The sequence below is a fragment of the Allobosea sp. P1_A7 genome, assembly GCF_056406775.1.
Window position 1 is genome coordinate 1 of record NZ_JBFTZN010000003.1, and the last position, 55,109, is coordinate 55,109.

The window sequence follows — 55,109 nt, forward strand, 5'->3', positions numbered from 1 at the left end:
GAATTGACGTTAACCGTCAAGAAGTTCGGGTCAAGAGTGCGGCGTAGCGGTTGAGCTGTTTCAGATCAACGGTCTCGGATGGCGTTCCCGTTCGAAAAGCAGCGCCATGCGCGCGGTCAGCCGCGGGTTGAGCAAGGTGAGCCGTCCTCCGGCAAGCGAGAAGAGGCCGGCCCGGCGCAGGCGGGACCAGGTTTTGCTGGTGTGGACAAGTGACAGGCCTAGCGCGTCTGCGAGGTGCTGTTGCGACAAGGGGAACTGGAAACTGTTGTCGCTGACGAGACCGAGCGCCTCGGCCCGGCGATAGAGCGAGATCACCAGCGCTGCGATGCGCTCGCCCGCATTGCGCTGGCCGACCGAGGTCAGGTTCTCGTCGATCAGGCTCTCCTCGCGGGAGCCGAGCCAGGCGATCTCGTATGAGAGCGACGGCATGTGCACGAAGAGGTCCCAGATCCGCTTGCGCGGAAATGTGCAGAGCTCGACATCGGTCAGCGCCTCGATGCCATGTTGGGCCGCGCTCAGGAGCGAAGCCTGCAGCCCGACCAGATCGCCTGGCAGCAGGAAGTTCAGAATCTGACGCCGCCCGTCTGAGAGCGATTTGTAACGAAAGGCCCAGCCGGAGAATAACGTAAAGAGCTCGGCATCTTCCTGGCCGGGATGAATGACCTCCGATCCGGCAGGAACGGAACGATGATCGATCTTCATCCGCTGGATGAAGCGGACTTCCTCATCGCTCTTGTCCTTGAATGCCGCCTTCAGCCGCAAAGGACAGGCCAGGCAAGGCACTCCGAGCCGGGCTATGCTGGCATGGTCGGGCATGGTCTTCATGACGCCATTATGCGCGGGGGAGCCGGCATAGCTCAATGTCGAATCGCATGCTGCGTGCGGTGCAACATATCCTTTGCAATTGGCGGAACTGGCAGAAGCGTTGCGGCGTTCTAGCGCCGTGGAGCGTGCCGATCTCCAGCCTCCGGTTTATGATTGCGACACCTCGCGATGATGCTCCGGTCAATGACATCTCGGGCGGGAGTTGCAAGGCCATGGCTGAGACGCCGCAACCATCCAGGCGGTCGCGCATGCGGCAGTTTTTCCGCATCGCGCTGCGGTTTTGGAGCGGTGAGACCCGGTTGCGCGCCTGGGTTCTGACGATAGTGGTGCTGGTTTTCGTCGCTGCGCAGACGGCGAGCGCCGTCGGCATCAACAGCTGGAACCGGTACTTCTTCGATGCGCTTGAAAAGCGCGATACCGGCGCTGTCTGGTCGGTGATCGCCTGGCTGCCGGCGCTGGTCATCGCATTCAGCCTGTCGCTGTCCGCCCTCGTGATCAGCCGCATGCTGCTCCAGGCGCGATGGCGGGAGGACCTGACCAGGCGTCTTGCCGGCTGGTGGATCGCTGWTCAGCGCTATTACCGGCTCGGCTTCCTCACCAAGAGGCAGACGGCTCCCGAATACCGGATCGCAGATGACGTCCGGCTCGCGATCGAGCCGCTCGCCGAATTCGCGATCGGCTTGATCAGCGCGGCGGTGACGGCCGCGACCTTCGCCGCCATCCTCTGGCAGGTCGCAGGCTCAGCTCACTTTATGCTCGGTGGCGTGGCGATCGTGATCCCGAGCTACATGGCGCTGGCCGCGATCGTCTATGCGGCGGTCGCGTCGCTCGCGGCCTATCTCACCGGACGACCGCTGGTCGCTCGCATTGCGGCCAAGAACGAGGCCGAGGCCCAGTTCCGGGCAGAAATGACGCGATTGCGCGAGAATGCCGAGAGCATCGCCCTGATCAAGGGCGATGCCGACGAGCGTGCATCGGTTGGCGAGAACTATGGCCGCGTCCTGGCCGCCTGGCTCCGCGTCATTCGCCAACAAGGTGTGATCGCATTGGTGCTCAACACCAATGGTGCCTTGTTTCCGATCGTGCCGCTGCTGCTGATCGCGCCGAAATATCTCTCGGGCGAGGTTACGCTCGGGGCCGTGATGCAGGTCGTCGCGGCGTTCAGCGCCGTTCAGGCCGCGCTGATCTGGTTCGTCGACAACTTTGTCAGGCTGGCCGAGTGGTTTGCCTCCGTCACCCGGGTCGACGAGCTTGTCGAAGAGCTGGAGGCGCTCGATGTCGGCACGATCATGGTCGGCGAGACCCAGATCTCGCTCGGCGAGAGTGATGACGGCGCGATTCATATCAAGGAGCTCTCGCTGGYGCACAGCAATGGGCGCATCGTCATCGCAGACGCGACGGTTATCATCGAACTCGGCGAGAAAGTTCTGATCGTTGGCGAAAGCGGCTCCGGCAAGAGCACGCTGATCCGGTCGCTGGCCGGCCTCTGGCCCTGGGGTTCAGGCTCGATCCAGGTGCCTCGCGGCAAGAGCATCGCGTTCGTGCCRCAGAAGCCCTACTTGCCCCTCGGCAATTTCAGGACGGTCCTGCTCTATCCCGATTCCGAGATCCCCGTCAGCGACGAGACCATCATTGCCGCCCTTCGGCGCTGCGGCCTGGCCTATATGGCCAAGCGCCTGAACGAGGAGGATAATTGGGATCGCGTCCTGTCCGGCGGCGAGCGTCAGCGCGTCGCCTTCGTGCGCTTGCTGATCCAGAAGCCCGATATCATCATCATGGACGAGGCGACTTCGGCCCTCGATGAGGACAGCCAGAATTCGCTCCTTGGACTGTTCGAAGGCGAGCTCGCACACGCGACAGTCATCAGTGTCGGTCACCGCCCCGGCCTTGAGGATTTCCATGACCGCAAGATCACCCTGGAGAAGCGTCTCGCCGGCGCGCATCTGAGCTCGCGCCGGATCGGCAAGTCGCTCTGGCGGCTGTTTCGCAGCCGTCAGCCCGCCAACGAGGACGAGGAGACCTGAACCGCCGCTCCCGGTTTCGTGATCGCTGCCACCCGCACAACGGGAACCGAACGGGCGGCGTCGCGTTCTCTTCGACGTAAACCGGTCAATGGTGACCGGTCGTGGCGTAGGGAGAGACAGATGTTGAATGACAGCCTTGCCCCCATCAAACGCGCCTTCGCCTTCTTTGGAATCATGGGCGCGGTGGTGGCCACGCTGACCTTCGGCTCGGCTCYCCAGAGCGCGACCGATCAAAGTTCGACCTCCGTCGCGGAGGCCAAGATTCGAAACAACGTCCCGACAGATAGCCAGCTGGCATCGGTGGATCCCGCCCAGAGGGTCGCCGATCGGACCAAGCGCGCCATCGCGACCTCCCAGGAGGCTCGCGTGACCGGGCCGGTCGCCAGCGTTATTCGCTGAGCCGGAACCGACTGCGGGATAGCGCAATCAGGGGCGCTCAGTCGCGGTGCGACGGGCGCCCCGCGCGCTTGTCACGCGTGAAGCCGCCTTCGGGCGGCTTGTTTTGTCCGTGGCCGCGCTGATTGCCATGAGGCGCATCGCTTGGCCTGGAGGGTTCTGTGCAGCTGCGTATCCGTCACGCGACGACCTATCGCTACGCCCAGCCGGTCGAGTTCGGACCGCATCGCCTGATGCTGAGGCCACGGGACAGTTTCGACCTGCGCGTCGTGGAAACCGCGCTCAGCATCACTCCGGCGGCGCATTTGCGCTGGATGCATGATGCCTATGGCAATTCGGTTGCCATCGCGAGCTTCGAGGGGCAGGCCGACAGCCTCGACATCGTCAGCGAACTGGTGGTCGAGCGCTTCGGACCGGCCCTTCCGAGCCCGGTGCTCGCGTCCGACGCGGCCATGACGGGGGTTGTCTACACCCCCTCCGAACGCGCGGCGCTACAGCCCTATCTGGCTCTGGCAAGCGCCGATCCGGATGGCGCCCTCGACCAATGGCTTCTCGCCTTTCGCGCGCGAAGCGGCACCGGCACCGGGCACCTGTTGCGGGATCTCGCTCATGCCATCAATGACGCATTGAGCTACGCCATTCGCTATGACGAGGGCACGCAACACCCGCTCGACACGCTACAGCTGGGGAGCGGCTCCTGCCGTGACTATGCGTGGGTGTTTATCGAGCTGGCGCGCCGCCTGGGCTTCGCTGCCCGGTTCGTGACCGGCTATATTCACGAGCGTACGCTGGAAAGCGGTGGCCTCGTCTCACCGGCTGGCCTGACGCATGCCTGGGCCGACGTCTTCATCCCCTTCGACGGCTGGGTCGAGTTCGATCCGACCAATGATCTGGTGGCGGACCGCCAATTGCTGCGCATCGCCGTCGCCCGCGTTCCTGAGGACGCATCGCCGGTCTCCGGCAGCTATACCGGGCTCGCTGGAGCCTTCCTTGGCTTGAACGTTGGGGTCAGCATCGAGCCGGTCGAGACGGGCGCCTGCTGAGCAGGCTCAGTCCCGATGCACGATGCGCCAGGAGCCCAGTGAGCGCCCGCCCGGCGCGGAGACCTCGGTCGCCGCGATCTGCGTCAGGAGACCGGCGAAGAGCTTGGGGGGCTCGGCATGGTCGATCTCGCGATCCGCCTTGATGCTGATCTCGATGGTCTCCTCATCGATATCGGCAGCGGTGACCGTCACGGTGAGGCCCGGTCCGTGCCGCAAGGCGCGCCCCACCACGTCGACGATCAGGAAGCCGAGCGGAATGATCCGGTCGACGGAAAGGGACGACATAGTCTCGATCTGGCTGATCAGACCCTGGTCGCGGCGGCGGATGAGGTTCGAGATCATCGTCATGACGTCGTCGAGGAACAGGTCGACGCGGACAGGCTGCATTTCTCCATCGGCGAGCGTGAAGCGATAGGCTGCCGAGAGGACGTGGACGCGGCATTCGGCGTCGGCGAGCGCTAGCCTGGCTTCGCCGCGAGAATCGCGCTTGGTCAGCCCGATATAACTCTGGACGACCTGCAGGCTGTTCTTCACCCGGTGATGTAGCTCGCGCACCAGGAAGCGATTGTCGTCGAGGGCGTTCGAGAGCTTGCGCTGCCGCACCTCCTCCTCCTCGACCATCGCGTTGAAGGCCTCCGCCACGCTCCGCATGTCGCTCGGCATATCCGCCGCAATCGGGGCCCGGGCACTCGAGAGTTTCGCACGTGTCCTGGCCGCCGTTTCGATGCCGCGCAGCCAGCGCACGCAATGCCGGTCGATTGCGCGCAGGTAGACGAAGCAGAGCAAGGCGAGGGTGAGGAGCGGGGTCAGCAGCAAAATGAGGAACTGCGTCTGGGCCGCACGTTCGGCTGCGTTGTCGAAACTCGCGATCACGTAGAGGTCAGGCTCGGCAACCATGCGGGCGGCATAGGCGCGGTTGGGTCCGGCCCTGCTTGCCGCCTCCCAGCGCGCCTTGACCTCGGGCACCACTTCCAGCGCCGGCAGCCAGGACTCGTCGCCTTCATCGGCTCCTCGGCTGGTGACGATTCCGCTGCCCCGATGGATCAGTGCGACTGCAAGGCTTTCATCGCTCTCGCCGAGGTCGAAGACCTTGTTGAGCAGGTCGGAGTCGGCGAGCAGCAGAGCTTCCTGCGCAGGCTGTTCGGGATCGTTACTATGAGCATAGACTGCGAGATAGCGCTGCCGATCGAGGATGAGATCGTCATAACGCACGGTCGCCAGTTCCGTGCCCGCCCAGATTCGGACCGGTGGTTTGGCGCTCAGTCGCTCTGCGGTCGCGGCAAGCTTGGCGGAGGTGACATGCGGATCGAGCGAGACCGAGCAGATCTCGCCGTTGCGCATCTTGAGGTGAAGGGCGCTGTAGCCGGTTACCCGCTTCAGAATCTCTTGGGCGGCCGCATCGCAATCCCTGCTGCTCGACGTGCCCACGGCCGCGGCCGCCGTCAGCAACGAGCGCAAGGCGCCGCGATACCAGACGCGAGCGCGCACGGCATAGTCATCCGCCGTGCGGATCTGGAAAGTCTGAATTGAGGCGATGACCGTTCGATAGGTCGTGATCGCGGCGATCGCCGAAAGGCAGGCGATCGGCAACGCGATTGCGACCAGCAGAGCGAGAAGCCTGCCGCGGACGGTCTTGAACCGCGCCAGTCGCATCAGGGTCGGATGGGTTCGGAGCTGGTCCTGTGAACCGCTGCTGCGCTCTGACGATCGGGCCCGAGATCATCGAGACCTTTGATCGACAGCAGCTCCGCAAGCTTGGTGCGCGCCCTGTTGACGCGGCTCTTGATGGTGCCGATCGCGACGCCGCARATCTCAGCAGCCTCCTCATAGGAAAGGCCCGTTGCGCCGACCATGATCAGCACTTCCCGCTGCTCCTCCGGCAGCTTGGCCAAAGCCTTGCGGAAATCGGCGAGATCGAGATGGCTCTCCTGGTTGCCGTGCACCGCCATGCGCTCGGCATAGGTGCCTTCACTGTCCTGCACCTCGCGGCCGCGCTTGCGGTAGAGCGAGTAGTAGGTGTTGCGCAGGATGGTAAAGAGCCAGGCGCGCAGGCTGGTGCCCGGTTCGAACTTGTCCGAGTTGCCCCAAGCCTTGAGCAGGGTGTCCTGCACCAGATCGTCCGCGAGCTGCATCGAACCCGAAAGCGACGCCGCAAAGGCGCGCAGGTTCGGGATTTCCTTGATCAGGCCGTCCTTGAACTCAGGGGCGCTCATCACTTGCTTCCTCAGCGGATGAACGGCTTTCCTTGGCTTCCAGCTGCGCCAGCAGAACCAGGAATTTGTCGGGGATGGGTGCGTTGATCAGATCGTCGTAATGCGCCTTGAGCGACCGGCCGATCGACTCCTGAACCCTGGGGTCCAGAATGGCTTCGAAATCCGTCTCTTCGCCCCCGTTCGGCTCTGGCATCTCGATCTTCATACCACTCATCATACCCTCGCGCCGACGCCGCTCCGCTCTTGCTGCAGGGGCGGCCGGATTGCCCTGTTCAACCGTCTTCCACATCCCGGCCGATCATGATCCGCCGGGAGCATCATTGACACGTATGCTGCCAGATAACGGTCTAGTTTCAGAAAAGTTCCGGGCAAATCGTAAAATAAATTGCTTGTCAGAAACACGTTGCGGGTGCTCACTTTCGGCAGGTTGAAGAAGGACCAATCAATGTCGATTGCGAAGGAAATTGCCCCGCATCTGCCCTATCTGCGCCGCTTCGCGCGAGCTCTGAACGGCACGCAGGCGAGTGGCGATGCCTATGTCGTTGAAATGCTCGAAGCGCTCGTCGTCGATCCAAATTCCTTTCCGCGGGACGTCGATGCCCGCACCGGACTGTACAGGACTTTCCTGAAGCTCTGGTCGTCGGTCGGCATCAACAACCAGTCTTCGGGCGGTGTGGAGCGCTCGTCGGCCGAGCGCAATCTCAGTGCGCTGACGCCGCGTCCACGGCAGGCCTTCCTGCTGCGCACCGTCGAGGGCTTTTCGCTCGATGAGGTCGCGGTGATCATGGAGGTCTCGGCGGCGGAGGTGGCAAATCTCGTCCAGGTCGCGGGACAGGAAATCGCCGATCAGGTCGCCACCGACGTGCTGATCATCGAAGACGAGCCCATCATCGCGCTCGATATCGAAACGATGGTCGAAGAGCTGGGACATACGGTGACCGGTGTCGCCCGGACCCATCGCGAGGCGATTGCATCTGTCGCGAAAAAGCGGCCGGGCCTGGTGCTGGCCGACATCCAGCTTGCTGACGGCAGTTCCGGCCTCGAAGCCGTCAATGAGATCCTGAGCGCGATCGACGTCCCGGTGATCTTCATCACGGCCTATCCGGAACGCCTGCTGACCGGAGACCGGCCCGAGCCTGCCTTCCTGATCACCAAACCGTTCCAGCCGGAAGCGGTGAAGGCGGCGATAAGTCAGGCGCTGTTCTTTGACCGGCGCGCCGGTCGCAAGGCCGCCTGATACAGCTCAGTATGATACCGGGGTCCGTGGCGTCATGGCGCAACGGACCCTTTTTCGTGCGCCTTACCAGCCCAGAAAATAGACGATCAGAAGTGCCGGAAACGGCAAGGCGACGATCATCGGCGCAATCCATTTCATGACATCTCTCCTGGCGCGTGGCCGGCTCACGACCGCCGCCTCTTGGTTATTGCAATCAGGCCGGTGATCGCCGCTGCGGCGAGCGCAGCGAAGAAAACGATCCTTGCGGCCATCGTCGCCAGCCCCGGCACACCGCCAAAAGCCAGCATCGCCGCAACAAGCGCTGCGATCAGGAATGTCACGGCCCACCCGGACATCGAGAAACCTCAGAATACAACATGCATCGTTGAAGCAACGGTTCCGCCGCCGCAAAGGTTCCGACTCGGTGGCCCGGGGCAGACGAGAGGTGAAGGGAACAAGCCTTACACACCCTGCGTTGCCTCAGGTGCATTCCGAAATTTGAAGGACGCCGAGAACGACAAGGCTGATGCTGCTCATAGCTTTCCGGATGCGACGGACGCGGCCATTTTATTTGGCAGCTACGTATGAACCAGCGCTCAGATCACTCTGGCTGTCTTTCTCGTCGTTGCGCCGCTTTCGCTCCCTTCTGAAATGGTGACGGGGGCCTGAATGAAAGAGGGAACGCTGCGATGACGACCAGGGGCATGGGGCTGGTGGTGCGGGTGTGCTGCATTGGCGCGGTGGCCGCCATGCTGCCCCTTGGCACGCCTTCCAAGGCGGAGCCGGCCCCACGTACTCAGACGGAGCGCTCTGCGCCCATTGGTGTGCCGCCACCGCGCCCTCGGGATTTGGCTATACCTTCGCCTGCGCTGCCCTCCGTGCCGGCTCCCGCGGAACAGTCGCCTGCGAAGCTGGTCGAACCGCAGTCACCTGTCACCTCTACTCCTACTCCGCCCGGAGAAGGCGCCTGCATGCGGGCATTGGCAGCCATCGCGGGCAATCGCATTCGTCAACCTGATGCGAAGCAGTACCGGGCAACGGACCCGGCCTGCCGGGTGCAGGAGCCGGTCGTCGTGGAAGCGCTTGCCTACCGTGCGAGCGACGGGCCGGGGACGGTTGTCTTCGCGCCGCCGGTCACGATCAGCTGTGCCATGGCGACGACGGTTTCGCAGTGGCTTGACGATACCGTCCAGCCCCTCGCCCGAGGGCATTTTGGGCGGGATCTCTCGCGTCTTCAGGTTGGAGGTGGCTATGAGTGCCGTCGGCGCAACCGCTCGACGGCCGGCCCGGTCAGTGAGCATGCGACGGGTCAGGCGCTCGATATCTTCGCTTTTGTCATGGGCGAGGAACGGTCGGGCGGTGTTCGTGTCATGGTCGAGAAGCCGGCAGGATTGGCTCAAGACCGCTTTTTGAAGTCGGTGAGGCAATCGGCGTGCGGGGCTTTCGCGACCAGCCTAGGCCCGGGCTCGGACGCCGCCCATGCCAATCATCTGCATGTCGATATTCAGCCGCGCCGCTCAGCCGCGGCGCGCTTCTGCCAATGACGGTGTGTGCCGTCGCTCAAGCGACGTTGTCGGAGATTTCGTCGAGTTCGACGCGGGTGAGCCGCCAGGGGTCGCTTGGGCGAAACAGGGCCACAGGAACCCGGCCGGTCTCGGCCTGCGCGCGGCGGATCGCGAGAATATCGAGCGCCGTAGTTTGGTCGAATCCCGACGCAATCAAAACCTCAAGTTCCCAAAAGGGAGGGAGCCGATCCGGCTCGCCGCCTGTCGGGATCAGCGTCGCTTGCAGAGGAGGGCTAATACGAGTGAACATCTCACGTTTCCGTCCAGGGGCGGAATTGGAACGCAACGCTCCTGCCTAGGTTCCAGACTGATTGGGAACTGTGGAGCTATTGCGGCATTTTTTGGTAACCATGTTGTCAGGAGATTCGTCATGATCCATCGGCCTGCCAAAATTGTCGCCGCAACCGCGTTCTGCGTTGCCGCCTTGAGCGCTCTTACAACCACGGCTGCGAACGCACAGAGCGGGGCCCCGGCAGGTCGGCTGAGTTGCCATGTCGGCGGCGCACTCAACCTTATCGTGACATCGCAGAAGCCCATGGAGTGCCGTTTTACGCCGCGCCGCGGGCCCGTGCAGCGCTATACCGGCGTTGTGCGCGGTTTCGGGCTCGATGTCGGCTCGTTCAAGCGCAGCAGCCTGGGCTGGCGTGTCTTTGGTCCCTATGCGCGAGCCCCCCTGGGGGCATTGGCGGGCACTTATGTTGGCGCAAGCGCCGGCGCTTCGGCGGGGACGGGAGGATCGGTGAACATGCTCATCGGCGGCGTCGAGAAGGATGTCACGCTGCAGCCTCTCTCACTGCAGACCCTGCGCGGCTTCAATGTCGCCGTCGGCGTTACCGGTCTCGAGCTTACGCTCGCGCCGTCGTCGTCACCGTCGCGTGGGCGCCGCTGACGTCTCGCAACTTGCTCAAGACGGAGAGGCTTCTGCAAAGGGTTACGCTTCGATAACCTTCTTGCCGCATGTTTAGCTCAATTTGGAGCTTTCCGTCGCGGTGCGTCCCGCGTGCCGGAACAACGCCATGCTTCGCCGCGTTCTTCACCCAGAGGCGAAAGTTCCATGGCAGGTCGAGAAAGGACGCGGGATTGATGAGCCAGATCCGCATCCTGATCGTCGAGGACGACCCGTTCATCGCGATGGATATCGAGTATGCCGTGATGGACAAGCTCGGCGAGGATGCCGAGCTCATCATTGTCGGTTCCGTCGAGGAGGCTCGGCGCGCCATCGGCTCGCCGGTTTCCTGCGCATTGCTGGACATCGACGTTGTCGGCGGCAAGACGTTCGACGTTGCCAAGAGCCTGTTCAGCAAGGGGACGCCGATCGCGTTCGTGTCCGGTGCGACACCGGGCGATGTGCCGGACGCGTTGCGCCAGGTGCGTTTTCTGCGCAAGCCATTCTCGACGCGCGAGATTGCAAGCTTCGTATCTCGGGCATTGAAGGCGAGCTGACGGCACCCGGCGGCTCCGTTCCGGGCAGCTCCCGCGGTCGGTTCAGCTCACGTTGCGCTCAGTCTCTCTTAGGGAATATCAACGTGACCCGGGTTCCAGGGCGCTCTGTGCCCGGGGTGCGGGCGGCGACATCCATGGTTGCCCGCATGCTGCGTAGCAGGCTCGCAATGACCGTCTGACCCAGCCCCTTGGCCTCGGCCTGGGGCGGCATTCCGACGCCGTCATCTTCGATCGTCAGGACGAGTGTCGGGGCTTCGGTACCGTCACCTCTCCCGAAGCGAATGACGACCCGCCCGGTCATGTTCCCGGGAAAGGCATGTTTGATCGCGTTGGTGACGAGCTCGTTGACGATCACCACGAAGGAGACCGCGTCGCGCCCGGGCAGCCGGATCGAATCCATATCGAGATCGATCGAGATGGGGCGGCCCTCCGCCGCCTTGCCGATCTCGTCCAGTAGGTCCTCCATATAGGGGCGGGCGTCGATCTCGTCGGTCTCGATGTCGAGACGCAGCCGGCGCTGTCCGGCGGCGATCGCCTGGATGCGCGATTGCGCCTGGGCGAGGGCCGTCTTCACCGCTGGCTCGCGCGTCTGCCGGCTCTGAACATTGAGCAGCGCGGAAACCATGGCGAGGTTGTTGCCGACGCGGTGGTTGACGTCACGCAGAAGCGCCTCGATGCGCAATCGCTCCGCATCGAGCTGCTGCGTGCGCTCACTGACGATCTGTTCGAGTTCTGCATTGGTCATCGCGAGCGCTGCAGAGCGGCGCTGGCGCGTACGGACCTGCAGCCATGCCGCGAATGCGAGCCCTGCCAGCGCCACCACGATTCCGATGCTGGCCCAGAGCCGGCGGCGCTCCTCACGGCTACTTAAGGCGACCAGCTTGATATTCTCGGCGAGCTGGATCTGTTGGATTGTCCCGCGCAGTTCGTCCATCGCCGCAATGCCGTGCCCATCGCGGATCTGCGCCAGCGCCTCAGCCTGCCGGCCTTCGCGAGCAAGCGCTATCGCTGCCTCGAGTTCCTCGAATTTGCGGGCCATCTGGGCGCGCACCAGGGCCACTCGCTCGCTCTGCTGCTTATCGTCGGAGACGAGGCGCTCGAGCGCCTCAAGGTCGGACGGAGCGGCCGCACGGCCAGACGTATAGGGGGCAAGATAGGGTGTCGTACCCGTCAGCAGATAGCCGCGCTGCCCGGTTTCAGCATCCCGCATGTGCCCGAGCAGGCGTTCGGCCTGTTCGCGAATCTCGACCGAATGAGCCACCTCGCGCGATGTTTCGATCGCTTGCGAATTGATCCAGGCCGCCAGGATGATCGCAACCCCGACGACGGTGATAGCAGCAATGGTCGTGGTCGCGGAGCGCAGCCGCCGGGCCAGCGTCGGCAATGGCGATAGAAAGATCGGGCCTTGCGGCCTTGCTTGGGCGGACATGGGYACCGTGATAGCCGACCGAAGTCACAATCCCTATGTAAAAAGACAGGATTCGTCCATCCTCAGGGCCGCGCTACGCCTACGAGGGCGCCGCGACGGGGCTCCGGAGCGAGGTTCTCAGCTCTCTCCCTCGGCGCCATCGTCCCCCTTGAAAAGCTGACGTCCAAGGATCGCGCCCAGGATCACCACGCCGCCGACGAGAACGGTGCTCCACTTCTTGCGAGAGCTCAGCAACGAGGCCGCGACCGGAGCGGCAGCCAGGGCGGTTGCAGCGAAGGGCGGGGGCGGCCGGCGACGGCTGTTGATGAAAGCCGCGATCGCGAAGACCAGCAGACCGGCAATAACCAGCCCGCCGGCAATGATCAGGCTCGCCTGCACCTTGCCGTAATGCAGCTCCAGTACCGCATGCAGGGCGCCGAGCGCGAAGCCGACGGCGCAGATCATCAGCAGGACCGCCAACCCGTACAGGCTGTAGACGACGATATTGCGCTTCACCCTGCCGCGGATTTCCGACGCCAGCAGTGCTCCCAGCCCCCCGATCATGATCTCAGCGTGCCGAAAGGAAGCCGACGAACAGACCGACCGCTGCGGCCACGCCAAGCGCGCGCAACGGGCGTTCCTGGATTTCTGCGACGATCAGGCGCTGCAATTCGGTCGCCTGCTCCTTGGCGACGTCGACCATCTTGTCGGTATCGACCCCGACGGCCCTGAGCTTTTCGCTCACGGTCGCCGCGAGATCCTCGGCGCTGCGCGACAGGCTCTCCTCGACATTCTCGGCTTCGCCGCGAACGCGGCGCCCGGCTGTAGCCGCGCGCTTGGCGATGTCGTCGGCGCCGGCTGCGATCTCATCCCCGGCGCTCTTGACGGAGGTCTCCGCCTGACGCTTCGCGGAAGTGGCGGTCTTGGCCATGTCTGTCGTTCCCTATGTCTGGAAAACCGGTTCCGTCGAGAAATCGACGCGTCATGGTGGCAACGCGCCATCCTCGCTCCGGTTCCGCGAACTGCACGGTGATCAGCCCGGCCGTTAAGCCGGTTTGGTCTCCTCGCCAGCGTCGTCAAGCTGCGTCTTGCGATACCGCGCGAACGCCTCTTGCGCCACCATGGCAACGAGGAGGATCGGAGTCGAGAGCACTGCGCCCGCCGGCCCCCAGAGCCAGAGCCAGAAGATGAAGCCGATGAAGACCAGGAAGGGCGACACCGTCAGCGTGCGGCCAACGAAGACGGGGGTGATCGCGTTCCCCTCGAGAAGGTGGAGTACGAAATAGGTGGCTGCCGGCCAGGCCGCGCTGAGGAGCGAAGGCGCATCGAGCAGGGCGCCGGCAAACAGCATCACTGTGACGATGATCGGGCCAATGAAGGCGAGATAGTTGAGGAGGAAGGCGAGCGCACCCCAGAACACCGGAAAGGGGAGTCCAGCGAGCCAGGCGATCGCCATCGAGGCCAGGCCCATGCCGAGATTGATCAGCGTGACGAGGCCGAAATAGCGGGCGACCCGCACTTCGATCTCCTCGAAGAAGGATCCGGCGGACCGGCGTGCGCCATGGCCGAGGCAGAGCCTGAGGACGCGCGCCTTGAAAATCCGGCGGGTCGCCAGCCAGAAATACACTGTCGCCACGAAGATCAGCAGCCCGCCGGCGGCAGTGGAGGAGCCGAGCGCGATATCGAAAAGCGGATTGCCTTGCGAGACGTTCAGTTCCACGCCGCTCTTGCCAGAGAGGCTGGCTGCCATCTTCTTGAATTCGTCCATGAAGATAAGGACGCCGGCCAGTTTCGAGCGCAGCGCGGCCAGCATGGCCGGGAACTGATCGCTCCAGGTCGCGATCGGCACTGCCAGCACCGTCAGGGAACCGATCAGGAGCAACACGCCGACAAGGACCACGATAAAGGCAGCCAGGAGCTGCGGCACGCCATGGCGCACCAGCCAGTCGACGACCGGGCCGAGCACGAGGCCGAAGATCACCCCCGCGGTGACAGGCAGGGCAATGACCTTGGTGATGGAGAGTGCCGCAGTGGCCAGGATCACGAAAATGCCGACGATGGCATAACGCAGGATCAGGTCATGCTCGTAAGGCGTGACGGTGCTGCCGCTCTCCTCCTCAACGACCTCAGGCTCCACCATATAGCGCGGAAAAGGCCTCCAGGCCGACGTGTTGAGCATGATGCGTTACCCCCGCGCGCGCCGAGGCACGACGGAACRATAACGTCAGTGCGGCCGCTCTGGTTCCCGCCCGGTCTGGCTCGCGGTCAGTGCGCCTCGTCCCAATTGCCGGCCGCGCGCGCATCGACCTGGAGCGGCACTCGCAGCTGTACCGCCGGGTGCGGCGCCTCAACCATCACCTTGGTGATCACCGGCAAGGTTGCCTCGACCTGCGCGTCTGGCACTTCGAAAACGAGTTCGTCATGCACCTGCAGCAGCATGCGGGCATCGAGCCTGGCCTCAGTCAGGGCTCCTTCCATCCGGATCATGGCACGGCGGATGATGTCGGCCGCCGAGCCCTGGATCGGTGCGTTGATCGCCTGACGCTCGACAAAGGCGCGCTCGGACGGGTTCTTCGAGGCGACGGCCGGGAAATGGCAGACGCGGCCGAAGATCGTGGTGACATGACCGTTCGCCCTGACCGCCGTCTTGGTCTGATCCATATAGTCGCGGATGCCGGGGAAGCGCTCGAAATACTTGCGGATATAGGCGCCCGCTTCCTCGCGCCCGATGCCGAGCTGATTGGCGAGGCCGAAGGCCGAGATGCCATAGATGATGCCGAAATTGATCGCCTTGGCGCGCCTGCGCACCTCGCTCGGCATGCCCGCGACCGGCACGCCAAACATTTCCGACGCAGTCATGGCGTGGATGTCGATGCCGTCGGCAAAGGCCTGCCGGAGCTGCGGTATGTCCGCGATATGGGCGAGAAGGCGCAGCTCGATCTGGCTGTAGTCGGCCGAGATCAGTTTGTGACCCTTCTCCGGAATGAAGGCCGTGCGGATCTTGCGACCCGCTTCGGTGCGGATCGGGATGTTCTGGAGATTGGGCTCAGAGGAGGAGAGCCGCCCCGTCGTCGTCGCGGCCAGAGCATAGGACGTGTGCACCCGGTTGGTCGCCGGGTTCACGTAGGCCGGCAGTGAATCGGTATAGGTCGATTTCAGCTTGGCGAGCTGGCGCCATTCCAGGATCTTCGACGGCAGCGGGTGGCCCTGCTCTGCGAGATCTTCGAGCACGCCGGCGCCGGTCGCCCATTGTCCGGTCGCGGTCTTCTTGGCGCCAGCGAGTCCCATCTTGCCGAACAGGATGTCACCGAGCTGCTTGGGACTGCCGATCGTGAACTTCTCGCCGGCGATCTCGTAGATCTCATCCTCGAGCCGCGCGAGCCCCTGCGCGAAGTCGCCCGAGAGCCGCGACAGGATCTGCCGGTCGATGGCGATGCCGCGGCTTTCCATGCGCGCGAGAACGGCAACCAGGGGCCGCTCGAGCGTCTCATAGACGGTGGTCTTGCTTTCGGCTGTCAGGCGGGGCCGGAGCGCGCGCCAGAGCCGCAAGGTGACGTCGGCATCCTCCGCCGCATAGGCGGTCGCCTTTTCCAGATCGACCTTGTCGAAGGTCACCTGTGCCTTGCCGGTGCCCGCGACCTGCGAATAGGGGATGGTCTCGTGGCCAAGATGCAGCTCCGAGAGCTTGTCCATGCCGTGGCTGTTATTGCCGGCATCGAGCGCATAGGAGATCAGCATCGTGTCCTCGATCGGGGACACGKCGAGTCCGTGACGCTGCAGGACGAGCAGGTCGTATTTCAGGTTCTGGCCGATCTTCAGCACGCCGCTATCGGCAAGCAGCGGTTTCAGCGCCGCGACTGCGTCGGCGACGGGAATCTGGCCCTCCAGCATACCACCGCCGAACAGGTCGGTGCCGCCACGATGCTGCAACGGGATATAGCAGGCGCGGCCTGGCGCGACGGCGAGCGAGATGCCGATGAGATCGGCCTGCATTGCATCAAGCGAGTTCGTCTCGGTGTCGAGCGCGACCTGGCCGGCCTCATAGGACCACGCGATCCAGCGCTGGAGATCGGCGAGCGTGCGCACGCATTCATAGGTCGAGCGGTCGATCGGCAGCTTCGCGACCTCGTCGCGCCGCTGTGCCACGAGATCGGCCGGCTTCATCCAGCCATCTGTCGCGGAGGCTGCCGCGATGGGCGCTTGCGCCGAGCCTGGAGCCGCGACCGTTCCGTTGGTCGTGGCGGCGATCGCGTCACCGGCCGGTCCGTCCGTGCCGGCATAGAGCGCCTTGAGCTCGGCTGCACGCGATCCGCCGGGTGCGAGCGCCGGGTCGGGGTCGACTGCCGCGACATCGACCTCGTAGGCCTCGGCAACGCGCTTGGTGATGGTGGTGAACTCCATCGCCTTGAGGAAGGCGACCAGCCTGGCCGGATCGGGCTGGTTCAGTGTCAGGTCGGCAAGCGGTGTCTCGACCGCGACATCGTCGACCAGGGTGACGAGCTTGTGCGAGATCCGGACCTTCTCGACCACCTCGGCATTGGTCAGCGTCTCCCGGCGCTTCGGCTGCTTGATCTCGCCGGCGCGCGCCAGCAGCGTCTCCAGATCGCCGAACTCGCCGATGAGCTGGGCAGCGGTCTTGATGCCGATCCCGGGCGCGCCAGGCACATTGTCGGTGGCATCGCCGGCAAGCGCCTGCACGTCGACGACCTTGTCGGGCGTCACGCCAAAATACTCGACCACCTCGGGCTCGCCGATCTTGCGCTCGGCACGAAAGCCCTTGCCCTTCGATGCGTCGCCGGAGGCAGGGTCGTACATGGCGACGCCCGGCCGCACGAGTTGCATCAGGTCCTTGTCGGCCGAGACGATCAGCACGTCGGCCCCAGCCTCGCGCGCCTGCCTGGCATAGGTCGCGATCAGGTCGTCGGCCTCGTAGACATCCTGCTCGACCGGGATCAGGCCGAAGGCACGGACCGCCTCTCGCATCAGCGGGAACTGCGGAATCAGGTCGGCCGGGGGCTCGGAGCGATTGCCCTTATAGGCCGGGTAGAGAGCCTTGCGGAACGAGTTCTCCGTCTTGTCGAAGACGATGGCGAGGTGGGTCGGCTTCACGCCGAGCACGCCCTCGCGCACGAACTGGAAGAGCTTGGTCGCAAACAGCCTCACTGCGCCGGAGGGCAGTCCATCCGAGCGCGAAAGATACTTCCGGTCCTGATTGATCGACTGGAAATAGGCGCGGAAGATGAAGTTCGAGCCGTCGACGAGAAAGAGATGGTCGCCGGGCTTGAGGTCTGGTGCGGTCGTGCTCATGGCGCGGACCTTATGCGGGCGGCGCGGCCGGGTCCATTGCATCCGGGGCGCGATTCGCAGCAAGCTGCGCCAAAACACGTCAGGAGCGAAACGTCATGAGTCCCTACGTCACCATGCCTCTGGTTTTCGAGGGGGTTCCCGAGGATCAGATGCAGGGGCGCGCCGAGGCCTTCCTTGCCCGCATGCGCAAGCGCCGCACGGTGCGTGACTATTCGCAGAGGCCGGTTGCGCGCGAACTGATCGAGACGGCGGTTCGGGCCGCCGGAACCGCTCCGTCCGGTGCGAACCAGCAGCCCTGGACCTTCSTCTGCATCTCCGATCCGGAGCGCAAGAAGCTGATCCGAGAGGGGGCGGAAGAGGAGGAGCGTGCCTTCTATGCCGGTCGGGCCGGCGAGGAATGGCTCGGTGCGCTTGCCCATCTCGGCACCGACGACAGCAAGCCCTTCCTCGAAGAGGCACCCTGGCTGATCGCAATCTTTGCGCAACGCTGGGGTTATGATGCGCAGGGCCGCAAGGTGAAGCACTATTACGTACCGGAATCGGTCGGCATCGCGACCGGCTTCCTGATTGCGGCGCTGCACGATGCCGGGCTCGCGACCCTGACCCATACGCCGGCGCCGATGAATTTCCTGAACGAGATCTGCGGGCGGCCGGACAATGAGAAGGCGTTGATCCTGCTCGTCGTCGGCTATCCCGCCGATGACTGCCTCGTTCCGGCGATCGGCAAGAAGCCGCTGGAGGAGATCGCGAGTTTCCTTTGACTGGGTCGGAGCCTGATGCTCGCCGCTGCGGCGAGCATCAGGCTCCTGAACACGAGCCTCGATTGCCGAGGGGCGCGCATGGTCGGAGCGGACTTGGCCATGACGGACCCTATCTGGGCTCAGGGGCCCCGCCGGCTTACGCGGTGATCGCGTCGATCTCAGCCAGTTCATCGGCATTGAGCGTCCAGCTCGCGGCCTTCACATTGGCTTCGATCTGCTCGGGCCTGGTGGCGCCCGCGATGACGCTGGAAACGACGGGCTGAGCCGCCAGCCAGGAGAAGGCCAGCTCGACCATCGTCTTGCCGTGCTTCTCGCAGAAGGCGGAAAGCTTCTCGGTCTTCTGCCAGTTCGTCTCGGTCAGGACCTCGTTGGCGCGCTGGGCCTCACGCGTCATGCGCGCGCCGTCCGGCATCGGCTGATTGCGCTTGTATTTGCCGGTGAGCATGCCGTTCGCGAGCGGGAAATACGGCAGGAGCCCCATGCCAAAATGGCGGGCAGCCGGAATCAGCTCCTTTTCCGCGCCGCGCACCAACAGGCTGTACTCGTCCTGGCAGGAGGCAAAGCCCTCGATGCCATGGTTGCGCGCCGTCCAGTAGGCATCGGCGACCTGCCAGCTCGGCAGGTTCGAGCAGCCGATATAGCGCACCTTGCCCTGGCGGATCAGGTCCTCGAGCGTGCGCAGCGTTTCCTCGATGGGGGTCAGCGGGTCCGGCCGGTGGATCTGGTAGAGGTCGATCCAGTCCGTCTTCAGCCGCTTCAGCGAAGCCTCTACGGCCTCCACGATATAGCGCCGCGAGCCGCCCTTCTTGATGCCCTCGGCATCCATGTCCATGCCGAACTTGGTCGCCAGCACGATGTCCTTGCGGCGTGCGCCCAGGAGTTCGCCGAGAGCCGTCTCCGAGCCGCCGCGCGCGCCATAGATGTCGGCGGTGTCGAACAGGGTGATGCCGCACTCGATCGCCTTGTCGACGACCTTGCGGGCCGCCTCGAGATCGATCCGGCCGCCGAAATTGTTGCAGCCGAGGCCGACGAGCGAAACGCGCAGGCCGGTACGGCCGAGATTGCGGGTAAGCATGATGTGATCCTCCCAGAGAGTGCGGCAGAGGATCAGAGCCAAGGCGACGTGGCAATCGCCGCTATCGTCATTCGCGGGCTGCGCGAGGCGCAGGTTCGCAGAAGCCCGCAGATGCCAGGTCGTTCACAACGAAAAATGGCCGGGCGAGGGGCCCGGCCATCCTGCAGTAGCCGTTACGCCACCGCTTCCTTCTGCTTCTGCGAGCGCTTGCGCTCGTTGGGGTCGAGCACGCCCTTGCGCAGGCGGATCGACTTCGGCGTCACTTCGACCAGCTCGTCGTCGTCGATCCAGGCGAGCGAACGCTCCAGCGTCATCCGGATCGGCGGCGTCAGGCGCACGGCCTCGTCCTTCGAGGTGGTGCGGATGTTGGTGAGCTTCTTGCCCTTGAGCACGTTCACCTCGAGATCGTTCTCGCGGGTGTGTTCGCCGACGATCATGCCCTGATAGACCTTCCAGCCGGGCTCGATCATCATCGGGCCGCGATCCTCGAGGTTCCACAGTGCATAGGCCACGGCCTCGCCGGTTTCCATCGCGATCAGCACGCCGTTGCGGCGCCCGCCGATCTCGCCCTTGTAGGGCAGGTAGGCATGAAACAACCGGTTCATGATGGCCGTGCCGCGCGTGTCGGTGAGCAGCTCGCCCTGGTAGCCGATCAGGCCGCGGGTCGGAGCGTGGAAGACCAGACGCAGGCGATTGCCGCCCGAAGGCCGCATCTCAAGCATATCGGCCTTGCGCTCCGACATCTTCTGCACGACGACGCCGGAATGCTCCTCGTCGACGTCGATCACGACCTCTTCGATCGGCTCGAGCAGCTGGCCGTCCTCGCCGCGCTTCAGCACGACGCGGGGGCGCGAGACGCCGAGCTCGAAGCCCTCGCGCCGCATCTGCTCGATCAGGATGGCAAGCTGCAATTCGCCGCGGCCGGAGACGATGTAGCTGTCCTTGTCGGCGGCTTCCTCGACCTTGAGCGCGACATTGCCCTCGGCCTCCTTCAGGAGCCGGTCGCGGATGACGCGGGTGGTGACCTTGTCGCCCTCGGTGCCGGCCAGCGGGGAATCGTTGACCATGAAGGTCATCGACACGGTCGGCGGATCGATCGGCTGCGCCTTGATCGCGGTCTCGACCGACGGGTCGCAGAAGGTGTCGGCGACCGAACCCTTCACCAGGCCGGCGATCGAGACGATGTCGCCGGGAATGGCTTCTTCGATTGGTGTGCGCTCGAGCCCGCGGAAGGCCAGGATCTTGCTGATACGGCCGGTCTCGACGACGGTACCGTCGCCCGACAGCACCTTGATGGTCTGGTTCGGCTTGGCCGTGCCGGAGACGACGCGGCCGGTGATGATGCGGCCGAGATAGGGGTTGGCCTCGAGCAGCGTCCCGAGCATCCGGAACGGGCCTTCCTCGATGCGCGGCTCGGGCACATGGCTGAGGATCAGGTCGTACATCGGGGCAAGGCCCTGGTCCTGCGGACCGGCCGGATCATGCGCCATCCAGCCCTGCTTGCCCGAACCGTAGAGGATCGGGAAATCGAGCTGCTCGTCATTGGCGTCGAGCGCGGCGAAGAGATCGAAGACCTCGTTGATGACTTCCTGGACGCGAGCGTCGGGCTTGTCGACCTTGTTGATCGCCACGATCGGGCGCAGGCCAAGCTTCAGTGCCTTGGAGACGACGAACTTGGTCTGGGGCATCGGGCCTTCGGCCGCGTCGACCAGCACGATGGCGGAGTCGACCATGTTCAGGATGCGCTCGACCTCGCCGCCGAAATCGGCGTGGCCCGGAGTGTCGACGATGTTGATGCGCGTATCCTTCCAGACCACGGAAGTGGCCTTGGCCAGGATGGTGATGCCGCGCTCTTTCTCGAGCTCGTTGGAATCCATCACGCGCTCGATCACGCGCTGGTTTTCGCGATAGGTACCCGACTGCTGGAGCAGCTTGTCGACCAGAGTCGTCTTGCCATGATCGACGTGGGCGATGATGGCGATATTGCGCATGGACATGCGTGGGGTACCTTTTCAGGACCGCGAGCCGGCGCGGAAAGCCCGGCCGGCGCAGTTCACTTTCGTATGGGATTCTGGAATTCGTTGCGCTGCACATAAACGCTAGAGGGCGTTTGGGCAACCTTGATCGACAGCTGCCCGGCAACAGGGGCAGCGCTGGCGCATGAATCTCAGCGGGCGGTGGTCTGCAATTGCCGCCAGACCCAATAGGAATAGCTGAAGGTTGCGGCCATCAGGGCGGCAAGCCCGAGCAGCGTGGCCGTGGCCAGGACGAGAGGTGCCGCCGCGCCAAGCGCGAGGCCGAAGAGGGCAAGGCCGAGGCAGACGGAGCCCCAGCCGTAGAGCCTGTGGGTCCTCTGCCAGACCCGCTCGTCCGAAAGCGTCCATGGCGTCCTGACGCCAAATAGCAGCATCGAGCGCGTCTTGGCGGCGGCATTGCCGGTGACGACCAGGAAGAGGCCGAGCATCGCGGTCACCAGGCGTGGAACATCGGCCGCATACCCAAATGCGTGCGCAATCAGAAGCGCGTGGCACGCCGCGAGCATGAGCATAACGGCGCTCCATGTTGCGGTGTAGGCCTTGCCGGAGCGGGCAAGATTGCCGGCGCGGGGCTCCATGCGCGGCAGCAGCGTGAACAGTGCCGTGACGAACCCCGCGATGACGGGCAGGCTGAGGAACGCCACCCAGGGCCCGGCGAAGCCGTCTGGCTGGCCGTCGATCCCGAAATGAATGGCGATCCGGGCATCGGGCGACACGTGCATCAACGCAAAGGTCGAAGCGACGAGCATGCTGCCGAGGACGGCAAGACTCAGGGTCATGGTGGAGCGGATCATGATTGAGCGTCCTTTGGTTTGGCCGCGCGAGGCCTCGGTTCGAGAGCGAGCCCGAAATGGTCGAGGAACAGACACATTGCCTCTTCGAGCACGGACAGGTTCAGGCGGTAGGTGATGGTGGTGCCGAGCTTGTCGCTCTGGACCAGGTCCGCCTCGCGCAAGACGGCGAAATGGCCGGACAAGGTAGGTTTGGCGAGGTTGAAACGGGCCGCGATCTCTCCGGCCGTCATGTCCCGTTCGCGCAGCAGCCGCAGGATTTCACGGCGTGTCGGGTCGGAGAGCGCTTTGAAGATCGTGTTCATCTTTGTTATTTAGGAAATTACCGAAATAAAAGCAAGCTGCCATGCTCCAGCTTGCCCCAAGTGGTGGGGCTGGAAGCTGCCGGATCACGCGGCCGGCGTGCCCTCGGCGTCGAGAAGGGTCTGCCTGCGCTCGGCTACGGCGCGCCCGACCTGATCCATGGCGAGCCGGTATGCGGCGAGGCCGCTGGCGTCGACATCGCCGCTCGAAAAATTCGAGAGCACCTCGGCCAGGATCGCATCGGCCGTGCGTTCGAAATTCTGGAGGGCGGTCTCGTCCTGTTCGGAGCGGATGGCGGAGAGCATCGCGACGAGCCGGTCTAGCCCCGCCATGGCTTTGCGTCGGCGGAGCGTGCTGTCATGGCTGAGCAGGCCGGCGAAACCGGTGCCTAGCAGCGAAAGCGCCATCACGCCCAGATAGAACCAGTCGCCATAGCGCTCGAAGAAGGTTTCCTGCTCGCCGTCGATGAAGGCTGCCGCGCCGGGGTGAACCGGCAGCGGTGTGTCCTTGTCGGTCGAGGGTGTCTCCAGTCCCTGGATCGACGGGAGCTCAGCCGCMAGCGTCAGCCTGAGGGCCAGCAGGTCCTTGACGAGATCCCCGACGACGGCGTCGTCGAGGCTTTGGGCCGCAACCAGCCGTGAGGTCACGGAGATCGTCGTCAGGCTCTCGGAGGGGCGCGGCGGGTCTCCGCCGAGCGCGCCGCGCACGATCTCTCCGGTTTCGATCGATCTGTGCCGCGCGGTGATCGCATCCGCCGCGCTGATCGGAATGAGGACCGGGTCGTCGCCCCAGGCCAATTTGAGCTTGCTCAGGCCGTCATTGTTAATGCGCGAACCGACGGCGTTGATCGAAAAGAACGCATCGATCCTGCGTTCGCGCGCGGCGGGTGCGATCTCTTCGGAGTTCAGCCCGACGATCTCGACCTCCTCCGGCTTGACCTCGTATTGCGCCAGCACGCGCTTGAGCAGCGCGATATTGCCTGCCGGATTACGCACCACGCCGATCCTGCGCCCGCGCAGATCGGCGATACGCCCGATTGCGGTTTCCTTGTTGGTGATCAGGAAGGGGAAGGTGCGGCGGGTGATCAGGGCGGTGTCGGCATTCTCCGGCAGCGCGATATCGGGACGGATGATGGCGAGATCGGCCTGGCCGCTGTCGACGCGCTTGGCGCTCTCCTCGGAGCCCTCCGTGAGGATCAGGCGAAGCCGGATCGAGGATTTTTCGCGGCTGAGCCCCTGTACGAAGCCTGCGGCCATGCGCGCATCCTCCGATCCGAGCGGGCCGACGGCGAGTCTGAGCGTCCGGGGTTGGTTCAGGACGTAGAAGACCGACGCGGCGATACCGAAGATCGCCAGCAGGCCCGCCAGAGCCATGAAACCGCGCCGCCCCATGCCGGACCAATCCTGACCGCTTTGCCGTCGCCCCCGCGACGCGCTTGGCTTCGCTCGTGATCATGTCGCAAGTGGGGCGCGCCGCAAGAGGGCATGGCGCACGGGGACATGGAGGTTGCCGGGCCCGCGGCAGATGTCCTATTGCCGGGGAATGTCGCAAAGCTCCGATGCCTTCACCGTCAAGATTTGCGGTCTCTCCACGCGTGAGACGATGGCGGCGGCGCTCGCCGCCGGCGCCGACATGGTCGGGCTGGTCTTCCACCCGAAGAGTCCGCGCTTCATCGATATGGCTCGCGCGATGGCGCTCGCCGAGATGGCGCGCGGCCGCGCCGAGATCGTGGCCCTGATCGTGGATTTCGATGTGGCGCGGGCAAGGGAACTCGTGGACGCGCTCAGGCCGGACTGGCTTCAGCTGCATGGCCGCGAGACGCCGGAGCAGGCGCTGGCGCTCAAGGCCGCGACCGGTCTTCGCGTGATGAAGGCGCTGGGTGTCGCTGCTCCGTCCGATCTTGCCGCCATGTCCTCTTATGTCGCGGTGACGGACCGCATCCTGCTCGATGCCAAGCCGCCGAAGGATGCGGCCTATCCCGGTGGCCACGGCCGGCCCTTCGACTGGACGATCCTCTCCGGCCTCGACCCGGCTTTGCGCTTCATGCTATCGGGCGGCCTCGATCCGGCGAATGTTGCCGATGCCATCCGCATTGCCCGGCCTGCCGGGGTAGATGTGTCGTCCGGCGTCGAAAGCGCGCCCGGCGTCAAGGATATCCGCCGGATCAGGGATTTCATCGCCGCCGCACGTCAGGCGGCGCAGGATTTGAAGAAGGCAGGCCCGACATGAACGCGCCCCGCAATCCGAATACTTATCGTTCCGGGCCCGACGAGAACGGCCGGTTCGGCATGTTCGGTGGTCGTTTCGTTGCCGAAACGTTGATGCCCCTGATCCTGGAACTGGAACAGGCCTATGATGCCGCCAAGGCCGATCCGGCCTATCACGCCGAGATGGCTGGTGGCCTCAAGCACTATGTCGGCCGGCCGTCGCCGCTCTATCTGGCCGAGCGCCTGACGGATCATTTCGGGGGCGCAAAGATCTATCTCAAGCGTGAAGAGCTGAATCACACCGGCTCGCATAAGGTCAATAATGTGCTCGGCCAGATCCTGCTGGCGCGGCGCATGGGCAAGAAGCGCATCATCGCCGAGACCGGCGCCGGTCAGCACGGCGTCGCCACCGCAACGCTTTGCGCGCGCTACGGCCTCGAATGCATCGTCTATATGGGCGCGGTCGACGTCGCCCGTCAGGCGCCGAACGTCTTTCGCATGCAGATGCTGGGCGCCACCGTGGTGCCGGTCGAATCCGGAACCAAGACGCTCAAGGACGCGATGAACGAGGCCCTGCGCGACTGGGTGACCAATGTCGCGACGACCTTCTACTGCATCGGCACGGTGGCCGGCCCGCATCCCTATCCCGCCATGGTCCGCGACTTCCAGTCGATCATCGGCAGGGAAACGCGCGAGCAGATGCAGGAGCTCGAGGGGCGCCTGCCGGATTCGCTGATCGCCTGCATCGGCGGCGGCTCGAACGCCATGGGGCTGTTCCACCCCTTCCTCGACGATCCCACGGTCGAAATCTATGGCGTCGAGGCGGCCGGGCACGGCATCCCGAGCGGCCTGCATGCCGCCTCGCTGACGGGCGGGCGTCCCGGCGTGCTGCATGGCAACCGCACCTATCTGCTGATGGATGATGACGGGCAGATCAAGGATGCGCACTCGATCTCGGCCGGTCTCGACTATCCCGGCATCGGCCCTGAGCATTCCTGGCTCAACGATGTCGGCCGGGTCAAATATCTGTCCGCCACTGACGAGGAGGCGCTGGAGGCCTTCCAGCTCATCTCCAAGCTCGAAGGCATCATTCCTGCCTTGGAATCGGCACATGCGCTTGCTCGTGTAGCCGAGCTTGCGCCGCAAAAGCCGAAGGACCACCTGATGGTGGTCAATCTTTCCGGTCGTGGCGACAAGGATATTCCGCAAGTGGCGGAGATTCTGGCGGGACGGTGATGCCGGCCCCGTCCGATAGCCTGAGGATAAAACGATGAAGAAGACGATTCTGCTCGCCGCCATGCTGGTTCTGTCTGGCCCCGTCATGGCCCAGACCGCGAACACGGTGGCTCCCGCCGAGGGAATCGTCATCCGGACCGAGGGCGAGGTCAGGGTCAGGCCCGATATCGCGATCCTGCAGGCCGGCATTGTCAGCGAGGGCAAGACGGCCGCCGAGGCTCTCGCCCAGAACACGCCGGCGCTGGCCAGGCTGGTCGAAGCCGTCAAGGCGGCGGGCATCGCCCCAGCCGATCTGATGACCTCGCAGGTCTCGCTGATGCCGCGCATGACGCAGCCTTCCATGTCTCCCGGTCCGAAGCCGCCGCGCGCCGCCACGATCGACGGCTACGAGGCCCGCACCGGCTTGACCGTCACCGTGCGCGATCTCGCCAAGGCCGGTCCGCTGATCGACGCGCTGGCAAAGGCCGGCGCGAACGAGATGTCCGGCATAAGCTTCGGGCTGGCGGACGAGAGCAGGGCCAAGGATGCCGCGCGCCTGAAGGCGGCGGAGGCGGCGCGTGCGCGGGCCGAACTCCATGCCACGGCACTCGGCGTCAAGGTCGGCGAGCTGGTCTCGATCGTCGAGGCTGAAGCCGAAATCCCAGGCCGCGCCGCGGGCGATGTTCGTGCCTTCCGCATGGCGGCTGGTGCTGCACCGATTTCGGTCGAACCCGGCGAGATCACGGTGACGAGTTCGCTGCGTACGGTTTGGCGCATCGCGCCCTGAGCCCTCGCCAGCCCGCCCCCTTCATGCTAACCGCACGCTCATGACAGAGACCGGCCAGACCCGCATCCAGTCCCGCTTCGCCGCTTGCGCTGCCCAAGGTCGGGCAGCGCTGGTGACCTTCGTCACCGCTGGCGACCCGGATTTCGAGACCGCAAGCGCGATCCTCAATGCCCTGCCTGAGGCAGGCGCGGATGTGATCGAGCTCGGCGTGCCCTTCACCGATCCGATGGCCGACGGCGTCCCGATCCAGCTCGCGGGCCAGCGGGCCTTGAAGGCGGGGCAGACGCTGAAGAAGACGCTGGCCATGGTCGAGTCCTTCCGCAAGGCCGGCCATGACACGCCGATCGTGCTGATGGGATACTACAATCCGATCTGGGCCTATGGCGTCGAGCGCTTCCTGCAGGATGCGCGTCGGATCGGCGTCGACGGGCTCATCGTTGTCGATCTGCCGCCGGAAGAGGATGTGGAGCTCTGCCTGCCGGCTCTTGAGGCCGGTATCAGCTTCATCCGTCTGGCCACGCCGACGACCGACGACAAGCGCCTGCCGAAGGTGCTCAGCAACACCTCTGGCTTCGTCTATTATGTCTCGATGACGGGCGTAACCGGTGGCGCGATCGTGAGCTACAACGCGGTCGGCGATGCGGTGGCCCGGATCAAGCGCCACACCGATCTGCCGGTCGCTGTCGGCTTTGGCGTGAAAACGGCGGCCGATGCCGCAGCCATCGCGAAGGGCGCCGACGGGGTCGTCGTCGGCTCCGCGCTCGTCGAGCGGGTTCGCCTCTCGCTGGATGCGGACGGCAAGGCCACGGACAAGACGGTTTCGGCGGTCACCTCGCTGGTTGCGGAACTGGCTGCCGGCATCCGCACGGTCTCCAAGGCGGCCTGACCCGGCCGCTCCAGTCACACGTTTCAAGGATGATCCGATGAACTGGATTTCCGAAGTCGTTCGCCCGCGCATCAAGACCCTCTTCAAGCGCGAGAGCCCCGAGAACCTCTGGATCAAGTGCCCTGATTCCGGGCAGATGGTCTTCCACAAGGACGTCGAGGCCAATGGCTTCGTCATTCCGGGCTCCGACCATCATATGCGCGTCACCGCGCAGGATCGGCTGCGCCTGACTTTCGACGAGGGCAAATGGGTCGATGTCCCGCTGCCGGAGGTCGCGGTCGATCCGCTGAAGTTCCGTGACGAGAAGCGCTATGTCGACCGCCTCAAGGACGCGCGCGCCAAGACCGGCGCGGCCGATGCGTTCAAGGTCGGCTTCGGCCGCGTCCAGGGCCTGCCCCTGACGATTGCCGTGCAGGACTTCCACTTCATGGGCGGCTCGCTCGGCATGGCGGCGGGCGAAGCCTTCATCAAGGGCGCCGAGACCGCGCTCGAGAAGAAGACCCCCTATGTCGTGTTCGCCGCCTCAGGCGGTGCGCGCATGCAGGAGGGCATCCTCTCGCTGATGCAGCTTCCGCGAACGACGGTCGCGATCAGGCGTCTGCGCGCGGCTGGGCTGCCCTATTTCGTGGTTCTGACCAACCCGACCACCGGCGGCGTCACGGCGTCCTACGCGATGCTGGGCGACGTCCACATCGCCGAGCCGGGCGCCCTGATCGGTTTCGCGGGTCCGCGCGTCATTGAGCAGACCATCCGCGAGAAGCTGCCCGAAGGCTTCCAGCGCGCCGAATATCTCAAGGATCACGGCATGGTCGACATGGTTGTCCATCGCCATGAGATTCCGGCGACGCTGGCGCGGCTGGGCCGCCTGCTGACCAAGCAGTCCGAGCCGGCAGCTGATGCCAAGCAACCGGTCGGGCCGGTCCCCGAAGCGGCCTGACACGGATAACGGACGGCCGGAGGCCGAGCGCATCATGGGGTCTTCCGACACGCTGCTGGCGCGCTTCCTGGCGCTGCATCCCAAGCTGATCGATCTCTCGCTCGGCCGCATCCTGACCTTACTGGAGCGGCTCGGCGATCCGCACAAGCGCCTGCCGCCGGTGATCCATGTCGCCGGCACCAATGGCAAGGGTTCGACCATCGCCTTCATGCGGGCGATTCTCGAGGCGGCGGGTCTCAGCGTCCATGTCTACACTTCGCCGCATCTGGTGCGCTTTCATGAGCGCATCCGGCTCGGTCAGCCGGGCGGCGGTCGTTTCGTCGACGAGGCCGTGCTGGTCGAGGCACTGGAGCGCTGCGAGCGGGCCAATGCCGGCGACCAGATCACCTTCTTCGAGATCACCACTTCGGCCGCCATGCTTCTCTTCTCCGAGCACAAGGCCGACGTTCTGCTGCTCGAGGTCGGTCTCGGCGGTCGCTTCGACACCACGAATGTCGTCGCCCATCCCGCCTGCACGGTGGTGACGCCGGTCTCGATGGACCATGCCGAGTATCTCGGCGATACCGTCACCAAGATCGCGGGCGAGAAGGCCGGCATCTTCAAGCGCGGCGCCCCGGCCGTGATCGCGCCACAGGAACCGGAGCCGACGGCCGTGCTCGAAGCCGCGGCCGAACGCGTGGGAGCCTCGAAAATTCTGATCGGCGCGCAGGACTTCAACATTCACGAGGCGGGTGGACGGCTGGTCTACGAGGATGGCGACGGCCTGCTCGATCTGCCGTTGCCGCGCCTCACCGGGCGTCATCAGCACGTCAATGCCGGTACGGCCATAGCGGCCTTGCGCGCAGCCGGATATGGCGGCCTGCCGGCCCGCGCCTTCGAGCAGGGCATGCTCAATGCCGAATGGCCGGCACGGCTGCAAAGGCTGGCGCGCGGCCAACTCGCCGAACTCGTGCCTGCTGGCGCCGAGCTATGGCTCGATGGCGGCCATAATCCCGATGGCGGCCGCGTTCTTGCGCAGGCGATGGCCGATCTGGAGGAGAAGAACCCGGCTCCGCTCGTCATGATCGCGGGATTGCTCTCGACCAAGGACGCAACCGCGACGCTCGGGCATTTCAAGGGTCTCGCGCACGCGCTCTTCGCCGTGCCGATCCACAACCAACTGGCCGCCCGCCCGGCCGACGAGGTTGCGGCTCTCGCGAGGGGCGCCGGGTTGAAGGCCGAGGTCGCAGGTTCCGTCGAGCAGGCGTTGCGCGAGATCGCCGTGCGGACCTGGCGGGCGCCGCCGCGCATCCTGATCTGCGGCTCGCTCTATCTGGCCGGCGAAGTGCTTTCGGCCAACGGTACGCCACCGGTGTAGCACCGGCACGGATGGGGAGAGTGCGATGCAGGCCCGGCAATTCGGAGCAAATGGCCCGTCGCTCCCCGTCATCGGCCAGGGCACCTGGAACATCGAACTCGCCGATCAGGCCGGCGCGGTGGCGGCTTTGCGTCGCGGGCTCGACCTTGGCCTGCGCCATCTCGACACGGCAGAGATGTATGGCTCCGGCCGCTCGGAGGAGATTGTCGGAGAAGCCATCGCCGGGCGGCGAGACGAGGTCTTCCTCGTTTCCAAGGTGCTGCCGTACAACGCCTCTCGTGCGGGGACGCGCAGGGCCTGCGAGGAATCGCTGAGGCGGCTGCGCACCGACAGGCTCGACTGCTTCCTGCTGCATTGGCGCGGCTCATACGCGCTGGAGGAGACTTTCGCAGCCTTCGAGGACCTGAAGCGCCAGGGCAAGCTTCTGTCCTGGGGCGTCAGCAATTTCGACGTCGATGATCTCGACGAGGCGCTGGCGATTGCCGGCGAGGGCATCATCGCCTGCAACCAGGTCCTTTATCATCTCGGCGAACGTGCCATCGAGCATATGGTCATCCCGTGGTGCGAGCGTCACGGCGTTGCGGTGACCGCCTACAGCCCATTTGGTCAGGATGATTTTCCCTTAGCCGCAAGTGCCGGCGGCCGCGTGCTCACCGATGTCGCGATCACGCATGGAGCAACACCGCGTCAGGTCGCGCTTGCCTTCCTGACCCGCCAATCCCCGGTCTTCGCGATCCCGAAGGCCGCCAGGGCCCAACATGTCGAGGACAATGCCGGCGCGCTGAAGCTGCGCCTGAGCGACAGCGAGATCGCGCGGATCGACGCTGCTTTTCCACGTGGACCAAAGCCCCGTTCCCTGCCGATGTTGTAGGGGCGCCTGCAGGTCAAGCCGGCCGTGCGGAAACCAAGTTGCGGCTTTCTGCTTTACAACTGGGGGCTGAAGGGCGTTTCCTAGAGTAAAGGCGGCGGAGCATCGCATCCGACAACGCCGAATTCTTGCAACGGTTGCGTCTTCAGGAGTGGTGTGATGCGTCGCGTCCTCGGCGTCCTCGCCGTATTGTTTCTTTCGCTTGCCGGCTTGGCTTCGGCCCAGGCCGGCGTTCAGGTCCGCGTCGACCTGGCTGCCCAGCGCATGCAGGTGACGACCACTGACGGAGAGATCTACAATTGGGCGATCTCATCCGGCCGCAAGGGATTCCGCTCGCCCAACGGCGTTTATAGCCCGACGCGGCTGGAGCGGAGCTGGTACTCGCGCAAATATGGCGGGGCGATGCCCTATTCCGTGTTCTTCCGTGGTGGCTATGCCATCCACGGCACGACAGCGGTAGGTGCACTCGGCCGGCCGGCATCGCATGGCTGCATCCGGCTGCATCCTGCCCATGCCGCCAAGCTGTTTGCGCTGGTCAAGAAGCACGGTGCCGGCCAGACGCGTATTGCGCTGAATGGTGCCAGTTCGGACGGGCTGTCGCAATTTGCCAGGGCAGGCGGTGCCAAGAGCAAGCTCGCGAAGGCGCCTCAAAAGAGCAAGGTCGCCATTGCGCAGTCGAAATCCAAGCAGCGTGCGGCCGCGATCGCGCATCAGCGTGGCGTGCCGAACTGGGATGCGGCGCGTGATCAGCTCTTCATGCGGCCGACCCTGCCGCCCAACGCCTATGGCTACCAGCCCTACCGGGTCGGGCCGACCTGGAGATAAGGGCTCAGATCGCCTCCACGGCGATCCGCATCCAGCCGCTGAGCGTCTCGCCCGGCTGAAGCCGGGTGAGCGGAGAGGTCGCGCGCGCTGCAGCCTCGCTCGGCGAACCGATGGCGTGGCTTTGCGGCTCGACGCAGAGGAAGTCGGCACCAGGAGGCGCCCATACGACCGGGCAGCGAAGCGTTTCGCTTGCCGTGACGGTGATGTCGACGCCGCGCGACGGTGTTTCCATGCGCGCAGTGCCATCCCAACCGAGGAAGCTCCAGGCCGTTTCTGCCTGAGTTGCGAAGAGCGGGTTGGCGGCATAGGGGCCGCCATCTGCGAGCGGCTGCGAGCCGGTCGCGCGGAAGCCGTTGCCGAGGATCAATGCGCCGTCGGAGCGCATCCTGAGGCGCGTATCCGCCGCCGCGGGAAACCAGGGATGCAGCCCGAAACCAAAGGGTAGGGCCACATCCGCCTCGTTTATGATCGCAAGGGCGATGGTCATACCGGAATCGTCGAGGCTGATCTCCTGCCGCGCGCGGTAGCGGTAGGGATCTTCACCGGCGCTGCGCCGATGTTCCAGGACGGTATGGCCGTGGTCATACCGCAGGACCTCCCAGTCCGACTGCCAGCCGAAACCATGAATGCTGCCTGTTCCCGCAGGATCGTTGGCCGGCACCCGAAAGCGCTGCTCGCCATCGTCGATGACGCAATCGAAGGCGCGATTGGCAAAGGGCAGCATGGCCCAGCTGCCGAAGCGATTGGGGGCCGCGATCGAGGGAACCGCCCCCGCCGGCGCCCGCAGAAGCGAACGCAACTGCCCGTCAGGCGCGCGCCATTCGAGCGCGGTCACCATCGCACCGACCTCGGGCGCGATCGCGGCGGAGAGAGGTCCGGACTGCAGGGTAAGCATGGTGATGTCCTTACTTGATCAGCGGGCGTAGCATCGCCTGCATCGAGCGCATGCGCGGCAGGAACTGCGCCACCATCTCCTCCGCCGAGGTTCGCTGCACCTGCCCGGAAATATTGAAGGCGGCAACGGTCTCGCCACGCGCATTGGCGAGGGGGAGTGCCATCGAGATCAGGCCAAGTTCCAGTTCCTGATCGACCACGCTGTAACCCTGTTCGCGTGCCGCCGCCAAGGCGGCCATGATCCGTTCCGGCTCCGTTACGGTATGAGGCGTCAGCGCTCGCGGCCGGCCGGCCAGAATCCGTTCGCGGGCCTCGTCCGGTGGCAGCGCTGCGAGAAGGACGCGCCCCATCGAGGTGCAGAAGGCGGGCAGGCGCGAGCCGACGGAAAGGCCGACGGACATGATCCGCCTCTGCGCCGAACGCGCGATATAGACGATCTCGTGCCCGTCGAGCAGCGAGGCCGAGGAGGATTCATGGGTTTCCTCGGACAACCGCTCCAGGAAGGGCTGGACGAGCTGGGGCAGGGCGCTGGAGGCCAGCCAGGCATGGCCTAGCCTGAGCACGCGCGGCGTCAGCCGGAAGAACTTGCCGTCGAATTCAGCGTAGCCGATCCTTGTGAGCGTCAGAAGGCAGCGCCGGGCCGCCGCGCGAGACAATTCGGTGGCGCGCGCCACGTCTGCAATCGTGAGCTTCTCATGCGCCGCGTCGAAGCATTCGATCACGGCCAGCCCCTTTTCCAGGGCGGCCATATGGTCGCGATCCGACGTTGCAGTGCCCAATCTTGACCCCTGTTGACGCAATGGGTATTGTTCGAAAATCAAAACGATGTGCGATTAACGCACAAAACGAGGAGATGTCAAGGTGGCTGAGTTCGTCTCCCTCGCCGAGGGAATCGAGACGGTGGTGCGTGACGGCTGCTCCGTCGCGATGGAAGGCTTCACTCACCTCATCCCGCATGCTGCCGGGCATGAGGCGATCCGTCAGGGCCGCAAGCGGCTGACGCTGATCCGCATGACGCCGGACCTGATCTACGATCAGATGATCGGGATGGGTTGCGCGGAAAAGCTGGTCTTCTCCTGGGGCGGCAACCCTGGCGTCGGCTCGCTGCATCGCCTGCGTGATGCGGTCGAGAATGGCTGGCCGCATAAGCTCGAGCTTGAAGAGCACAGCCACGCCGCCATGGCCAATGCCTATGAGGCCGGCGCCGCCAACCTGCCCTTCGCGGTGTTTCGCGGTTACAAGGGCGTCGATCTGCCCAAGGTCAATCCCCGGATCAAATCCGTCACCTGCCCCTATACCGGGGAAGTCCTGGCGACAGTTCCCGCCATCCGGCCCGACGCCGCCGTCATTCATGCACAGAAGGCGGATCGCGAAGGCAATGTCTTGCTCGAAGGCATTGTTGGCGTGCAGAAAGAGGCCGTACTCGCGGCCAGGCGTTCGCTGGTTACCGTCGAGGAGATCGTCGAGGACTTTGGTCCACGCAATGCCAATGCCGTCATCCTGCCGTCCTGGGCGGTGACCGCCATCGCCAGGGTGCCGGGCGGAGCCTACCCATCCTACGCCCACGGTTATTACAAGCGCGCCAACGACTTCTACATTGCCTGGGACAAGATCGCCCGGGAGCGCGACACATTCATGGCCTGGATGAAGGCAAATGTCCTGGAGCAGGGGCCGGAGGTGTTTGCGCACCATGCCGGCCTTGCTCGGCAGGCAGCGTGAGGATCAGCGCCATGAGCCATACTCCCATGAGCCACACGCCCACCGAGATGATGAGCATTGCGGCTGCCCGCCTGCTGACCAATGACGATGTCTGCTTCGTCGGTATCGGCGCACCCTCGGCCGCCTGCAACCTGGCGCGCCTGACCCATGCCCCGAAGATCACGCTGATCTACGAATCCGGTACGCTCTCCACCCGCCCCTCCGTGCTGCCGCTCTCGATCGGCGACGGCGAACTCTGTGATACCGCGCTGACCACGGTCGGCGTGCCCGAGATGTTCCGCTACTGGCTGCAGGGCGGCCGGATCACCATTGGTTTCCTGGGCGGTGCGCAGATCGATCGCTACGCCAATCTGAACACCACGGTCGTCGGGGACTATGCCGCGCCGAAGGTGAGGCTTCCCGGCGGCGGCGGCGCGCCGGAAATCGCCAGCAATTGCGGCGAGATCTTCATCACGATGGCGATGGGCTCGCGCGCCTTCGTCGAAACGCTGCCCTTCATCACGTCCTTCGGGCACGGCAAGGGCAGGGGCGATCGGGAACGGCTCGGCCTCAAGACCAAGGGGCCGACCAAGGTGATCACCGATCTTTGCGTCATGGAACCCGATGCCGAGAGCGCCGAGCTGACTGTCACTGCGCTGCATCCTGGCGTGACGCGGGATCAGGTTCAGGCCGGTTGCGGCTGGACCTTGCGTTTCGCTGGCGAACTCGTCGAAACTCCGGCGCCGACCGCGCAGGAGATCGAGATCCTGCGCGATCTGCACGCCCGGACCAAGCGAGCGCATGGAGTAGCGGCATGAGCCTGATCTATCCACGCGATGGCCTGAAGGCCCATCCGCTCAACGCGTCGCCGGCCTATACGAGTACGCTGAAGCGCGCACCCTCGCAGCCGCTGATCCTGGTGCCGCATACGCTGTCGGAGATCAGCGGTCCGGCGTTCGGTCATGGCGCCGTGCAAGCCGGCGATTCAGATCTCACCCTGCAGCATGAGGGCGAGCCGCTCGGCGAGCGGGTCATCGTGACGGGCCGGGTGCTTGACGAGGATGGCAGACCGGTGCCGCATACACTGGTCGAGATCTGGCAAGCCAACGCGGCAGGGCGCTACGTCCATCTGCGCGATCAGCATCCCGCGCCGCTCGACCCGAATTTCACGGGAGCCGGCCGCGCCATGACCGATGCGGAAGGGCGCTATCGCTTCGTCACGATCAAGCCCGGCGCCTATCCCTGGCGCAACCATCACAACGCCTGGCGCCCGGCGCATATCCATTTCTCTCTGTTCGGGCCGAGCTTCCTCTCGCGCGTGATCACCCAGATGTATTTCCCGGGCGATCCGCTCTTCGCCTACGACCCGATCTTCCAGTCGATCCCGGACGCGAAGGCACGGGAGCGCCTGATCTCGCGCTTCGACATCGATACGACCGAACCGGAATGGGCGCTCGGATACCAGTTCGACATCATTCTGCGCGGTCGCGACGCGACGCCGCTCGAGGAGCCGCATGATGACTGAGCGCAAAGCCCCCTTGGGCCTCACCCCCTCGCAGACGGTCGGCCCCTTCTACGCCTATGCGCTGACGCCCCGCGCCTATGGCGGTTCGGAGCTGGCCAATGAGCGGATTGCAACCGATGGCGTCGCGGGCGAACGCATCACCATTCGCGGCCATGTCCTCGATGGCGATGGCGAACCGGTGCCGGACGCCATGATCGAGGTCTGGCAGGCCGATGCGGATGGACGACACAATGCCGGGGGCAATGCCGGCTTCACAGGCTTCGGCCGGGCGGAAACCTCGCCGGAAGGCTTCTTCCATTTCGAGACGGTGCGGCCGGGCGCGGTGGAGGGGCTAAACGGTACGAGGCAGGCGCCCCATCTCGCCGTCTCGGTCTTCGCGCGCGGGCTCCTGCTCCGGCTGGTGACCCGCATCTATTTCTCGGACGACCCTGCCAATGCGTCCGATCCCGTGCTCGCGCTGGTCCCGCATGAGCGGCGTGAAACGCTGATCGCGCAACGTGGCCCGGACGGCGTCTTCCATTTCGACATCCGGCTGCAGGGCGAAGGCGAGACGGTGTTCTTCGACGTCTGAGCCCGTGCGGCATGTGCGGGCTTGACCCCGGCTTGCGGGCCAAGGAGATAGTCGGGTCAGCGCTCTGCTTCGCCCGCGCCTGATGCGGCAAGGCAGGGCCATGACCGACGCCGTGCCGGAGCCCGCCATGCCGAAACCCTTGATCGCGCTCGACTGGGGCACCACCCGTGCCCGCGCCTTCCTCATCGGCGAGGACGGCTACGTGATGGACCGGCGGGTTGCGGATCAGGGCATCCAATCCGTGCCGGCGGGAGGCTTCCCGGCCGCTTTCGAGGGGATCGCCGGTGATTTCCGCCGCAGGCGGCCGGATGCCGCGATCGTGCTCGCCGGCATGGTCGGCAGCCGCAATGGCTGGGTCGAGGCGCCTTACGTCGCGTGCCCGGCCTCAATCGAAGCGCTGGCAGACGCCGGCATCGCGGTGACGCTGGAGGACGGAACACGCGCAACCGTGCTGCCCGGCCTGTCCTGGGACGATGGTGCCTTCGATGTCATGCGTGGCGAGGAAACTCTGATCGTCGGACTCGGTCTCGACGAGGGCATTGCCTGCTTGCCCGGCACCCATTCGAAATGGGCTGAAGTGCGGGCTGGCCGGATCACGCGCTTTGCCAGCTTCATGACCGGCGAGACCTACGGCCTGCTGCGTCAGCATTCGATTCTGGCGCGCCTCGCGGAAGAGCCCTCCGGAGACGACGCAAGCACCGGCGCCGCACGCGGCTTTGCTGCAGCAGCGCGGCCTGCCGGGCTGCTCAACGCAGCCTTTGCGGCGCGTACCGAGGTGCTGGCGGGGCGAATGGGCGGCGGCGCGGTCGGGCCCTATCTCTCGGCGCTTCTGGTCGGCCAGGAGATTGCCGGCGTGCAGGCGTTGTTCGGACGCCCTGCCACGGTCCATCTCGTGGCCGATGGAGCGCTGGCTGCGAGCTATGGAGCGGCGTTCGAGACGGCGGGCCTGCCCTTCCAGATCACGACACCGGAAGACGCCTTTGTCGCGGGTGTGAAGCGTCTGGCTGCGAGGCTGGTGGCGTGATCACCGTCTTCGGATCGCTGAATGTCGATCTGGTCACGCCCGTCGAGCGCCTGCCGGGAGCCGGCGAGACGGTGATCGGCCCGGGCTATGCGCTGCACCCCGGCGGCAAGGGGGCCAACCAGGCGCTTGCCGCCCGTCGGGCGGGCGCCGAGGTCGTGCTCGCCGGCGCTGTCGGGCGTGACGCCTTTGCCGAGATCGCCCTGTCCCTGCTGGCCGCCGACGGAGTCGATCTCACGCTGGTCGAGCGGGTCGAGGCGCCGACGGGTGCCGCCTTCATCGCGGTCGATGCAGCAGGCTCCAATCAAATTGTGGTGGCGGCCGGCGCGAATGCCAGGCCCGGGCCGCTGGCTTGCGCGACCTGCCGCTTGGCCAGCGTAACATCCTGTTGCTGCAGCGCGAGGTTCCGGAGACGGAGTGCATCGCGGCGGCCCGGCTGGCGAGGCAGGCGGGCGGGCGCGTCATCCTGAACCTGGCGCCGGCCGGCACGCCTGCTCCCGAATTGCTCGATTGCCTGGACATGCTGATCGTCAACGAGCACGAGGCGCTGGTGCTTGCCAGCGCTTGGGGTTGGGCCGAGCGGGAGCCTGACGCCTTTGCGCAGCGCGTCGATGCCGAGCGCGGCATTGCCTGTGTCGTCACGCTCGGTGGCGAGGGCGTCGTCGGCTGGCATGGCGGCGTTCGGCGCCGCCTCGAAGCGCCGAAGGTCGAGGTTGTCGACACGGTCGCGGCCGGAGACAGCTTTGTCGGGGCTTTCGCGGCGGCGCTCGATGCCGGCTATGGTTTTTCAGGCGCGCTTCAGCGCGGGCTCGCAGCCGGTTCGCTCGCCTGCACGGTGCCCGGTGCGCAACCAAGCGTGCCACGGCGGCCGGAGATCGAGGCACTGGCCGGTGCCGGCTTCCTCTGAGATGCCCTCGATGTGGATGACGATACGTTAAGCCTGTTTGGATTCATCGGGTCGGAGCTTGGCCGAACCCGCCAATCCGCCCCTTCCCATTCATTCTTCGGCAGTGTCCCAGGTGCAGCATCCCGGGAACGTGGCGGAGACTGAAAGCAGATGGCGCAACGGCCCATCATCTGGGCGCTCGGAGTAGCCTTTACCGTCGGTTACGGCGCGATGTCATACGGCACGCGTCTGGCAGGCTATGTCGAGGATGATGACACGCCCCGCGCGGCGGCTGTCGCGACCGGCGCGCGACCTCCCGCGTCACCGCCTCCAGTCGCCCGATCGATCGAGCCTCCGATGGTCACCGTGGCGGCCGATTCTCGCGGTCACTACATGGTCCATCCGACCATCGACAATTACCGCGTCAGGATGTTGGTCGATACCGGTGCGAGTTTCATCGCGTTGACGGAGAGCGATGCCCTGGGGCTCGGCATCCGCCCTGCAGCTTCCGACTACAAGATCACGCTGCGCACAGCCAACGGCGTCGTACGGGGCGCCCGGGTGAACCTGCGCGAGGTCAGGCTCGGTGCTATCATCGTGCGCAATGTCGAGGCCATGGTGCTGCCCGCCGGGGCGCTGTCCGTCAGCCTGCTTGGAACCTCTTTTCTAAGCAAGCTCAAGGGCTACGAGGTCCAGACCGGTCGCATGATCCTGCGCGGTTAGGCGGTCTCCGGCGTTTCCTAATCGGCCGCGATCCGCTATGCCAAGTGTCCGTCAAGACGGCGTCGCTGCCGTGTCACGGTCAGGCTGCATTCATGTGGCTTGATGCTTCGTTCGCCCTGCATGTTCCCTTGCAATGGATGCCTTGATGTTCCCGAAGCCACTGCCTGAGCTGTTCCCGAATACCTTCGAGTATGAATCCCTGCCGATGGTAAAGCCGACGGGGTTCCGCGAGTATGACGCGCGCTGGTTCTTCGGCAAGGAACTGAACCTGATGGGCGTGCAGGCCGTCGGCATGGGCCTCGGCACGCTGATCAAGCGCATGGGCATCAAGCCCGAGATCGTCACCGGCCATGATTTCCGCGGCTACTCGTCGTCGATCAAGATGGCGCTGGTCACCGGCCTGATGGCAGCGGGCTGCAAGGTCCATGATATCGGCCTTGCCATGTCGCCGATGGCGTATTTCGCCCAGTTCGCGCTCGACGTTCCCTGCGTTGCGATGGTCACGGCCTCGCATAACGACAATGGCTGGACCGGCGTGAAGATGGGCGCGCAGCGCCCTGTCACCTTCGGCCCCGACGAAATGGGCCAGCTCCGCGACATCGTGCTCGCGGCCGATTTCGAGCTGTCGGGCGGTGGTTCCTATGTCTTCGTTCCCGATTTCCCGGCTCTCTACATCAAGGACCTGACCAACCGGCCGAGGATCACGCGCAAGCTCAAGGTCATCGCGGCTTGCGGCAACGGCACGGCTGGCGCCTTCGCTCCGCAGATCCTGGAGGCGATCGGCTGCGAGGTCATCCCGATGGATGCCGAGCTCGACCACTCCTTCCCGCGTTACAATCCCAACCCCGAAGACATGAAGATGCTGCATGCCATGGCGGATGCCGTGAAGCAGCACGGCGCTGACGTTGCGCTCGGCTTCGATGGCGACGGCGACCGCTGCGGCGTGGTCGACAATCACGGCGAGGAGATCTTCGCCGACAAGATCGGCGTGATGCTGGCGCGCGACCTCGGCAGGTTGCATCCCGGTGCACAGTTCGTCGTCGACGTGAAATCGACCGGGCTCTTCATCACCGACCCCGAGCTGCAGAAGCTCGGCGTGAAGACCGATTACTGGAAGACCGGCCATTCCTATATCAAGCGCCGCGTCCGCGATCTCAACGCGCTGGCGGGGTTCGAGAAGTCGGGCCATTTCTTCTTCAACGCGCCGGTCGGGCGCGGCTATGACGATGGTGTGGTCACGGCACTGGCGGTCATCGACATGCTCGACCGCAACCCGGACAAGTCGATGGCGGAACTCTATGCCGCCGTTCCCAAGACCTGGGGCACGCCGACCATGGCCGCCAAATGCGCCGATGAGATCAAGTACGAGGTCAGCGATCGCGTGACGAAGCGCATCGAGGCCATGCAGGCCAAGGGCGAAACCATCGCCGGCCAGAAGATCCGCGACGTGATCACCGTCAACGGCGTTCGCGTCGTCAACGAAGATGGCACCTGGGGACTGGTCCGCGCTTCCTCAAACAAGCCGGAGCTTGTCGTCGTCTGCGAAAGCCCGGTCTCGGATGCACGCATGCGCGAGATGTTTGCAGCCATCGACGGCGTGCTGCGCGAAAACCCGGAGGTCGGCGCCTACAACCAGACGATCTGAGATCGTCAGGCCGGTTCGCTCTGCGCGAGCCGGCCCTGTCCGGTATGGATCATCGGTCCGGCTATCCGATCCAATGATCTAAACTTCTATATTTGCATGGGCTTTCCCGAAAGCTGCAACCCAATTTTTGGGCCCGTGCTTCAGGTCGGACACATCGCCAAGTTTGCGCGCTCCACCTGTTCGACCTTGGTGGTGCCGCCGATCTTGCCCAGGCGCGGGCGCATGTAGAGATCGGTGCTCTTGATATTGATCGTGCCCGTGATGGCTGAGCCGATCGTGGGAGTGTAGCGATAGGTGGTGCGGGCCAGAATCACCGAACTGTTTGGCACTCGCAGGTCTGTCGGCAGGGCGAATGCGGAGCCGCGCGACAGCGCGCTTCCGGTCGGGTTCGAGTCGCTCCAGCAGACTTTGGCGTTCCCAGAGCCGTCGACCACGATACTGGCGACCACCATGCTAGGGGGTACCTTGGTAAATGGCTCCATCACCATGGTGCTCGCGGCGAAGATGTTGGCGAGTTCGGTATTGCTGATCGTGGCCGCTTGCGAGGTGAGATCGGCCAAGGTCCGGTTGAGCTGAGTGACCTTGCGATCGATCATCACGCCTTGAGCCACCTGGACCACACCAAAATAGATGGTGAGCATCGGCACGAGGATCAGTGCAAACTCGACCGCAGCCACGCCCTCGCGCTCATGAAGCAAACGTTGAAGGCGGTGCTGAAACCGCGCCGCCGAACCATGGGAAGAGGGAAACTTCGCCATGATGTGCTCTTAACTTTTCAGGCCAAGAAATGGCTCGGTACGGAACGTCGTGGTGGCGATGAGTGCGCGTCGATCGGTGCCAAGGTTCACCAGCGCGCTATTCCAGCTGCTGACCAAGACGGGGTATTCAAGCACCGCTCGCACGACGAGGATCTGGCTGGGCTGTGGATCGGCGTAGCCAAAGCCGGACGTATCGAGCGCGCCCCCTTTGACCGGATTGCTTCCGGTCGTGCCAGTGCGAGCAGTTGCGAAAGACGTGTAGGTCCGGACATCGATCGTTAGATTGTCGCAGTTCATCAGTCCCGGAGCGTTGTTGCAGAGGTCTCGCTTGAAGGCCTCCGTTTTTGCGGCGGCGCTGCCTGAATAGCGCGTGAGCGCTTCACCGGTCAGGAGTTGGCGTGACGTCTGGGACACAGCTTCCTCGAGAATCTGGCTTGTCCAGAACATCAACGCCGTTTCGAGAATGGCGAACATCAGCATGAGGAACGGGATGCCGATGAACCCGAATTCCACGGCCGTGACGCCGGCCTCGTCGCTCCGGAAGCGCTTGATGACGTGCCAGGGACGCTGTCTCTCGCGGCGGCTCCGGATGCTGTCTCGCACGGTCACGTGAATCGTCATGGCCTGATACATCCGATAGCGGCTTGACCACACGTCCTGAGCCAGCGCGATGCGACGGCTTGCCCCAAGCGGGAACGGCGGTGCCACCACCGATCCACTCGGAGGCTACACAGAAAGGATTTCCGATCTGTTAGGGGCCCATGCGGTGAAGCGCTGTCAGCGTTAGCCAGTCATTCACCCTGCTGCGCCAATCGCTCCGTCTTCGCCTATTTTTCGTTGCCGGTCGCCAGGGCGTTGCGGCGAGTGGTCTGGCCACCGACCTCGCCGAAATAGCGATTGGCGTCGCCGAGCTGCATCGAAGGCTGGCAGGTTGGTGTGCAGGAGTAGCTCTCGCGCTCCAGCCCGCGCTGGACTGTGAGAATGGAATCCGCGGCCGCGCTCACGCGCACGAGGGATTCGGCCAGAAGGGTGCCGCTTGCGTCGAGTGCGATCAGGTTGGTCACACCGAAGCTCTTGCCGGTCACCACCATGATTCCGTTCTTCTGGACGGTGACGTCGGCGATGCCGGGATTGCCAACGATAACGGTCTGCGCCCTTTCCGGCAGCCTTACGACCTTGGCATGATCAACGGTGACGACGACGGTCTCCGGTCTGTTCTGCTCGGCTGCAGCCTGAACCACCCGGGCCGGGGCCAGCAGGAACAGAGTCGACAGGGTCGCTGCCAATATCCAGCCGCGAAAGCGATGAGGGGCCGTGGAGGGCAGGACAGTCGACATGGCGTGCGGCCCAAGATTTCCAACATCGGGAGCAAAGCCGAAAATGATGAATCAATCCCTAAGGCCTTCAGAATGAGGCGATTAGACCGGTCTCTGCATCTAGAAGGCGCCATGTTCAGTTTTGTATTTGACCTATCAATGCCAGAGTGTCGTTCGTAACCTAAGGAAATATGCTTCTGATGGAGCGTATAATATTAGAAAATAGAAACTTTGAGTAAAAATTCACTATTCTAATGGCTCGTCTATGTTGTAAATTCGACGTTAACCATCGAGTAGATGTTTTTGAGATCGCGCGAATTCTTCGGTTCGTTTAACTGATCGGCAATAAGCGAGAGGTAATGTCCTCCTTGTCGCTGACCGAAGCCGCTCAGAGCGAAGGCAGCAGTCAAACCGTGGTGTAAAAGGAGTTCTCCCATGAAGAATCTGTTCGCTCGCTTCGCCAAGGACGAGTCCGGCGCGACCGCTATCGAGTACGGCCTGATCGCCGCTCTTATTGCCGTTGTCGCCATCACCGCGATGACCTCGGTCGGCACCGGCCTGACCGCCAAGTTCAACGAGATCGCGACCGAGCTCAACAAGTAAGCGACTCGCGGGCAGCGTCGCCGCTGCATGCAAGAGCTCTGGAGCGCTCCGGTTTACCGGGGCGCTTTTGCCTTTGAGGTAAGGCTTTGGTGACGTCGCTCCAGTCATGATGCATGGAGCCCTCTCTGCTCCTGGGTAGCCTCATGACGCTCGTTCTTATCGCCATGCTCGTGGTCTTTCCTGCTGCGATGGCTTACGCCGCGGCRAGCGATCTCTTCACCATGACCATTTCGAACAGGCTCTGCCTCCTGGTCATCGCCCTGTTTGCGCTGTGCGCCGGGCTTCTCGGAATGCCGTGGGGGCAGATCGGCTGGCATGTGGCGGCGGGCGGTCTGATGCTCGTTGTCTGTTTCGGCCTATTCGCCGCTGGTTGGATCGGTGGTGGCGATGCCAAGCTGGCGGCTGCAACAGCGCTTTGGTTCGGCTTCGAACAGCTCATGCCCTATCTCATGCTCGCTGCGGTGCTCGGTGGCGTGTTGACGCTCCTGATCGTAAAGCTGCGCTCGGGCCCGTTGCCGGCTCTCGCCGAGAACTGGTCATGGGCGAAGCGCCTGCATGCGGCAAACCAAGGCGTACCCTACGGAATAGCGCTGGCCTTGTCGGCGTTGATTGTCCTCCCGGAGACGGCTGTCTGGCGTGCTGCCATCGGCGTTTGAAGCCAGAGCTGAGGGTGAGACCGGCGAAAAATATACGTCCGATTAACCATAAGTTGACGATTCCCGCGGCACGATCCCCGACCAGAGCCAGCTCGTGTTGGCTGGGGATCGGTTGCCATGAGTCCTGCCCGCATCATCATCCTTGCTGTCGCGCTGATTGCGGGACTGGGCGCAGCGCTGCTGATCCAGCGCCCCAAGACGCCCTCGACGCCGGTGACGCGCTACGAGCCTGCACCCACGATCCCGGTTCTGGTCGCTTCGGCGGATATCCCCGTCGGCAACACGCTCACATCCAGCGACATGAAGTGGATCGACTGGCCCCTCGCCAGCATTCCATCGGGCGTCGTACGCAAGGACGAAGCACCCGAGGCTGAGACCGAGCTCGCCGGTCAACTGGCGCGCTTTGCGGTGTCGGGCGGCGAGCCGATCCGGCGCGAAAAGCTCATCCGTACGGACGGCACGGGCTTCCTCTCCGCGGTGTTGCCAGCGGGAAAGCGGGCCATCGCCATCAGCACGGACAGCCGTGGTGCCAATACGGCAGGCGGTTTCATCCTCCCCAACGACCGGGTCGACGTCGTCCGTACCTACAAGGAGGATAACGGCCCCAACGCGAACGAGAATTTCGTGAGCGAAACCATCCTGGTCAATGTCCGCGTGCTGGCGATCGGCCAGAACATCCAGGAGCGCAACGGCGAGAAAGTTGTCATCGGCGAGACGGCTACGCTCGAACTCGAGCCGCGTCAGGTCGAGGTCGTGGCCCAGGCGCAGAAGACCGGCACGCTCTCGCTTGCTCTACGCAGCCTCAAGGATGCAGGCGATGCCGGCCGACCCGCTGAAGAAGGCGGTTTGACCCTCGTGCGCTACGGCGTGACTAGCAGAAGTGTGAAGCCATGATCGTCAATCGCACTTTCGCATCTGCCGTTTCGGTCTTCGCGCTTCTCATCTCGGCTGCTTCGGCCGGAGCCCAGTCCAGTGGGCCGGCCCCCGTTCTGAACGTCAGTTCCAGTGAACACGCCATTGCGCGCAAGCTCGACCTCTCGATCGGCCGCTCGGTGATCGTTGAGCTGCCGCGCGACGCCAAGGAGGTCTTCGTCGCCAATCCGAAGGTGGCCAACGCAGTCGTTCGCTCGGCCCGCAAGCTCTTCATCATCGGCATTGCCGACGGCTCGACCTCGAGGTTCGTCATCGATGCCGAAGGTCGCCAGATTTCCGCACTTGAGATCGAGGTCGGCCGAGATCTGAACGTACTGCGTCAGACGCTACGCGCGGCAATGCCGAGGGCGCAGATTGATGTCAAACCGGCGGGAAACTCGATTCTGCTGACCGGCAATGTCGCCAACGCTTCTGAAGCGACCCAGGCGGTCGACATCGCCAATGCCTTCGTTGGAACCTCGAGCGGATTGTTCACCTCGTCCAAGGGAGCAGTAATCAATTCGATGACCATCCGGGGCCGCGATCAGGTCATGGTCAAGGTCGTGGTTTCCGAGGTCTCGCGAAAGGCGATCAAGCAGCTCGGCATCAATTCGACAGGCGAATGGAAGCTGGGCAATTTCTCGGTCATGCCGACCCTCGACAATCCCTTCCCTCTGCAACCGCAGGCATTGGCCGCTACCGCCGTTACTGCTGGGATCGGCAATTCCAGTAACTTTACCCTGCGTGCACTTGAACGCGCGGGCCTCGCGCGCGTGCTGGCCGAACCCACCGTCACGGCAATCTCAGGTGAGAGCGCCAAATTCACGGCCGGCGGCGAAGTGCCGGTGCCGAAGGGCTACAACTGCCAGGATCCAACCGCCGCTTCCGTCTATGGGCGCTGCATGTTGCAGATCGAATACAAGCAGGTCGGTGTCGCTCTCAACTTCACGCCGATTGTCATGTCCGACAACAAGATCAGCATGCGCATCGCGACCGAGGTCACGGAACTCGATTTCGAGAACCAGCTCCGGCTGACCGACACGCGCAACTCGGGGCAGGAAGCCATCAACGCCCCAGCCTTCCGCGTCCGGAAATCGGACACCACTGTCGAGCTGCCATCGGGAGGGACATTGGCAACCGCGGGCCTGATCCAGCGCGTTTCGAAGCAATCGATCAACGGCTTCCCCGGTTTGATGAACCTGCCTGTCATCGGCGTGCTCTTCCGCTCGCGCGACTACCAACGCGAGGAGACGGAGCTGATGATCACGGCCACCCCCTATATCGCCAAGCCGATGGAGCCGAACCAGATCCAGCGCCCGGACGACGGCTTTGTCGATGCGCATGACGCACAGGCCATTCTGCTTGGACGATTGAACAAGATTTACGGCACCAATGGCGGGCCGCTGCCCCAGGCCTACAAGGGCCGGGTCGGCTTCATCGCCGACTGAGGATGCTTTCATGAACATGCAAGGGGTGGCTCTGGCCATGACCGATCGAGGACCGTCGAGGACAAGCCGCTGGCCTCTTGCCGCCGTTCTGGCTGCTGGCGTCGCGCTCGGGGGGTGTGCATCGAAGACCGACGTTACAGGTTCGATCAGCGCCAGCGATCTGCGCGAGCGGCATCCGATCGTGCTGCGTGACGCGCCTCGTTCGCTTGATGTCTTTGTCGTACGGGCCGGTGCGGGGCTGGACAATCGCCAGGCCGAGGATGTCGCGAGCTTTGCCGCAGAATACCGGCGCAGCGGGCGCGGGGGGCTCGTTGCCCAGGTGCCGACTGGCGGCGGCCGGGAAATGGCAACGCATGGCACGCTCGAATCGGTGCGCAGGGCCCTGGCGCGTGGCGGTGTGTCGCCTGCCTCGCTCTCGATTAGGACCTATCCCATCGCAGACCCGAATCTCGCCTCGCCCATCCGCCTGTCATTCGCCTCGCTGCAGGCGGGCCTGCCGCATTCCTGCGGGCAATGGACCCAGGATGCGGGTGTGTCCGACTGGAAGTTCGACGGCTCGAACGAAACCATGTGGAATTTTGGCTGTTCCAGCCAGGCGACGCTCGCGGCACAGGTTGCAGATCCGATCGATCTGGTCCGCGGCCGTAGCGAGGGGCGCTCCGACATCGTCAAGCGCATGAATGCGATCGGCAAGTTGCGTGAGGGCAAGGATCCCTCGACCCAGTATCGGCAGGAAACGCCGCAGATCAACTCGGCGGTCGGAGGGCGCTGATGGATCCGACGCAGAACTTCGAGACTCAGTTGGCGGGCGGTGCCGGGGACGAGGTCATCGCGCCGTTGCCGCGCATCACGCTCCAGGCCTTCTGCGAAACGCCGGCCATCGCCGCTGCCATGCAGACTGCGAGTACCGATCGCCGCATGGAGAAGACGCATTCGCGCGTCCAGATGGGGGGGGCGGCGGCCGCAGTCGAGGCGTTCCGGACCGCACCTACGCCCAATGTCATTGTGCTGGAAACGGTGTCCGACGGCGCCACGCTCGTCAGTCATCTCGATGCTCTGGCCCAGAGCTGCGATGCTGGCACGAAGGTCGTCGTCATCGGCCATGTCAATGACGTCCAGCTCTATCGCGATCTGATCCGCCGCGGCGTCAGCGATTATCTGATCGCTCCGCTCGAACCGCTCGATATCCTCCGCACCCTGTCCGAGCTCTATGTCGCGCCCGGGGCTCGCAATCTCGGCCGCATCGTCGCCGTGATGGGTGCCAAGGGCGGTGTCGGCGCCTCGACCGTGGCCCATAATGTCGCCTGGGCCATGGCACGCAATCTCGATGCCTCGACCGTAATCGTCGATCTCGACATCGCCTTCGGCACGGCGGGGCTCGATTTCAACCAGGATCCGCCGCAGGGCATCGCGGAGGCCGTATTTGCGCCGGATCGGCTCGATGCCAATATGCTTGATCGCCTGCTCTCGCGTTGCAGCGACAATCTCGCCTTGCTGGCGGCGCCGGCGATTCTGGACCGGACGCTCGACCTGCCGGAGGACGCCTTCGAGCAGCTCTTTGACCTGTTGCGAGCCAGTGTGCCTTGCGTGGTTCTCGATGTGCCGCATCTCTGGAGCGGCTGGGTCAGGCGCTGCCTGATCGGTGCTGACGAGGTCATGGTCGTCGCGGGGCCCGAACTCGCCTCGCTGCGAAACGCCAAAAATCTGATCGATCTGGCGCGGGCCAGTCGCCCAAATGATTCCCCGCCACGTCTGGTGCTCAATCAGGTCGGCTTGCCCAAGCGGCCCGAGATCGATGCGGGGGAATTCGCCAAGGCCCTGGGTGTCGAGGTGCTCGCCACGATTCCCTTCGACGCGCAGGTCTTCGGCACAGCCGCCAATAATGGGCAGATGATTGCGGAGGTCCAGTCCGGCGGCAAGATCAATGAGGCCTTCATTCAGATTGCAAGCACGCTGACCGGTCGCGGCGAGGCCCGGCGCGGTAAGCGCAGCCTGCTGGAGCCGCTGGTCGCCAAGCTCAAGCGTCGCAGGGCTTGAGCGGTGGGGGTCTTGTTCGCCACTGCCTGCTCGCTCCGACCGGCCGGCTGGCCGTTTCCCGGCGCGAAAGGGGGATGACATGTTCGGAAAGCGATCCACGAACGCTGCGACGGCACCAGCTCTGAACCCAAGGCCCGCCGGCCCGGCTGCGGCTGCGCGCCTGCCTGAGTTGACTGTGCCTCCGACCGACATGCGCCGTCAGGTGCCGGCAGCTCCCGTGGCTCCGGTCGAGACACCGAAGTCCGATGACTATTACCAGATGAAGAGCATGATCTTCGGGGCGCTGATCGAGGCGATCGACCTCTCTCAGCTCGCGAAGCTCGACGGTGAATCGGCGCGGGAGGAAATCCGTGACATCATCAACGAGATCATCTCGCTCAAGAACGTCGTGCTCTCGATCGCCGAGCAGGAGGAACTGCTCGACGACATCTGCAACGACGTGCTCGGCTACGGTCCCCTGGAGCCGCTACTGGCGCGGGACGACATCGCAGACATCATGGTCAACGGTGCCTCACGCACCTTCATCGAGACCGGTGGCAAGATCCAGCTGACCAATGTTCGCTTTCGCGACAACGCGCAGCTGATGAACATCTGCCAGCGCATCGTCAGCCAGGTGGGCCGGCGCGTCGACGAATCCTCGCCGATCTGCGACGCTCGCCTTGCCGACGGTTCGCGTGTCAATGTCATCGCGCCGCCGCTGGCGATCGACGGACCGGCCCTCACCATCCGCAAATTCAAGAAGGACAAGCTGACGCTGGATCAGCTTGTCCGCTTTGGCGCGATCTCTCCGCCTGGTGCGGAAATCCTCAAGATCATCGGCAAGGTGCGCTGCAACATCGTGATTTCCGGTGGTACGGGCTCAGGCAAGACGACGCTACTGAACTGCCTGACCAATTATATCGACCTGGATGAGAGGGTCATCACCTGCGAGGACGCTGCCGAATTGCAGCTCCAGCAGCCGCATGTCGTGCGGCTCGAGACGCGCCCACCCAATCTGGAGGGGACAGGCGCGGTCACCATGCGCGATCTCGTCAAGAACTGCCTGCGCATGCGGCCTGAGCGAATCATCGTCGGCGAGGTGCGTGGCCCGGAAGCCTTCGACCTGTTGCAGGCGATGAACACGGGCCATGACGGTTCAATGGGGACGCTGCACGCCAATACGCCGCGCGAATGCTTGAGCCGTATCGAATCCATGATCACCATGGGCGGGTTCAGCCTGCCTTCGAAGACATTGCGGGAGATGATCTGTTCCTCCGTCGATGTCGTCATCCAGGCGCAACGCATGCGCGACGGCTCGCGCCGGATCACCCATATCACCGAGGTGATGGGGATGGAGGGCGACGTCATCATCACCCAGGACCTGATGAATTATGAGGTTCTCGGCGAGGATGCCGCAGGCAAGCTGATCGGGCGGCACCGCTCGACGGGCATCGGCCGCCCGCGCTTCTGGGAGCGGGCCCGCTATTTCGGCGAAGAGCAGCGGCTTGCCACGGCGATTGACCAACTCGCGGTCCAGGATGAAGCCAATGCTGCTTGACCGCGGCGATGGACGGAACTGAGCCATGGACCTGAGTGTCATCGCGGTTGTCGTACTTGCGACCCTCGCGGCGGGGGGCGTGGTCTACGCGCTGTTTTATCCGCTGTTGAGCGGCCAGAACCGGGCGGAGAAGCGTCGCAAGGAGTTTACAGGGCCGGTCGCCGCAAGGACGGTCGATCGTGAGGTCCAGGCGCGGCAGAAGCGCGGCCAGATCGCCCAGAGCCTCAAGGATATCGAAAGCCGCGAGAACGCCCGCAACAAGCTCACGCTTGAGGTCCTGTTGCTGCAGGCTGGGCTGAACTGGAATCGTCGCAAGTTCTACGTCATCAGCGCGATATCGGCGGCGGTAACCGGCATTCTGTTCTTCCTTGCGACAGCCAATTCACTGCTCCTGCTGGTGGGGCTGTTCATTGGCGGCTTCGGCCTGCCGCGCTGGTTCCTGTCGCGGACCCGATCGAAGCGCCTCAAGAAGTTCGGTAACGAATTTCCGAATGCAATCGACGTCATCGTGCGCGGTATCAAGTCCGGCTTGCCGCTCAATGACTGCCTGCGGATCATCGCCGCCGAAGCCGTCGAACCGGTCCGGTCGGAGTTTCGTCTGATTATCGAAAGCCAGGGGCTGGGGCTGCCGCTGACCGAGGCCGCAGCCAAGCTCTATGAGCGTATGCCCTGTGCCGAGGCTAATTTCTTCGGAATCGTGCTGGCGATCCAGCAGAAGACCGGCGGCAATCTCGCGGAGACCCTTGGCAATCTGTCGAAGGTCATTCGCGAGCGCCGGAAGATGCGCGACAAGATCCAGGCGGTTTCGATGGAAGCGAAGGCCTCGGCTGCGATCATTGGATCTTTGCCGCCGGTCGTTGCGATCCTCGTCTATCTGACCAGCCCGCGATATATCGAACTGCTTTGGCTTACTCAGATGGGCAAGGTTGCGCTCGTAGCGAGTGGCGTCTGGATGCTGATTGGCATCATGACAATGCGCAAGATGATCAATTTCAGCATCTGAGGCTGCACAAATGATCGCCCTCATCGCAGATAAGCTCGCTGACAGCCAGTTCCTGGTCGCACTGCTCGCCGCCGTTGCCGCAGCCGCGACGGTGCTGACTCTTGCGATGCCGCTGGTCGAGGGCAACGATCTCRACAAGCGCATGAAAAATGTGGCGATCGAGCGCGACAAAATCCGGGCGCGTGAACGGGACCGCCTGAACCGGCAGAAGGACAAGGTCTCGCTGCGGCAGGAACCAAAGGCGTTCATGCGGCGCATCGTCGATCAGTTCAAGCTGGGCGACTGGCTCGGGACCGAAACGGCGAAGAAGCAGCTCGCGATGGCGGGTTATCGCGGGCCGCAGGCCGAGATCGCTTTCCTGTTCTTCCGGTTGGTAACGCCGATCGGTCTCTTTCTGTTCGCGCTCTTCTACGTCTTCTTCATCAATGATTTTGGTCAGCCGCTTCCGATCCGGATAGGCATCGCGATTGGCGGTGCCTATCTCGGCATCAAGGCGCCGGAGATCTTTCTCTCGAACCAGATCTCGAAGCGCCAGGCTTCGATGCAGCAGGCCTTTCCCGATGCGCTCGACCTGCTGCTGATCTGTGTCGAGGCGGGCATGTCGATCGAGCATGCCTTCCGCAAGGTCTCGACCGAGATTGGCGGCCAGTCTGTGCCCCTGGCCGAGGAGTTTGCGCTCTGCACGGCCGAACTGTCCTACCTGGCGGAACGACGCCAAGCCTATGAGAACCTTGCCGTCCGCACCGGACTCGAGGGCGTCAAGTCAGTTTCGACGGCACTGGTTCAGGCCGAGCGCTATGGCACGCCGCTGGGCACTGCGCTGCGTACGCTGGCGCAGGAAAGCCGCGACCAGCGCATGATGGCAGCGGAGAAGAAGGCTGCCGCTTTGCCACCAAAGCTGACCGTACCGATGATCCTGTTCTTTCTGCCGGTGCTCTTCGTCGTTATCATGACGCCGGCAATCATCCAGGTGATGAAGCTGAAGTAACCTCGTGGGCTCGACCGGCGAGCCGCCACGCACATATTGGCGCTGAGCAAGGGCAAAGGGGCGCGCAGCGGATGCAGCCGATCCCTCCCGACGGCTCATATGCTCGTGGGTTGAAGGCCTCGCCGAGGTGACCGGCGGCCCTAACCCTGTGGGACGGGCCGATCCGCTTGCTCAGGCTGCGCTGATGCCGCTGTCTTTGCCTTGCTGCCGCCCTTGAGCATGTTCCAGCTATTGGGCTGGCTGACGCTGCGCTTGAGATAGGCGATGGTTGCGGCTGCTTCGGCCGGGCTCTGGTCCTGCTGTGCCAGCGTTTCCGCTTCGCCAAACCTGCCCTGCAGGCCGAGCACCAGCACGAGATTCTGCCGGATGCGTGCGTCGGCCCGGTTGGAACTCGCGGCCTCGCGCAGCACGCGCTCGGCCTCGGGCAGGCGCTTCGACAGCGCAAGCGACAGGCCGAGATTGGACATCACCGTGGGCTCGCCGGGAGCGAGCTTTAGGGCGGTCTCATAGATCTGCTGGGCGCGGGCATGTTCGCCAAGCTGGTCGGCGACGGTGCCTTGTGCCGACAGGATGCGCCAGTCCGGACGCTCCGGCGAATGGGCGCGCGAGAGCACCTCGTCTGCTTCCTTGTAGCGGCCGTTATCGGCCAGCGAACGGCCATAGGYACCGAGCATCTCGCGATCGTCGTTGTGTATGAGGACAGCGTTCTGCAGAACGGCGAGAGCCTGGGCATTCTGGTCGAGCGCCCGCAGCGCGCGGGCATAGTAGAAAGCGGAGTTCCGGTCCTTCTGGTTCGCGTCGTAGCGTTTGCCCCATTGGTCGGCCTCAGTGCGCCATTCGGCGGGTCCGCGTGGCTGGGTCGGGGCGGATCGCCCGATGGAGCCGGTGATGTCGCCGATCCCGCCGCGGCTTTGGCAGCCGGCCAGGGCGAGCGAGGCGAGGCAGACGGCTGCCAACAGCCGGACGCGGGAGGCCGCAGACGAAGGATACAAAACTGCGGAGAAGCAGCGGGACATGGGCCAGAGTGCCTTGCCACGAGAGAGAACTGGTCGTTCTGGTGGTAAAACGTTAACCCTAATGCTTCCTTAACTGGCCTCGCCGCTCACTCCTTCGAACAGGTTCCTTCAGCCGTGCACAGCCTGCTCCTTGCCTCTGCACCGTCCGCCGTCCCGGTTCATCTCGTCTCGAAGGCGGGCTGGCCGGCACTCATTGAGCGCCTCGCGCCGGAGGCCGCGCGCTTTGCGAAGGCCCATGGCTTCGCCGCGCGTCCCGGGCAGCATGTCGTGCTGCCGGATGGGCTGGGCGCTGTCAGCGCGGTGCTCCTTGGTGTCGAGGGGACATCGGCGCGCCGACGCGACCCATTTGCTCCCGGCCGGCTCGCCGCGGTACTGCCGGAGGGCGATTATCGTCTGGAGGGCGAGATCGATGATTTCGGCCTTGCGGCGCTGGGTTGGCTGCTCCAGTCCTATCGTTTCGAGCGCTACCGCAAGCCGCAGCCGGTCCGCGCTCGGTTGGTATTGCCCGAGGGCGTGGATGGTGTGGAGCTGAGCGCGCTCGCCGAGGCGGTCGCCTTTGCCCGTGATCTCGTCAATACGCCGGCAAGCGACATGGGGCCCGCTGAGATCGAGGCCGCGATCCGTCAGCTCGGGCAGGATTTTGGTGCGAGTGTCACCAGCCAGGTCGGGGACGATCTGCTCGAGCACAACTTCCCGATGATCCATGCCGTGGGCCGCGCGTCGCCGCGCGCTCCGCGCCTGATCGACCTTGTCTGGGGCAATCCCGCTGATCCCAAGGTGACGCTCGTCGGCAAGGGCGTGGCGTTCGATACGGGCGGGCTCAACCTCAAGACAGATGCCGGCATGCTGCTGATGAAGAAGGACATGGGGGGGGCCGCGGCCGCGGCTGCCGCTGCGCGCATGATCATGCAGGCGAAGCTTCCGGTACGGCTGCGCCTCCTTGTGCCCGCCGTCGAGAATGCCGTTTCCGGTTCATCGTTCCGCCCGGGCGATGTGCTCCGGAGCCGCAAGGGGCTGACGGTCGAAATCGGCAACACCGACGCCGAAGGCCGGCTCATCCTGGCCGATGCGTTGGCCTTGGCGGATGAGGAAGCCCCGGAGCTGCTGATCGACTATGCGACGCTGACGGGCGCCGCCCGTGTCGCGCTCGGTCCCGAGCTGCCACCCTTCTACACCCATGATGAAGGGCTCGCGGTCGAAATCTCCCGGTTGGGGCAGACGGTAAACGACCCGGTCTGGCGCATGCCGCTCTGGCCGCCCTATGACGGGCTGCTCGACTCCAAGATCGCCGACGTCAACCACGTCTCCGGGGGCTCGTTTGCCGGCTCCGTCACGGCTGCGCTCTTCCTCAATCGTTTCGTCGAGAAGACACAGTCCTACGCTCATTTCGATATCTATGCCTGGAACCCATCGTCGAAGCCCGGCCGCCCCGAGGGCGGCGAATGTCAGGCCGCGCGTTTGACCTATGCATTGGTCAAGCAGCTCTATCCGAAGGTCCGGGGATGAAGCCCGGCGATCTCCGCGCGGCATGCCATCGATAGTCGGCGGTTAAGTCTGTTCGACGAGAGCGATTGCAGCCGCGGCTCGGCGCGATAATGATACGGACCCGTAACGATCGGGGTTCGTATCAGTCATGGCGTTGGAGATCAGGCCTTCGCAGGCGCTCAGGCTCTGGCGGCAGGTGCATCTCGATCTGGTGCATGACGGGCAGGCGGACCTTTCGGCCCGCCAGACCGCGATCCTGCTGACGATCTATCTCGAGTTGCCGCCGCATACCGTGCGCGGGCTTGCCCAGCAGCTCGGCGTCACCAAGCCCGTGATCACCCGCGCGCTCGATACGATGGGCAAGCTCGGCCTCGTCGCGCGCAGGCGCGACGAGTTCGACCGGCGCAATGTCGTGATCCAGCGGACCGTGGCGGGGGCCCTCGCTGTCGAACGGCTTGCCGACCTGGTGGTGCAACGGGCGCGTGACCTCGGGCCGGGCTGAGCAAAGGCGTCTTCGCTCATGAGCAGGCTCCGGCTATGGTGCCCGCATGAACACGATTCTCGACCGTCGCCTGACCCCGGCCCGCCCTGACCTCGCCGCCCGGCATCTGATCGGCCAAGTCGAGGCCCGCGCCTTTGCCGATCCCGTCACCATGCGGGTCGTCGCCCCCTCCGCGCCGGTTCGGCGCGAGCCGCGGCCCGATGCCCCGCTCGATACAGAAGCCCTCGCGGGCGAGGTCGTGCAGGTCTATGAGCAGCATGAGGGCTGGGCCTGGGGCCAGCTCGGCGCTGATGACTATGTCGGCTATTTGCCGGACGATGCGTTGCGCGCCGATGTGCCCGCGCCGACGCACTGCGTTCGTGCATTGCGGACCTTCGTCTATCCCGGAGCCTCGATC

At 64.4% G+C, this 55,109-nt stretch carries 59 protein-coding genes (1 of these 59 running past the window's edge); 38 read left to right on the forward strand and 21 right to left on the reverse strand.

The window, feature by feature from the left end; translation table 11 throughout:
• Positions 1 to 60 precede the first annotated feature (60 nt).
• Positions 61 to 825 (reverse strand): Crp/Fnr family transcriptional regulator, encoded by a 765-nt coding sequence (locus tag AC1D34_RS00860; RefSeq protein WP_476823241.1) that lies wholly within the window; start codon positions 823 to 825, stop codon positions 61 to 63.
• 248 nt (positions 826 to 1,073) lie between these two features.
• Here AC1D34_RS00860 and AC1D34_RS00865 point away from each other — a divergent pair, with 248 nt between their 5' ends.
• The 3 genes from AC1D34_RS00865 (at position 1,074) to AC1D34_RS00875 (ending at position 4,288) form a co-directional block, all read left to right on the forward strand.
• On the forward strand, positions 1,074 to 2,849 hold the full coding sequence (locus AC1D34_RS00865; RefSeq protein WP_476823242.1) for an ABC transporter ATP-binding protein/permease: 1,776 nt from the start codon (positions 1,074 to 1,076) through the stop codon (positions 2,847 to 2,849).
• A gap of 120 nt (positions 2,850 to 2,969) precedes the next feature.
• Positions 2,970 to 3,248: a hypothetical protein gene (locus tag AC1D34_RS00870; protein WP_476823243.1), complete on the forward strand. Its 279-nt coding sequence runs from the start codon at positions 2,970 to 2,972 to the stop codon at positions 3,246 to 3,248.
• Positions 3,249 to 3,406: 158 nt separating this feature from the next.
• A complete protein-coding gene (locus tag AC1D34_RS00875; protein ID WP_476823244.1) occupies positions 3,407 to 4,288 on the forward strand; it encodes a transglutaminase family protein in 882 nt (293 codons plus the stop codon).
• A gap of 6 nt (positions 4,289 to 4,294) precedes the next feature.
• On the opposite strand, the gene AC1D34_RS00880 is transcribed toward AC1D34_RS00875, so the two are convergent.
• Genes AC1D34_RS00880 through AC1D34_RS00890 form a run of 3 tightly spaced genes read right to left on the reverse strand, consistent with a single transcriptional unit; the run spans position 4,295 to position 6,790 of the window.
• A complete protein-coding gene (locus tag AC1D34_RS00880) occupies positions 4,295 to 5,941 on the reverse strand; it encodes a sensor histidine kinase (RefSeq protein WP_441490580.1) in 1,647 nt (548 codons plus the stop codon).
• Positions 5,941 to 6,501, reverse strand: a complete 561-nt coding sequence (locus AC1D34_RS00885; RefSeq protein WP_043234959.1) for a sigma-70 family RNA polymerase sigma factor — start codon at positions 6,499 to 6,501, stop codon at positions 5,941 to 5,943. Before AC1D34_RS00885 ends, AC1D34_RS00880 begins: the two co-directional genes overlap by 1 nt.
• Positions 6,488 to 6,790 carry a NepR family anti-sigma factor gene (locus AC1D34_RS00890; RefSeq protein ID WP_441490581.1) on the reverse strand — a complete coding sequence of 101 codons (303 nt, stop codon included), beginning with the start codon at positions 6,788 to 6,790 and terminating at the stop codon, positions 6,488 to 6,490. The genes AC1D34_RS00885 and AC1D34_RS00890 overlap by 14 nt, the downstream gene beginning before the upstream one ends.
• Before the next feature lie 156 nt (positions 6,791 to 6,946).
• Here AC1D34_RS00890 and AC1D34_RS00895 point away from each other — a divergent pair, with 156 nt between their 5' ends.
• The 3 genes from AC1D34_RS00895 to AC1D34_RS00905 all read left to right on the forward strand — a co-directional run bounded on the left by AC1D34_RS00895 (position 6,947) and on the right by AC1D34_RS00905 (position 9,261).
• A complete protein-coding gene (locus tag AC1D34_RS00895) occupies positions 6,947 to 7,738 on the forward strand; it encodes a response regulator (RefSeq protein WP_441490582.1) in 792 nt (263 codons plus the stop codon).
• Between the two features lie 180 nt (positions 7,739 to 7,918).
• Positions 7,919 to 8,305 carry a hypothetical protein gene (locus AC1D34_RS00900; RefSeq protein WP_476823245.1) on the forward strand — a complete coding sequence of 129 codons (387 nt, stop codon included), beginning with the start codon at positions 7,919 to 7,921 and terminating at the stop codon, positions 8,303 to 8,305.
• Between the two features lie 101 nt (positions 8,306 to 8,406).
• Positions 8,407 to 9,261 (forward strand): extensin-like domain-containing protein, encoded by an 855-nt coding sequence (locus AC1D34_RS00905; protein ID WP_476823246.1) that lies wholly within the window; start codon positions 8,407 to 8,409, stop codon positions 9,259 to 9,261.
• A gap of 16 nt (positions 9,262 to 9,277) precedes the next feature.
• On the opposite strand, the gene AC1D34_RS00910 is transcribed toward AC1D34_RS00905, so the two are convergent.
• The gene (locus tag AC1D34_RS00910; RefSeq protein WP_476823247.1) at positions 9,278 to 9,568 is read right to left on the reverse strand and encodes a hypothetical protein; all 291 of its coding nucleotides are present in this window, start codon (positions 9,566 to 9,568) and stop codon (positions 9,278 to 9,280) included.
• Between the two features lie 84 nt (positions 9,569 to 9,652).
• Here AC1D34_RS00910 and AC1D34_RS00915 point away from each other — a divergent pair, with 84 nt between their 5' ends.
• Positions 9,653 to 10,171 carry a DUF992 domain-containing protein gene (locus AC1D34_RS00915; protein ID WP_476823248.1) on the forward strand — a complete coding sequence of 173 codons (519 nt, stop codon included), beginning with the start codon at positions 9,653 to 9,655 and terminating at the stop codon, positions 10,169 to 10,171.
• Between the two features lie 194 nt (positions 10,172 to 10,365).
• Positions 10,366 to 10,725 carry a response regulator gene (locus AC1D34_RS00920; protein WP_476823249.1) on the forward strand — a complete coding sequence of 120 codons (360 nt, stop codon included), beginning with the start codon at positions 10,366 to 10,368 and terminating at the stop codon, positions 10,723 to 10,725.
• Between the two features lie 58 nt (positions 10,726 to 10,783).
• Here the strand turns inward: AC1D34_RS00920 and AC1D34_RS00925 are convergent, their stop codons facing one another.
• The 5 genes from AC1D34_RS00925 to polA form a co-directional block, all read right to left on the reverse strand.
• Positions 10,784 to 12,154 carry a sensor histidine kinase gene (locus AC1D34_RS00925; protein ID WP_476823250.1) on the reverse strand — a complete coding sequence of 457 codons (1,371 nt, stop codon included), beginning with the start codon at positions 12,152 to 12,154 and terminating at the stop codon, positions 10,784 to 10,786.
• Between the two features lie 117 nt (positions 12,155 to 12,271).
• Positions 12,272 to 12,697, reverse strand: a complete 426-nt coding sequence (locus tag AC1D34_RS00930) for a hypothetical protein (protein WP_476823251.1) — start codon at positions 12,695 to 12,697, stop codon at positions 12,272 to 12,274.
• Between the two features lie 4 nt (positions 12,698 to 12,701).
• Positions 12,702 to 13,064, reverse strand: coding sequence for a DUF883 C-terminal domain-containing protein (locus tag AC1D34_RS00935; protein ID WP_069878375.1), 363 nt, complete (start codon positions 13,062 to 13,064; stop codon positions 12,702 to 12,704).
• Positions 13,065 to 13,178: 114 nt separating this feature from the next.
• A complete protein-coding gene (locus tag AC1D34_RS00940) occupies positions 13,179 to 14,312 on the reverse strand; it encodes an AI-2E family transporter (protein WP_476823252.1) in 1,134 nt (377 codons plus the stop codon).
• An 86-nt stretch (positions 14,313 to 14,398) separates the two neighbouring features.
• A complete protein-coding gene (gene polA / locus AC1D34_RS00945) occupies positions 14,399 to 17,440 on the reverse strand; it encodes a DNA polymerase I (protein WP_476823253.1) in 3,042 nt (1,013 codons plus the stop codon).
• Between the two features lie 95 nt (positions 17,441 to 17,535).
• Between polA and AC1D34_RS00950 the strand changes: the two genes are divergently transcribed.
• Entirely contained in the window at positions 17,536 to 18,201 is a 666-nt protein-coding gene (locus AC1D34_RS00950; protein ID WP_476823254.1) for a nitroreductase family protein, read from the forward strand.
• A 136-nt stretch (positions 18,202 to 18,337) separates the two neighbouring features.
• Here AC1D34_RS00950 and AC1D34_RS00955 read toward each other — a convergent pair whose 3' ends face one another.
• The 5 genes from AC1D34_RS00955 to AC1D34_RS00975 all read right to left on the reverse strand — a co-directional run bounded on the left by AC1D34_RS00955 (position 18,338) and on the right by AC1D34_RS00975 (position 23,797).
• Positions 18,338 to 19,276 (reverse strand): aldo/keto reductase, encoded by a 939-nt coding sequence (locus tag AC1D34_RS00955; RefSeq protein WP_476823255.1) that lies wholly within the window; start codon positions 19,274 to 19,276, stop codon positions 18,338 to 18,340.
• Between the two features lie 173 nt (positions 19,277 to 19,449).
• The gene (gene typA / locus AC1D34_RS00960) at positions 19,450 to 21,273 is read right to left on the reverse strand and encodes a translational GTPase TypA (RefSeq protein WP_441490594.1); all 1,824 of its coding nucleotides are present in this window, start codon (positions 21,271 to 21,273) and stop codon (positions 19,450 to 19,452) included.
• Positions 21,274 to 21,443: 170 nt separating this feature from the next.
• The gene (locus AC1D34_RS00965) at positions 21,444 to 22,106 is read right to left on the reverse strand and encodes an SdpI family protein (protein WP_476823256.1); all 663 of its coding nucleotides are present in this window, start codon (positions 22,104 to 22,106) and stop codon (positions 21,444 to 21,446) included.
• Positions 22,103 to 22,408: an autorepressor SdpR family transcription factor gene (locus tag AC1D34_RS00970; RefSeq protein WP_476823257.1), complete on the reverse strand. Its 306-nt coding sequence runs from the start codon at positions 22,406 to 22,408 to the stop codon at positions 22,103 to 22,105. The genes AC1D34_RS00965 and AC1D34_RS00970 overlap by 4 nt, the downstream gene beginning before the upstream one ends.
• 84 nt (positions 22,409 to 22,492) lie before the next feature.
• Positions 22,493 to 23,797 carry a TAXI family TRAP transporter solute-binding subunit gene (locus AC1D34_RS00975; RefSeq protein ID WP_476823258.1) on the reverse strand — a complete coding sequence of 435 codons (1,305 nt, stop codon included), beginning with the start codon at positions 23,795 to 23,797 and terminating at the stop codon, positions 22,493 to 22,495.
• Positions 23,798 to 23,948: 151 nt separating this feature from the next.
• Between AC1D34_RS00975 and AC1D34_RS00980 the strand changes: the two genes are divergently transcribed.
• The 8 genes from AC1D34_RS00980 (at position 23,949) to AC1D34_RS01015 (ending at position 31,488) form a co-directional block, all read left to right on the forward strand.
• A complete protein-coding gene (locus tag AC1D34_RS00980; protein ID WP_441490598.1) occupies positions 23,949 to 24,635 on the forward strand; it encodes a phosphoribosylanthranilate isomerase in 687 nt (228 codons plus the stop codon).
• Entirely contained in the window at positions 24,632 to 25,849 is a 1,218-nt protein-coding gene (gene trpB / locus AC1D34_RS00985) for a tryptophan synthase subunit beta (RefSeq protein ID WP_441490599.1), read from the forward strand. Before AC1D34_RS00980 ends, trpB begins: the two co-directional genes overlap by 4 nt.
• Before the next feature lie 34 nt (positions 25,850 to 25,883).
• The gene (locus tag AC1D34_RS00990) at positions 25,884 to 26,615 is read left to right on the forward strand and encodes an SIMPL domain-containing protein (protein ID WP_476823259.1); all 732 of its coding nucleotides are present in this window, start codon (positions 25,884 to 25,886) and stop codon (positions 26,613 to 26,615) included.
• A 40-nt stretch (positions 26,616 to 26,655) separates the two neighbouring features.
• A complete protein-coding gene (gene trpA, locus AC1D34_RS00995) occupies positions 26,656 to 27,501 on the forward strand; it encodes a tryptophan synthase subunit alpha (RefSeq protein ID WP_476823260.1) in 846 nt (281 codons plus the stop codon).
• Positions 27,502 to 27,538: 37 nt separating this feature from the next.
• The gene (accD, locus tag AC1D34_RS01000; protein ID WP_441490602.1) at positions 27,539 to 28,438 is read left to right on the forward strand and encodes an acetyl-CoA carboxylase, carboxyltransferase subunit beta; all 900 of its coding nucleotides are present in this window, start codon (positions 27,539 to 27,541) and stop codon (positions 28,436 to 28,438) included.
• Positions 28,439 to 28,472: 34 nt separating this feature from the next.
• The gene (locus AC1D34_RS01005; RefSeq protein WP_476823261.1) at positions 28,473 to 29,795 is read left to right on the forward strand and encodes a bifunctional folylpolyglutamate synthase/dihydrofolate synthase; all 1,323 of its coding nucleotides are present in this window, start codon (positions 28,473 to 28,475) and stop codon (positions 29,793 to 29,795) included.
• A gap of 25 nt (positions 29,796 to 29,820) precedes the next feature.
• Positions 29,821 to 30,666, forward strand: coding sequence for an aldo/keto reductase (locus tag AC1D34_RS01010; protein WP_476823262.1), 846 nt, complete (start codon positions 29,821 to 29,823; stop codon positions 30,664 to 30,666).
• A 156-nt stretch (positions 30,667 to 30,822) separates the two neighbouring features.
• Positions 30,823 to 31,488 carry a L,D-transpeptidase gene (locus AC1D34_RS01015; RefSeq protein ID WP_476823263.1) on the forward strand — a complete coding sequence of 222 codons (666 nt, stop codon included), beginning with the start codon at positions 30,823 to 30,825 and terminating at the stop codon, positions 31,486 to 31,488.
• Between the two features lie 4 nt (positions 31,489 to 31,492).
• Here the strand turns inward: AC1D34_RS01015 and AC1D34_RS01020 are convergent, their stop codons facing one another.
• Positions 31,493 to 32,383 (reverse strand): aldose epimerase family protein, encoded by an 891-nt coding sequence (locus AC1D34_RS01020; RefSeq protein ID WP_476823264.1) that lies wholly within the window; start codon positions 32,381 to 32,383, stop codon positions 31,493 to 31,495.
• Between the two features lie 10 nt (positions 32,384 to 32,393).
• Entirely contained in the window at positions 32,394 to 33,131 is a 738-nt protein-coding gene (locus tag AC1D34_RS01025) for an IclR family transcriptional regulator domain-containing protein (protein ID WP_441490814.1), read from the reverse strand.
• A 112-nt stretch (positions 33,132 to 33,243) separates the two neighbouring features.
• Between AC1D34_RS01025 and AC1D34_RS01030 the strand changes: the two genes are divergently transcribed.
• From AC1D34_RS01030 to AC1D34_RS01070, 9 genes are all read left to right on the forward strand, one after another.
• A complete protein-coding gene (locus AC1D34_RS01030; protein ID WP_441504935.1) occupies positions 33,244 to 34,101 on the forward strand; it encodes a CoA transferase subunit A in 858 nt (285 codons plus the stop codon).
• A gap of 26 nt (positions 34,102 to 34,127) precedes the next feature.
• The gene (locus AC1D34_RS01035; protein WP_476823280.1) at positions 34,128 to 34,898 is read left to right on the forward strand and encodes a CoA-transferase subunit beta; all 771 of its coding nucleotides are present in this window, start codon (positions 34,128 to 34,130) and stop codon (positions 34,896 to 34,898) included.
• Entirely contained in the window at positions 34,895 to 35,605 is a 711-nt protein-coding gene (pcaH, locus tag AC1D34_RS01040) for a protocatechuate 3,4-dioxygenase subunit beta (protein WP_476823265.1), read from the forward strand. The genes AC1D34_RS01035 and pcaH overlap by 4 nt, the downstream gene beginning before the upstream one ends.
• Positions 35,598 to 36,176: a protocatechuate 3,4-dioxygenase subunit alpha gene (gene pcaG / locus AC1D34_RS01045; RefSeq protein WP_476775071.1), complete on the forward strand. Its 579-nt coding sequence runs from the start codon at positions 35,598 to 35,600 to the stop codon at positions 36,174 to 36,176. The genes pcaH and pcaG overlap by 8 nt, the downstream gene beginning before the upstream one ends.
• 127 nt (positions 36,177 to 36,303) lie before the next feature.
• Complete coding sequence (locus AC1D34_RS01050; protein WP_476823266.1) at positions 36,304 to 37,200, forward strand: 2-dehydro-3-deoxygalactonokinase; 897 nt, start codon at positions 36,304 to 36,306, stop codon at positions 37,198 to 37,200.
• Positions 37,197 to 37,667, forward strand: coding sequence for a PfkB family carbohydrate kinase (locus AC1D34_RS01055; protein ID WP_476823267.1), 471 nt, complete (start codon positions 37,197 to 37,199; stop codon positions 37,665 to 37,667). Before AC1D34_RS01050 ends, AC1D34_RS01055 begins: the two co-directional genes overlap by 4 nt.
• Positions 37,550 to 38,104, forward strand: a complete 555-nt coding sequence (locus tag AC1D34_RS01060) for a PfkB family carbohydrate kinase (protein WP_476823268.1) — start codon at positions 37,550 to 37,552, stop codon at positions 38,102 to 38,104. The genes AC1D34_RS01055 and AC1D34_RS01060 overlap by 118 nt, the downstream gene beginning before the upstream one ends.
• A 150-nt stretch (positions 38,105 to 38,254) precedes the next feature.
• On the forward strand, positions 38,255 to 38,806 hold the full coding sequence (locus AC1D34_RS01065) for a retropepsin-like aspartic protease family protein (protein WP_476823269.1): 552 nt from the start codon (positions 38,255 to 38,257) through the stop codon (positions 38,804 to 38,806).
• A gap of 145 nt (positions 38,807 to 38,951) precedes the next feature.
• Entirely contained in the window at positions 38,952 to 40,451 is a 1,500-nt protein-coding gene (locus AC1D34_RS01070) for a phosphomannomutase/phosphoglucomutase (protein ID WP_476823270.1), read from the forward strand.
• A 140-nt stretch (positions 40,452 to 40,591) separates the two neighbouring features.
• Here the strand turns inward: AC1D34_RS01070 and AC1D34_RS01075 are convergent, their stop codons facing one another.
• The 3 genes from AC1D34_RS01075 to AC1D34_RS01085 all read right to left on the reverse strand — a co-directional run bounded on the left by AC1D34_RS01075 (position 40,592) and on the right by AC1D34_RS01085 (position 42,546).
• Positions 40,592 to 41,209, reverse strand: coding sequence for a TadE/TadG family type IV pilus assembly protein (locus AC1D34_RS01075; protein ID WP_441490612.1), 618 nt, complete (start codon positions 41,207 to 41,209; stop codon positions 40,592 to 40,594).
• 9 nt (positions 41,210 to 41,218) lie between these two features.
• Positions 41,219 to 41,917, reverse strand: coding sequence for a TadE/TadG family type IV pilus assembly protein (locus AC1D34_RS01080; RefSeq protein ID WP_441490613.1), 699 nt, complete (start codon positions 41,915 to 41,917; stop codon positions 41,219 to 41,221).
• A 119-nt stretch (positions 41,918 to 42,036) separates the two neighbouring features.
• Positions 42,037 to 42,546, reverse strand: a complete 510-nt coding sequence (locus AC1D34_RS01085) for a pilus assembly protein N-terminal domain-containing protein (RefSeq protein ID WP_441490614.1) — start codon at positions 42,544 to 42,546, stop codon at positions 42,037 to 42,039.
• 414 nt (positions 42,547 to 42,960) lie between these two features.
• On the opposite strand from AC1D34_RS01085, the gene AC1D34_RS01090 reads away from it, so the two are divergent.
• The 9 genes from AC1D34_RS01090 (at position 42,961) to AC1D34_RS01130 (ending at position 51,709) form a co-directional block, all read left to right on the forward strand.
• On the forward strand, positions 42,961 to 43,128 hold the full coding sequence (locus AC1D34_RS01090; RefSeq protein WP_441490615.1) for a Flp family type IVb pilin: 168 nt from the start codon (positions 42,961 to 42,963) through the stop codon (positions 43,126 to 43,128).
• Positions 43,129 to 43,271: 143 nt separating this feature from the next.
• A complete protein-coding gene (locus AC1D34_RS01095; RefSeq protein ID WP_441490616.1) occupies positions 43,272 to 43,784 on the forward strand; it encodes an A24 family peptidase in 513 nt (170 codons plus the stop codon).
• A gap of 117 nt (positions 43,785 to 43,901) precedes the next feature.
• Complete coding sequence (gene cpaB / locus AC1D34_RS01100) at positions 43,902 to 44,678, forward strand: Flp pilus assembly protein CpaB (protein ID WP_441490617.1); 777 nt, start codon at positions 43,902 to 43,904, stop codon at positions 44,676 to 44,678.
• Positions 44,675 to 46,144: a type II and III secretion system protein family protein gene (locus AC1D34_RS01105; protein WP_476823271.1), complete on the forward strand. Its 1,470-nt coding sequence runs from the start codon at positions 44,675 to 44,677 to the stop codon at positions 46,142 to 46,144. The genes cpaB and AC1D34_RS01105 overlap by 4 nt, the downstream gene beginning before the upstream one ends.
• A gap of 10 nt (positions 46,145 to 46,154) precedes the next feature.
• Positions 46,155 to 46,916: a CpaD family pilus assembly protein gene (locus tag AC1D34_RS01110; RefSeq protein ID WP_476823272.1), complete on the forward strand. Its 762-nt coding sequence runs from the start codon at positions 46,155 to 46,157 to the stop codon at positions 46,914 to 46,916.
• The gene (locus AC1D34_RS01115) at positions 46,916 to 48,181 is read left to right on the forward strand and encodes a CpaE/TadZ family protein (protein WP_441490620.1); all 1,266 of its coding nucleotides are present in this window, start codon (positions 46,916 to 46,918) and stop codon (positions 48,179 to 48,181) included. Before AC1D34_RS01110 ends, AC1D34_RS01115 begins: the two co-directional genes overlap by 1 nt.
• A 79-nt stretch (positions 48,182 to 48,260) precedes the next feature.
• Positions 48,261 to 49,718 (forward strand): TadA family conjugal transfer-associated ATPase, encoded by a 1,458-nt coding sequence (locus AC1D34_RS01120; protein ID WP_441490621.1) that lies wholly within the window; start codon positions 48,261 to 48,263, stop codon positions 49,716 to 49,718.
• A gap of 25 nt (positions 49,719 to 49,743) precedes the next feature.
• On the forward strand, positions 49,744 to 50,721 hold the full coding sequence (locus AC1D34_RS01125; protein WP_441490622.1) for a type II secretion system F family protein: 978 nt from the start codon (positions 49,744 to 49,746) through the stop codon (positions 50,719 to 50,721).
• A gap of 10 nt (positions 50,722 to 50,731) precedes the next feature.
• Positions 50,732 to 51,709: a type II secretion system F family protein gene (locus AC1D34_RS01130; RefSeq protein WP_476823273.1), complete on the forward strand. Its 978-nt coding sequence runs from the start codon at positions 50,732 to 50,734 to the stop codon at positions 51,707 to 51,709.
• A 140-nt stretch (positions 51,710 to 51,849) separates the two neighbouring features.
• Here the strand turns inward: AC1D34_RS01130 and AC1D34_RS01135 are convergent, their stop codons facing one another.
• Positions 51,850 to 52,665: a tetratricopeptide repeat protein gene (locus AC1D34_RS01135; protein WP_476823274.1), complete on the reverse strand. Its 816-nt coding sequence runs from the start codon at positions 52,663 to 52,665 to the stop codon at positions 51,850 to 51,852.
• Between the two features lie 174 nt (positions 52,666 to 52,839).
• Here AC1D34_RS01135 and AC1D34_RS01140 point away from each other — a divergent pair, with 174 nt between their 5' ends.
• The 3 genes from AC1D34_RS01140 to AC1D34_RS01150 form a co-directional block, all read left to right on the forward strand.
• Positions 52,840 to 54,231: a leucyl aminopeptidase family protein gene (locus tag AC1D34_RS01140; protein WP_476823275.1), complete on the forward strand. Its 1,392-nt coding sequence runs from the start codon at positions 52,840 to 52,842 to the stop codon at positions 54,229 to 54,231.
• Between the two features lie 127 nt (positions 54,232 to 54,358).
• Positions 54,359 to 54,712: a MarR family transcriptional regulator gene (locus tag AC1D34_RS01145; protein WP_476823276.1), complete on the forward strand. Its 354-nt coding sequence runs from the start codon at positions 54,359 to 54,361 to the stop codon at positions 54,710 to 54,712.
• A gap of 46 nt (positions 54,713 to 54,758) precedes the next feature.
• A protein-coding gene (locus AC1D34_RS01150) for a C40 family peptidase (RefSeq protein ID WP_476823277.1) crosses the window boundary here: on the forward strand, positions 54,759 to 55,109 show its start. Its footprint extends 513 nt past the window's final position; the window shows 351 of its 864 coding nt (coding positions 1-351); the start codon lies at positions 54,759 to 54,761; its stop codon lies beyond the right edge, outside the window.

Bases quoted from the DNA above. Each gene is read 5' to 3' on its own strand.
- AC1D34_RS00930 (WP_476823251.1), bottom strand. From the start codon at position 12,697: ATGATCGGGGGGCTGGGAGCACTGCTGGCGTCGGAAATCCGCGGCAGG.
- typA (WP_441490594.1), bottom strand. From the start codon at position 21,273: ATGTCCATGCGCAATATCGCCATCATCGCCCACGTCGATCATGGCAAG.
- AC1D34_RS00980 (WP_441490598.1), top strand. From the start codon at position 23,949: ATGTCGCAAAGCTCCGATGCCTTCACCGTCAAGATTTGCGGTCTCTCC.
- AC1D34_RS01050 (WP_476823266.1), top strand. From the start codon at position 36,304: ATGCCGAAACCCTTGATCGCGCTCGACTGGGGCACCACCCGTGCCCGC.
- AC1D34_RS01010 (WP_476823262.1), top strand. From the start codon at position 29,821: ATGCAGGCCCGGCAATTCGGAGCAAATGGCCCGTCGCTCCCCGTCATC.
- AC1D34_RS01110 (WP_476823272.1), top strand. From the start codon at position 46,155: ATGAACATGCAAGGGGTGGCTCTGGCCATGACCGATCGAGGACCGTCG.
- accD (WP_441490602.1), top strand. From the start codon at position 27,539: ATGAACTGGATTTCCGAAGTCGTTCGCCCGCGCATCAAGACCCTCTTC.
- cpaB (WP_441490617.1), top strand. From the start codon at position 43,902: ATGAGTCCTGCCCGCATCATCATCCTTGCTGTCGCGCTGATTGCGGGA.
- AC1D34_RS00990 (WP_476823259.1), top strand. From the start codon at position 25,884: ATGAAGAAGACGATTCTGCTCGCCGCCATGCTGGTTCTGTCTGGCCCC.
- AC1D34_RS00915 (WP_476823248.1), top strand. From the start codon at position 9,653: ATGATCCATCGGCCTGCCAAAATTGTCGCCGCAACCGCGTTCTGCGTT.
- AC1D34_RS01020 (WP_476823264.1), bottom strand. From the start codon at position 32,383: ATGCTTACCCTGCAGTCCGGACCTCTCTCCGCCGCGATCGCGCCCGAG.
- AC1D34_RS01115 (WP_441490620.1), top strand. From the start codon at position 46,916: ATGGATCCGACGCAGAACTTCGAGACTCAGTTGGCGGGCGGTGCCGGG.
- AC1D34_RS00955 (WP_476823255.1), bottom strand. From the start codon at position 19,276: ATGCTTACCCGCAATCTCGGCCGTACCGGCCTGCGCGTTTCGCTCGTC.
- AC1D34_RS01070 (WP_476823270.1), top strand. From the start codon at position 38,952: ATGTTCCCGAAGCCACTGCCTGAGCTGTTCCCGAATACCTTCGAGTAT.
- trpB (WP_441490599.1), top strand. From the start codon at position 24,632: ATGAACGCGCCCCGCAATCCGAATACTTATCGTTCCGGGCCCGACGAG.
- AC1D34_RS01015 (WP_476823263.1), top strand. From the start codon at position 30,823: ATGCGTCGCGTCCTCGGCGTCCTCGCCGTATTGTTTCTTTCGCTTGCC.
- AC1D34_RS01085 (WP_441490614.1), bottom strand. From the start codon at position 42,546: ATGTCGACTGTCCTGCCCTCCACGGCCCCTCATCGCTTTCGCGGCTGG.
- AC1D34_RS01025 (WP_441490814.1), bottom strand. From the start codon at position 33,131: ATGGCCGCCCTGGAAAAGGGGCTGGCCGTGATCGAATGCTTCGACGCG.
- AC1D34_RS01005 (WP_476823261.1), top strand. From the start codon at position 28,473: ATGGGGTCTTCCGACACGCTGCTGGCGCGCTTCCTGGCGCTGCATCCC.
- AC1D34_RS01125 (WP_441490622.1), top strand. From the start codon at position 49,744: ATGGACCTGAGTGTCATCGCGGTTGTCGTACTTGCGACCCTCGCGGCG.
- AC1D34_RS01105 (WP_476823271.1), top strand. From the start codon at position 44,675: ATGATCGTCAATCGCACTTTCGCATCTGCCGTTTCGGTCTTCGCGCTT.
- AC1D34_RS00970 (WP_476823257.1), bottom strand. From the start codon at position 22,408: ATGAACACGATCTTCAAAGCGCTCTCCGACCCGACACGCCGTGAAATC.
- AC1D34_RS00920 (WP_476823249.1), top strand. From the start codon at position 10,366: ATGAGCCAGATCCGCATCCTGATCGTCGAGGACGACCCGTTCATCGCG.
- pcaG (WP_476775071.1), top strand. From the start codon at position 35,598: ATGACTGAGCGCAAAGCCCCCTTGGGCCTCACCCCCTCGCAGACGGTC.
- AC1D34_RS01065 (WP_476823269.1), top strand. From the start codon at position 38,255: ATGGCGCAACGGCCCATCATCTGGGCGCTCGGAGTAGCCTTTACCGTC.
- AC1D34_RS01145 (WP_476823276.1), top strand. From the start codon at position 54,359: ATGGCGTTGGAGATCAGGCCTTCGCAGGCGCTCAGGCTCTGGCGGCAG.
- AC1D34_RS00935 (WP_069878375.1), bottom strand. From the start codon at position 13,064: ATGGCCAAGACCGCCACTTCCGCGAAGCGTCAGGCGGAGACCTCCGTC.
- AC1D34_RS00890 (WP_441490581.1), bottom strand. From the start codon at position 6,790: ATGTGGAAGACGGTTGAACAGGGCAATCCGGCCGCCCCTGCAGCAAGA.
- AC1D34_RS00895 (WP_441490582.1), top strand. From the start codon at position 6,947: ATGTCGATTGCGAAGGAAATTGCCCCGCATCTGCCCTATCTGCGCCGC.
- AC1D34_RS00925 (WP_476823250.1), bottom strand. From the start codon at position 12,154: ATGTCCGCCCAAGCAAGGCCGCAAGGCCCGATCTTTCTATCGCCATTG.
- AC1D34_RS00905 (WP_476823246.1), top strand. From the start codon at position 8,407: ATGACGACCAGGGGCATGGGGCTGGTGGTGCGGGTGTGCTGCATTGGC.
- trpA (WP_476823260.1), top strand. From the start codon at position 26,656: ATGACAGAGACCGGCCAGACCCGCATCCAGTCCCGCTTCGCCGCTTGC.
- pcaH (WP_476823265.1), top strand. From the start codon at position 34,895: ATGAGCCTGATCTATCCACGCGATGGCCTGAAGGCCCATCCGCTCAAC.
- AC1D34_RS01075 (WP_441490612.1), bottom strand. From the start codon at position 41,209: ATGGCGAAGTTTCCCTCTTCCCATGGTTCGGCGGCGCGGTTTCAGCAC.
- AC1D34_RS00860 (WP_476823241.1), bottom strand. From the start codon at position 825: ATGAAGACCATGCCCGACCATGCCAGCATAGCCCGGCTCGGAGTGCCT.
- AC1D34_RS01120 (WP_441490621.1), top strand. From the start codon at position 48,261: ATGTTCGGAAAGCGATCCACGAACGCTGCGACGGCACCAGCTCTGAAC.
- AC1D34_RS01090 (WP_441490615.1), top strand. From the start codon at position 42,961: ATGAAGAATCTGTTCGCTCGCTTCGCCAAGGACGAGTCCGGCGCGACC.
- AC1D34_RS00880 (WP_441490580.1), bottom strand. From the start codon at position 5,941: ATGCGACTGGCGCGGTTCAAGACCGTCCGCGGCAGGCTTCTCGCTCTG.
- AC1D34_RS01035 (WP_476823280.1), top strand. From the start codon at position 34,128: ATGAGCCACACGCCCACCGAGATGATGAGCATTGCGGCTGCCCGCCTG.
- AC1D34_RS00965 (WP_476823256.1), bottom strand. From the start codon at position 22,106: ATGATCCGCTCCACCATGACCCTGAGTCTTGCCGTCCTCGGCAGCATG.
- AC1D34_RS00940 (WP_476823252.1), bottom strand. From the start codon at position 14,312: ATGCTCAACACGTCGGCCTGGAGGCCTTTTCCGCGCTATATGGTGGAG.